This is a genomic window from Celeribacter litoreus (assembly GCF_020165855.1).
Lineage (GTDB): Bacteria > Pseudomonadota > Alphaproteobacteria > Rhodobacterales > Rhodobacteraceae > Celeribacter > Celeribacter litoreus.
The window spans coordinates 112,020-169,690 of sequence record NZ_JAIUFY010000001.1; the positions used below are offsets into that span (position 1 = coordinate 112,020).

At 58.0% G+C, this 57,671-nt stretch carries 54 protein-coding genes and 2 tRNA genes (2 of these 56 cut by a window edge); 29 read left to right on the forward strand and 27 right to left on the reverse strand.

Annotated elements, in window-relative coordinates; all coding sequences use genetic code 11:
• A protein-coding gene (locus LA304_RS00580) for a branched-chain amino acid aminotransferase (RefSeq protein WP_224501173.1) crosses the window boundary here: on the forward strand, window positions 1-183 show its 3' portion. It extends 687 nt beyond the left edge of the window; only the last 183 of its 870 coding nucleotides appear in the window; the start codon falls outside the window, past its left edge; its stop codon occupies window positions 181-183.
• Between the two features lie 63 nt (window positions 184-246).
• Entirely contained in the window at window positions 247-744 is a 498-nt protein-coding gene (locus LA304_RS00585; protein ID WP_224501174.1) for a hypothetical protein, read from the forward strand.
• Between the two features lie 15 nt (window positions 745-759).
• On the opposite strand, the gene LA304_RS00590 is transcribed toward LA304_RS00585, so the two are convergent.
• From LA304_RS00590 to LA304_RS00615, 6 genes are all read right to left on the reverse strand, one after another.
• Window positions 760-1,677 carry a DMT family transporter gene (locus tag LA304_RS00590; protein ID WP_224501175.1) on the reverse strand — a complete coding sequence of 306 codons (918 nt, stop codon included), beginning with the start codon at window positions 1,675-1,677 and terminating at the stop codon, window positions 760-762.
• A gap of 39 nt (window positions 1,678-1,716) precedes the next feature.
• A complete protein-coding gene (gene queG / locus LA304_RS00595) occupies window positions 1,717-2,757 on the reverse strand; it encodes a tRNA epoxyqueuosine(34) reductase QueG (protein WP_224501176.1) in 1,041 nt (346 codons plus the stop codon).
• An 83-nt stretch (window positions 2,758-2,840) separates the two neighbouring features.
• Entirely contained in the window at window positions 2,841-3,506 is a 666-nt protein-coding gene (gene fzlA / locus LA304_RS00600) for an FtsZ-binding protein FzlA (protein WP_224501177.1), read from the reverse strand.
• 48 nt (window positions 3,507-3,554) lie between these two features.
• Window positions 3,555-4,271, reverse strand: a complete 717-nt coding sequence (gene mtgA, locus LA304_RS00605) for a monofunctional biosynthetic peptidoglycan transglycosylase (protein WP_396022163.1) — start codon at window positions 4,269-4,271, stop codon at window positions 3,555-3,557.
• A 104-nt stretch (window positions 4,272-4,375) separates the two neighbouring features.
• Window positions 4,376-8,911, reverse strand: a complete 4,536-nt coding sequence (gene gltB, locus LA304_RS00610) for a glutamate synthase large subunit (RefSeq protein ID WP_224501179.1) — start codon at window positions 8,909-8,911, stop codon at window positions 4,376-4,378.
• A 57-nt stretch (window positions 8,912-8,968) separates the two neighbouring features.
• Entirely contained in the window at window positions 8,969-10,402 is a 1,434-nt protein-coding gene (locus tag LA304_RS00615; protein WP_224501180.1) for an NAD(P)-dependent oxidoreductase, read from the reverse strand.
• A gap of 229 nt (window positions 10,403-10,631) precedes the next feature.
• Here LA304_RS00615 and LA304_RS00620 point away from each other — a divergent pair, with 229 nt between their 5' ends.
• Window positions 10,632-11,435, forward strand: a complete 804-nt coding sequence (locus tag LA304_RS00620) for an undecaprenyl-diphosphate phosphatase (RefSeq protein WP_224501181.1) — start codon at window positions 10,632-10,634, stop codon at window positions 11,433-11,435.
• A gap of 50 nt (window positions 11,436-11,485) precedes the next feature.
• Here the strand turns inward: LA304_RS00620 and LA304_RS00625 are convergent, their stop codons facing one another.
• Window positions 11,486-12,469 (reverse strand): complex I NDUFA9 subunit family protein, encoded by a 984-nt coding sequence (locus LA304_RS00625; RefSeq protein ID WP_224501182.1) that lies wholly within the window; start codon window positions 12,467-12,469, stop codon window positions 11,486-11,488.
• Between the two features lie 145 nt (window positions 12,470-12,614).
• On the opposite strand from LA304_RS00625, the gene LA304_RS00630 reads away from it, so the two are divergent.
• A tRNA-Leu gene (locus tag LA304_RS00630) sits at window positions 12,615-12,701 on the forward strand.
• A 245-nt stretch (window positions 12,702-12,946) separates the two neighbouring features.
• On the opposite strand, the gene LA304_RS00635 is transcribed toward LA304_RS00630, so the two are convergent.
• The gene (locus tag LA304_RS00635; RefSeq protein ID WP_224501183.1) at window positions 12,947-14,260 is read right to left on the reverse strand and encodes an amidohydrolase family protein; all 1,314 of its coding nucleotides are present in this window, start codon (window positions 14,258-14,260) and stop codon (window positions 12,947-12,949) included.
• Window positions 14,261-15,084: 824 nt separating this feature from the next.
• Between LA304_RS00635 and LA304_RS00640 the strand changes: the two genes are divergently transcribed.
• The 3 genes from LA304_RS00640 (at window position 15,085) to LA304_RS00650 (ending at window position 18,280) form a co-directional block, all read left to right on the forward strand.
• Window positions 15,085-16,233: an MFS transporter gene (locus LA304_RS00640; protein WP_224501184.1), complete on the forward strand. Its 1,149-nt coding sequence runs from the start codon at window positions 15,085-15,087 to the stop codon at window positions 16,231-16,233.
• A 257-nt stretch (window positions 16,234-16,490) separates the two neighbouring features.
• Entirely contained in the window at window positions 16,491-17,150 is a 660-nt protein-coding gene (locus LA304_RS00645; protein ID WP_224501185.1) for a hypothetical protein, read from the forward strand.
• 53 nt (window positions 17,151-17,203) lie between these two features.
• A complete protein-coding gene (locus LA304_RS00650; protein ID WP_224501186.1) occupies window positions 17,204-18,280 on the forward strand; it encodes a surface lipoprotein assembly modifier in 1,077 nt (358 codons plus the stop codon).
• Between the two features lie 81 nt (window positions 18,281-18,361).
• Here the strand turns inward: LA304_RS00650 and LA304_RS00655 are convergent, their stop codons facing one another.
• The 10 genes from LA304_RS00655 to LA304_RS00700 form a co-directional block, all read right to left on the reverse strand.
• Window positions 18,362-19,330 carry a dipeptidase gene (locus LA304_RS00655; RefSeq protein ID WP_224501187.1) on the reverse strand — a complete coding sequence of 323 codons (969 nt, stop codon included), beginning with the start codon at window positions 19,328-19,330 and terminating at the stop codon, window positions 18,362-18,364.
• A 14-nt stretch (window positions 19,331-19,344) separates the two neighbouring features.
• Complete coding sequence (locus LA304_RS00660; protein ID WP_224501188.1) at window positions 19,345-20,064, reverse strand: ABC transporter ATP-binding protein; 720 nt, start codon at window positions 20,062-20,064, stop codon at window positions 19,345-19,347.
• Window positions 20,051-20,815 (reverse strand): ABC transporter ATP-binding protein, encoded by a 765-nt coding sequence (locus LA304_RS00665; protein ID WP_224501189.1) that lies wholly within the window; start codon window positions 20,813-20,815, stop codon window positions 20,051-20,053. Before LA304_RS00665 ends, LA304_RS00660 begins: the two co-directional genes overlap by 14 nt.
• Window positions 20,815-21,798 (reverse strand): branched-chain amino acid ABC transporter permease, encoded by a 984-nt coding sequence (locus LA304_RS00670; RefSeq protein WP_224501190.1) that lies wholly within the window; start codon window positions 21,796-21,798, stop codon window positions 20,815-20,817. The genes LA304_RS00665 and LA304_RS00670 overlap by 1 nt, the downstream gene beginning before the upstream one ends.
• Before the next feature lie 4 nt (window positions 21,799-21,802).
• On the reverse strand, window positions 21,803-22,672 hold the full coding sequence (locus LA304_RS00675; RefSeq protein WP_224501191.1) for a branched-chain amino acid ABC transporter permease: 870 nt from the start codon (window positions 22,670-22,672) through the stop codon (window positions 21,803-21,805).
• A 64-nt stretch (window positions 22,673-22,736) separates the two neighbouring features.
• A complete protein-coding gene (locus LA304_RS00680) occupies window positions 22,737-23,915 on the reverse strand; it encodes an ABC transporter substrate-binding protein (protein WP_224501192.1) in 1,179 nt (392 codons plus the stop codon).
• Between the two features lie 128 nt (window positions 23,916-24,043).
• A complete protein-coding gene (locus tag LA304_RS00685) occupies window positions 24,044-24,667 on the reverse strand; it encodes a TetR/AcrR family transcriptional regulator (protein ID WP_224501193.1) in 624 nt (207 codons plus the stop codon).
• 142 nt (window positions 24,668-24,809) lie between these two features.
• Complete coding sequence (locus LA304_RS00690) at window positions 24,810-25,220, reverse strand: GtrA family protein (protein ID WP_224501194.1); 411 nt, start codon at window positions 25,218-25,220, stop codon at window positions 24,810-24,812.
• 2 nt (window positions 25,221-25,222) lie between these two features.
• The gene (locus tag LA304_RS00695) at window positions 25,223-26,212 is read right to left on the reverse strand and encodes a glycosyltransferase family 2 protein (RefSeq protein ID WP_224501195.1); all 990 of its coding nucleotides are present in this window, start codon (window positions 26,210-26,212) and stop codon (window positions 25,223-25,225) included.
• Entirely contained in the window at window positions 26,209-27,732 is a 1,524-nt protein-coding gene (locus tag LA304_RS00700; protein ID WP_224501196.1) for an ArnT family glycosyltransferase, read from the reverse strand. Before LA304_RS00700 ends, LA304_RS00695 begins: the two co-directional genes overlap by 4 nt.
• A 146-nt stretch (window positions 27,733-27,878) precedes the next feature.
• On the opposite strand from LA304_RS00700, the gene LA304_RS00705 reads away from it, so the two are divergent.
• The 12 genes from LA304_RS00705 (at window position 27,879) to LA304_RS00760 (ending at window position 40,314) form a co-directional block, all read left to right on the forward strand.
• On the forward strand, window positions 27,879-28,550 hold the full coding sequence (locus LA304_RS00705) for a response regulator transcription factor (protein WP_224501197.1): 672 nt from the start codon (window positions 27,879-27,881) through the stop codon (window positions 28,548-28,550).
• On the forward strand, window positions 28,543-29,901 hold the full coding sequence (locus LA304_RS00710) for a sensor histidine kinase (protein WP_224501198.1): 1,359 nt from the start codon (window positions 28,543-28,545) through the stop codon (window positions 29,899-29,901). The genes LA304_RS00705 and LA304_RS00710 overlap by 8 nt, the downstream gene beginning before the upstream one ends.
• Before the next feature lie 435 nt (window positions 29,902-30,336).
• Window positions 30,337-31,395 carry an ABC transporter substrate-binding protein gene (locus tag LA304_RS00715; protein ID WP_224501199.1) on the forward strand — a complete coding sequence of 353 codons (1,059 nt, stop codon included), beginning with the start codon at window positions 30,337-30,339 and terminating at the stop codon, window positions 31,393-31,395.
• A gap of 14 nt (window positions 31,396-31,409) precedes the next feature.
• Complete coding sequence (locus tag LA304_RS00720) at window positions 31,410-32,192, forward strand: ABC transporter ATP-binding protein (RefSeq protein WP_224501200.1); 783 nt, start codon at window positions 31,410-31,412, stop codon at window positions 32,190-32,192.
• 3 nt (window positions 32,193-32,195) lie between these two features.
• Window positions 32,196-32,969 carry an ABC transporter permease gene (locus LA304_RS00725; RefSeq protein WP_224501201.1) on the forward strand — a complete coding sequence of 258 codons (774 nt, stop codon included), beginning with the start codon at window positions 32,196-32,198 and terminating at the stop codon, window positions 32,967-32,969.
• Window positions 32,970-33,222: 253 nt separating this feature from the next.
• On the forward strand, window positions 33,223-33,708 hold the full coding sequence (locus tag LA304_RS00730; protein ID WP_224501202.1) for a TRAP transporter small permease: 486 nt from the start codon (window positions 33,223-33,225) through the stop codon (window positions 33,706-33,708).
• Window positions 33,708-35,009, forward strand: a complete 1,302-nt coding sequence (locus tag LA304_RS00735) for a TRAP transporter large permease (RefSeq protein ID WP_224501203.1) — start codon at window positions 33,708-33,710, stop codon at window positions 35,007-35,009. The genes LA304_RS00730 and LA304_RS00735 overlap by 1 nt, the downstream gene beginning before the upstream one ends.
• A gap of 19 nt (window positions 35,010-35,028) precedes the next feature.
• A complete protein-coding gene (locus LA304_RS00740; protein WP_224501204.1) occupies window positions 35,029-36,036 on the forward strand; it encodes a TRAP transporter substrate-binding protein in 1,008 nt (335 codons plus the stop codon).
• Between the two features lie 105 nt (window positions 36,037-36,141).
• Complete coding sequence (locus LA304_RS00745; RefSeq protein ID WP_224501205.1) at window positions 36,142-37,134, forward strand: VOC family protein; 993 nt, start codon at window positions 36,142-36,144, stop codon at window positions 37,132-37,134.
• Window positions 37,135-38,631, forward strand: coding sequence for a bifunctional 3-(3-hydroxy-phenyl)propionate/3-hydroxycinnamic acid hydroxylase MhpA (mhpA, locus tag LA304_RS00750; protein ID WP_224501206.1), 1,497 nt, complete (start codon window positions 37,135-37,137; stop codon window positions 38,629-38,631).
• Window positions 38,632-38,634: 3 nt separating this feature from the next.
• On the forward strand, window positions 38,635-39,477 hold the full coding sequence (locus tag LA304_RS00755) for a fumarylacetoacetate hydrolase family protein (RefSeq protein ID WP_224501207.1): 843 nt from the start codon (window positions 38,635-38,637) through the stop codon (window positions 39,475-39,477).
• A gap of 45 nt (window positions 39,478-39,522) precedes the next feature.
• Complete coding sequence (locus LA304_RS00760; RefSeq protein WP_224501208.1) at window positions 39,523-40,314, forward strand: DNA-binding transcriptional regulator; 792 nt, start codon at window positions 39,523-39,525, stop codon at window positions 40,312-40,314.
• Between the two features lie 3 nt (window positions 40,315-40,317).
• Here the strand turns inward: LA304_RS00760 and LA304_RS00765 are convergent, their stop codons facing one another.
• Complete coding sequence (locus LA304_RS00765) at window positions 40,318-40,857, reverse strand: carboxymuconolactone decarboxylase family protein (RefSeq protein ID WP_224501209.1); 540 nt, start codon at window positions 40,855-40,857, stop codon at window positions 40,318-40,320.
• A gap of 162 nt (window positions 40,858-41,019) precedes the next feature.
• Between LA304_RS00765 and LA304_RS00770 the strand changes: the two genes are divergently transcribed.
• Window positions 41,020-41,604, forward strand: coding sequence for a glutathione S-transferase family protein (locus LA304_RS00770; protein ID WP_224501210.1), 585 nt, complete (start codon window positions 41,020-41,022; stop codon window positions 41,602-41,604).
• 41 nt (window positions 41,605-41,645) lie between these two features.
• Here LA304_RS00770 and LA304_RS00775 read toward each other — a convergent pair.
• The 5 genes from LA304_RS00775 to LA304_RS00795 form a co-directional block, all read right to left on the reverse strand.
• A tRNA-Pro gene (locus tag LA304_RS00775) sits at window positions 41,646-41,722 on the reverse strand.
• Window positions 41,723-41,815: 93 nt separating this feature from the next.
• Window positions 41,816-42,760 carry a DMT family transporter gene (locus LA304_RS00780; protein ID WP_224501211.1) on the reverse strand — a complete coding sequence of 315 codons (945 nt, stop codon included), beginning with the start codon at window positions 42,758-42,760 and terminating at the stop codon, window positions 41,816-41,818.
• Between the two features lie 447 nt (window positions 42,761-43,207).
• Window positions 43,208-44,314 carry a 3-isopropylmalate dehydrogenase gene (leuB, locus tag LA304_RS00785; RefSeq protein ID WP_224501212.1) on the reverse strand — a complete coding sequence of 369 codons (1,107 nt, stop codon included), beginning with the start codon at window positions 44,312-44,314 and terminating at the stop codon, window positions 43,208-43,210.
• A 61-nt stretch (window positions 44,315-44,375) separates the two neighbouring features.
• Window positions 44,376-45,398: an endonuclease/exonuclease/phosphatase family protein gene (locus LA304_RS00790; RefSeq protein ID WP_224501213.1), complete on the reverse strand. Its 1,023-nt coding sequence runs from the start codon at window positions 45,396-45,398 to the stop codon at window positions 44,376-44,378.
• Window positions 45,395-46,231 (reverse strand): hypothetical protein, encoded by an 837-nt coding sequence (locus LA304_RS00795; RefSeq protein WP_224501214.1) that lies wholly within the window; start codon window positions 46,229-46,231, stop codon window positions 45,395-45,397. The genes LA304_RS00790 and LA304_RS00795 overlap by 4 nt, the downstream gene beginning before the upstream one ends.
• Before the next feature lie 370 nt (window positions 46,232-46,601).
• Between LA304_RS00795 and LA304_RS00800 the strand changes: the two genes are divergently transcribed.
• Both LA304_RS00800 and LA304_RS00805 read left to right on the forward strand, forming a co-directional pair.
• On the forward strand, window positions 46,602-47,255 hold the full coding sequence (locus LA304_RS00800) for a CoA transferase subunit A (RefSeq protein ID WP_224501215.1): 654 nt from the start codon (window positions 46,602-46,604) through the stop codon (window positions 47,253-47,255).
• A gap of 12 nt (window positions 47,256-47,267) precedes the next feature.
• The gene (locus LA304_RS00805; protein ID WP_224501216.1) at window positions 47,268-47,930 is read left to right on the forward strand and encodes a 3-oxoacid CoA-transferase subunit B; all 663 of its coding nucleotides are present in this window, start codon (window positions 47,268-47,270) and stop codon (window positions 47,928-47,930) included.
• Between the two features lie 69 nt (window positions 47,931-47,999).
• Here LA304_RS00805 and leuD read toward each other — a convergent pair whose 3' ends face one another.
• The 3 genes from leuD to leuC are packed head-to-tail and all read right to left on the reverse strand — an operon-like array spanning window position 48,000 to window position 50,852.
• Entirely contained in the window at window positions 48,000-48,605 is a 606-nt protein-coding gene (leuD, locus tag LA304_RS00810; protein WP_224501217.1) for a 3-isopropylmalate dehydratase small subunit, read from the reverse strand.
• A 1-nt stretch (window position 48,606) separates the two neighbouring features.
• Window positions 48,607-49,443 carry a hypothetical protein gene (locus LA304_RS00815; protein WP_224501218.1) on the reverse strand — a complete coding sequence of 279 codons (837 nt, stop codon included), beginning with the start codon at window positions 49,441-49,443 and terminating at the stop codon, window positions 48,607-48,609.
• Window positions 49,443-50,852, reverse strand: a complete 1,410-nt coding sequence (leuC, locus tag LA304_RS00820; RefSeq protein ID WP_224501219.1) for a 3-isopropylmalate dehydratase large subunit — start codon at window positions 50,850-50,852, stop codon at window positions 49,443-49,445. The genes LA304_RS00815 and leuC overlap by 1 nt, the downstream gene beginning before the upstream one ends.
• Before the next feature lie 283 nt (window positions 50,853-51,135).
• On the opposite strand from leuC, the gene LA304_RS00825 reads away from it, so the two are divergent.
• From LA304_RS00825 to LA304_RS00855, 7 genes are all read left to right on the forward strand, one after another.
• Entirely contained in the window at window positions 51,136-52,452 is a 1,317-nt protein-coding gene (locus tag LA304_RS00825) for a mechanosensitive ion channel family protein (protein ID WP_224501220.1), read from the forward strand.
• 160 nt (window positions 52,453-52,612) lie between these two features.
• Window positions 52,613-53,002: a ribosome silencing factor gene (gene rsfS / locus LA304_RS00830; protein ID WP_224501221.1), complete on the forward strand. Its 390-nt coding sequence runs from the start codon at window positions 52,613-52,615 to the stop codon at window positions 53,000-53,002.
• Complete coding sequence (gene rlmH / locus LA304_RS00835; RefSeq protein ID WP_224501222.1) at window positions 53,002-53,472, forward strand: 23S rRNA (pseudouridine(1915)-N(3))-methyltransferase RlmH; 471 nt, start codon at window positions 53,002-53,004, stop codon at window positions 53,470-53,472. Before rsfS ends, rlmH begins: the two co-directional genes overlap by 1 nt.
• A gap of 103 nt (window positions 53,473-53,575) precedes the next feature.
• The gene (gene gpmI / locus LA304_RS00840) at window positions 53,576-55,102 is read left to right on the forward strand and encodes a 2,3-bisphosphoglycerate-independent phosphoglycerate mutase (protein WP_224501223.1); all 1,527 of its coding nucleotides are present in this window, start codon (window positions 53,576-53,578) and stop codon (window positions 55,100-55,102) included.
• A complete protein-coding gene (locus LA304_RS00845) occupies window positions 55,099-56,232 on the forward strand; it encodes a murein hydrolase activator EnvC family protein (protein ID WP_224501224.1) in 1,134 nt (377 codons plus the stop codon). The genes gpmI and LA304_RS00845 overlap by 4 nt, the downstream gene beginning before the upstream one ends.
• 43 nt (window positions 56,233-56,275) lie before the next feature.
• Window positions 56,276-57,601: a S41 family peptidase gene (locus tag LA304_RS00850; RefSeq protein ID WP_224501225.1), complete on the forward strand. Its 1,326-nt coding sequence runs from the start codon at window positions 56,276-56,278 to the stop codon at window positions 57,599-57,601.
• 46 nt (window positions 57,602-57,647) lie between these two features.
• Window positions 57,648-57,671: the 5' end (the start) of an RNA pyrophosphohydrolase gene (locus LA304_RS00855; protein ID WP_224501226.1), read on the forward strand. The gene runs 456 nt beyond the window's last position; only the first 24 of its 480 coding nucleotides appear in the window; its start codon is at window positions 57,648-57,650; its stop codon lies beyond the right edge, outside the window.

The window sequence follows — 57,671 nt, forward strand, 5'->3', positions numbered from 1 at the left end:
AAAGGCATCAACGTCGTTGAACGCCGCATCAGCCCTGAAGAACTTGAAGGGTTCGAGCAGTGCTTCCTCACCGGCACAGCCGCAGAAGTCACGCCGGTTGGCCAGATCGGCGACTACATGTTCGAGGTCGGCGCGCTCACCCGCGAAATCTCCGAGGATTACGAGAAACTCGTCCGGAGCTGATCTTAACTCCAAACTAAGAGCTTCCTGCCAATGTGCGCTCAGGCAATTGGCGGGAGGCACCCGATGGTCAGTAAAAAAGACTCCATCCTTATCGGTCTTCTCACGATCTTCATCGTGACACCGGCGGTCATGTCCCTCATTGCCTACCTGATCACCGGCAACCCATCGCTCCGCCCGCTTGGCATCACCTTCGAGCGCCTGATCGAAGCCGGACAAATCAACGACAAAAGCGCCATTATCGCGCTCGTCGAGATCGGCACAGAGGCAGAGAGCGCCTCTCCCCAGTCCGAATACAAAGCCGCCCTTGAGATTACATTCTCCCGTTTGGAGACCGATGTTCAGGTGCAATTCCGAACCATCAAAGGCAGCAGGGCTGTGAACATTACCTACATTGTCGGGGAAAGCAGGATTGGCCCATTTCCCGCGAACCGAGCAGCCGAGGGCGTGATCGCCGCGACCGAGGCCGCGCGCATGGTCGTCGCCCAACGGCAGGCGATCATCCTCGAAGAAACCCGTCGCGAAGAGTATCGGCGCGGCTTCTGGTACCGGATCCTAGAGTAGAGACACCCGCACTCGTTAAAGCGCATCCGCTTTCTTGCGTCGCGACGCACTCAACCCGAGCGCCCTCTCCCGCAAAATGATCGCGACCCCAGCCGAAATCACAATGAGTGCCCCGATGAGCATCGGGATTGTCGGTGTATCGCCAAAGACCACATACCCGATCACCAAGGCAAAGATCATCGACGCATAGTCAAACGGCGCGAGGAGAGATGCATCCGCATAGCGATAGCAGGACGTCAAAAACACCTGAGCAACGCCTCCGATCAAACCTCCAAGTATCAAGTAAAGCGCGACTTCCATCGAGGGGAGCACCCACGGCGTAAAGGGAATCGTCAAAAGCCCGGCAACAGTGCAGGACATGGAGAACCAGAAGACAATCGACGTGGTCGACTCCGTCTTGACCATATTACGCACATGCAACTGAACGATTGCAGCAAGACACGCACCACCAAGCGCAACCATCGCCCCCAATTGCTCTCTCGGGTCAGGGGCGCCGTTAAACACAGTGATCCGCGGCATCATTACGATGACCACGCCGACCAGACCTGCAAAGACCGCAGAAAACCGGAACAGTCGGACATCCTCACCCGCGAACATTGCGGCGAAGATGACCAGAAGCAGAGGCGCCGCATATCCGATAACGGTCGCCTCGGGCAGAGGCAGCAACGCAAGAGCGAAGAAGTTCAAAAACATCGCGCTCGCCCCGATCATCCCGCGCCAAACGTGGCCCATAGGTGATCTGACTTTGAGCCCGGTGCGAAACTCCCCGCGACGGGCGAGCCAGATAAAAATCACCGGCAACGCAAAAAAGGATCGAAAAAAGACCGCCTCCCCCGGTGGCACCTCATCACTCGCCGCCTTAATCAGCGCCGCCATTACAACGAAGCACATCACTGAACCAAGTTTCAGGGCAATGCCGCGAAAAGGATCCATCCGCTACTCTCCAAATCGTCTGGGAACGCGGGACAAATCTCACAGTTTTGTAAGACGGGCAACGGCCCAACGTGCGGCATCTCGCACTGTAGCGTCGGCATCATCGCACAGCCCGCGCGCAACCTCACAAAGTGCTTCGGAACCCGAATTTCCGATCGCATAGAGGACATTGCGAACGAACCTATCCCGCCCGATCCGCTTGATCGGAGAGCCCGAAAACTTCGTCCGAAACGCCGCATCATCAAGCTGCCCCAACTCCGCAAGGGGCGGATCAATCAAATCCTCCCGCGCGGCGAGCCGGATGTCCCGCGTCTCTGCCGCGAACTTGTTCCACGGGCAGGCCGCGAGGCAATCATCACACCCATAAATCCGGTTCCCGAGCTTTTCACGCAACTCGACATCAACAGGCCCGTGATGCTCGATCGTCAGATAGGAGACACAGCGTCGCGCATCGATCTGGAAGGGGGCCGGAAAGGCATCGGTCGGACACGCATCCAGGCAGGAACGACACGACCCGCAATTCTCCCGTGCAGAATCATCAGGCTCGAACGCGTGGGTCGTGAAAATCGCCCCGAGGAAAAACCAGTTCCCCAAATCACGCGACAAAAGATTGGTGTGCTTCCCCTGCCACCCAAGCCCCGCCTTCGCGGCCAAGGGCTTCTCCATGACCGGAGCCGTATCGACGAAAACCTTAATTTCCGTCTCCGGTCCGGCCTGCTCAATCAGCCACCGCCCGAGCCGCTTGAGCCGCTTCTTAACGATGTCATGATAATCCCGATTGCGTGCATAGACCGAAATTGCGCCGTGTTCGGGTCTATTTATGAGCGCCATAGGGTCAACATCCGGCGTATAAGTCTCCGCCAGCATGATGACGGACTTCGCCTCGGGCCAGAGCGCGGTCGGGTCCCCCCGCCACGACATTCGCTCTTCCATCCATGACATCTGCCCATGCCGCCCCTCGCCGACAAAGGCCTCGAGCCGATCCATCACACCGGGCAAATCAGGACGTGCAAATCCGGCCTTGGAAAACCCCTCTTCCAAAGCCCGCGCGCGCACGACTTCCTTATCCAAACCGGGCACAGTCGCCCCCTTCTTTTGTCCGGAAATATCCTCGGGGGGAATTGCCCGAAGGGCAAGGGGGGCAGACAGCCCCCGAACACCCCTTAAAAATCGAGATCAGTGTAATGGGCTGGAGGGGGAAAACTCGCCACCTGATCCGCGAGAAGAGACCGGAACGCCGGACGCGATTTGATTTTCGCATACCAGTCCTTCACCACGTCATGACGGTTCCAGTCCACATCGGACGTATAATCCAGAGACGACAAATGCGCCGCCGCTGCAAAGTCTGCGAGGCTCATCTGATCCCCGGCAAGCCACCGACGCCGGTCGAGCAGCCACGCCATATAGTCGAGATGGTATTTTATCGCCTTCGCACCCGACTTCACATTCGCAGCCACGGGATAGCCCGTTTTCATCAGCTTCCGGTTAACCCGCTCGTAAAGCAGTTTCGACGTCACCTCATGGTGGAACTTGTCATCGAACCACGCAACGAGGCGACGCACTTCATACCGCCCCTCCGGATCCTGCGGCATGAGCGGGGGCGTGGGATAGCGTTCTTCGAGATACTCACAGATCGGCGAACTTTCCGAGAGGTTCATGTCGTCAATCCGCAAAACCGGCACCTTGCCCGCTGGGTTGCGGCGCATGAAATCGGCGTCCTGCTCCCAGTAGCGCTCTTCCACCAATTCCACTTCGATCTTCTTCTCGGCGAGACACAGACGCACTTTGCGACAGAAGGGGGAAAGGGGGACATGGTATAGTCGGATCATTCTCACTACTCGCGTTTTTGTCCTAATTGCCGCATGGCAGAACACAGTTCAATCCTCGAAACAGGCAGCGCGGCCGTCACGCTCGATTGTCGCGGCCCCATCCATCACTTCGGCAGCTCTCCGCCGAACGAACGGGCCAGGTTTGCCCGCGTCACGATCTTTGGGCGCGGGCAAAACAGCCGCGAGTTGCCCGGCTTGCCGCGCAGTGAGCTCTTCCGGTCCCACTCCGAAGTAGTGGCGCGCCGCCGCCTCCGCCCCGAAAATCCCTGCGTCGAATTCCGCGATGTTCAGATAGACCTCGAGAATGCGCTTTTTGCTCCAAGTGAGCTCCACCACAGGCGTGATCAGAGCCTCAAGTGCCTTTCGCGGCCAGCTCCGACCATGCCAGAGAAACGTGTTCTTCACAGTCTGTTGCGAAATTGTCGACGCCCCGCGCGAACCGCCATCAGAGATCGCATCGCGGATTGCATCCATATCGAACCCCCAGTGAAGGCAGAAATTTGCGTCTTCGGCGGCGACCGCAGAGCGGGCGAGATGCGGAGACATCTGATCAATCGGCGTCCACCGGTAGTCAACGCTCTCACCGCGCCGCATCGATTCCGCGAGCATGTAGGGCGTCGCGGGGACGGGGATCACAGAATACAGAAGGATCCACGCAAAGAACAAGACAACGACTGCGGCGCCGAACTGCATGACGCGGCGCATCACTCGGCGAAACAATCCGCGTTGTTTTGTCTTTGGGGTGCTCTTGGTCTTCTTTGCCATGGGCATGAGGAACCATGTGGCACATGGTGAGGTCAAGCCTCTGCGTTCCCTCAAAGAAAAAGCCCCCGGTTTCCCGAGGGCTTTTCAATTCTTTCAGGCGTAGATCATTCCGCCGGAATAGCGCCTTTTTCGAGGCTGAGAGGCGCCGGCAAATGCACGAGCATCTCTTTCGGGCAGATCTGGAGGAAGTTGCCTTTCTCCTCTTCCCAATGATCAAGGATCGCTTTCGCTTTGATCGAGTGCGTCTCTTTCGCGTGACGTTCGACCAGGTCCTTCAGCTCGTTCTCCCAGTGATCCACACCGACAGTGCAGGTCACGAGGGTTTCCGGGTTGATCAGGTTGGAGGCAACGCCTTCCGGATCGTAGAGGTAGGCCATACCGCCCGTCATACCTGCGCCAAAGTTGGCGCCGATCGATCCGAGGATGACAGCCACACCGCCGGTCATATATTCACAACCGTTGGAGCCACAGCCCTCGATCACGACTTTCGCACCGGAGTTCCGCACTGCGAAACGCTCACCTGCACGGCCTGCGGCGAACAGATAGCCATCCGTCGCACCGTATAGCACGGTGTTGCCGATGATCGTATTCTCGGCAGCTTCAAGCGGCGAGTGCATCGGAGGACGCACGACCACAGTGCCACCGGAGAGGCCCTTGCCGACATAGTCGTTGGCGTCACCGGAGACTTCGATCTTCAGGCCCGGAGCCGCAAATGCACCGAGGGACTGACCTGCGGAGCCCGTCAGTTTGACGGTCAGGTGGTCCGGCTGGAGATCGTTCCGCATGCCGAAGTTCTGCACGATGTGCGAAGAGGTGCGCGTCCCGATGGTGCGGAGCGTGTTCTGCACCGCGTAGGACAGTTGCATCTTCTCGCCGTCGTTCAGGAAGCGCGCTGCATCAGACACAATCTGCGCATCGAGCGTATCCGGAACCGCATTACGCGGCTTGGAGCGGTCGTAGACGATCTTGTCTGCGCCATCGACGGAGATAAGAAGCGGGTTCAGATCGAGATCGTCGAGGTGCGCGGAGCCACGGGAGACCTGCGTGAGCAGGTCAGCGCGACCGATCACCTCATCGAGCGAACGAGCACCGAGTTGCGCGAGCAGTTCACGCACTTCCTGTGCGTAGAAGGTGATCAGGTTGACCACTTTGTCCGCGTTGCCGGAGAACTTTGCACGGAGGCTGTCGTCTTGAGTACAGACGCCCACCGGACAGGTGTTCGACTGACACTGACGCACCATGATACAGCCCATAGCGATCAGTGCAGCGGTGCCGATGCCGTATTCCTCGGCACCCATCATCGCAGCCATGACGATGTCACGACCGGTGCGCAGACCACCGTCCGTGCGGAGCGTCACGCGATCACGCAGGTTGTTCATTGCGAGAACCTGATGCGCCTCGGTGAGGCCCATCTCCCACGGAAGACCCGCGAATTTGATCGAGGTCGCCGGAGATGCGCCCGTGCCACCGTTGTGACCGGAGATCAGGATGATGTCCGCTTTCGCCTTCGCAACACCGGCTGCAATCGTGCCGACACCGGAGGAGGCCACCAGTTTCACGGTGACTTTTGCCTTCGGGTTGATCTGCTTGAGGTCGTAGATCAGCTGGGCAAGATCTTCGATCGAGTAGATGTCGTGGTGCGGCGGCGGCGAGATCAGGGTCACACCTTTGGTGGAGTGACGCAGCTTCGCAATCAGGTCGGTAACCTTCATGCCCGGAAGCTGACCGCCCTCACCCGGCTTGGCACCCTGAGCGACTTTGATCTCGAGCTCTTCACAGTGCAGGAGATATTCAGCCGTCACACCAAAGCGACCGGAAGCCACCTGTTTGATCTTCGCAGAAGCGTTGTCGCCATTCGGTTCCGGCGTGAAGTCATCGGGGCTCTCGCCACCTTCACCGGAGTCCGATTTCGCGCCGATGCGGTTCATGGCGATGGACAGTGTGCGGTGTGCTTCCGGAGAGAGCGCACCGAGGGACATGCCCGGCGTCACGAAACGCTTGCGGATCGAGGTGATGGATTCCACTTCCTCAATCGGAACCGGCTTGCCAATGGCTTTGAAGTCCAGAAGGTCACGCAAGTGGATCGGCGGCATCGCCCGCATTTTCGCGGAGTACTGCTTCCACATCTCGTAGGATGCACGATCACAGGCCGATTGCAGCATGTGCATCGACTGCGCTTCCCACGCGTGGGTCTCGCCGGACTTGCGGGCTTTGTAGAAACCACCGATCGGGAGCGTGTTGCCACCGAGCCAGCCCTGCTTGTGCACGGCTTCGAGTTTCTTCTGGATGCCGTTCACACCGATTCCGGAGATACGGGAGTGCATGCCCGGGAAGAACTCGGCGACCATCGCGCGGGACAGACCCACAGCCTCGAAGTTCAGACCACCACGGTAGGAGGAAATCACAGAGATCCCCATCTTCGCCATGATCTTGAGCAGGCCAGCATCGACAGAGGCGCGGTAACGGGCCACGGCCTCGGTCAGCGTCATGTCGAGAAGACCACGTTCGATACGGTCGGCGAGGCTGTCCTCGGCGAGGTAGGCGTTCACGATGGTTGCGCCACAGCCGATCAGAACCGCGAAATAATGCGGGTCGATACATTCGGCAGAGCGAACACCCAGCGAGCAGAACGTGCGGAGGCCCTTGCGGGTCAGCCAGCTGTGCACAGCAGACGTCGCGAGGATCATCGGCATGGCAACGCGATCTTCGCCCTGAGCCTGATCGGTCAGGATGATGTGACCACCACCGGAACGCACAGCTTCCTCAGCCTCTGCGCGGATACGGTCAAGACCCTCGCGCAATGCGGTTTCGCCACCGTTCACAGGGAACGTACAGTCGATTTCCGTCATCGGAGCGTTGAAGTGCTCTTTGAGTTTCTCGAACTGAGCATTGCCGACAAACGGGCTCTCGAGCACGAGAATCTCGGTCTGCGAGCTGTCTTCGTCGAGCACGTTCTTGAGGTTCCCGAAACGCGTTTTCAGGCTCATCACGCGGTATTCGCGCAGGGAGTCGATCGGCGGGTTGGTCACCTGAGAGAAGTTCTGGCGGAAGAAGTGCGACAGCGGGCGGTATTTCTCGGAGAGAACCGCAGACGGCGTGTCGTCACCCATAGAGGCGAGCGCTTCTTTGCCATCCTCGGCCATTGGCGCGAGAATTTGCTCAAGCTCTTCAATCGTGTAACCGGCTGCAATCTGACGCTTTTTCAGCTCGGCGCCCTTGTAGAGAACCGTTTCCGTCAGACCCGTTAGTTCGTCGTCGAGATCGTTGATCTTGCCAACCCACTCGCCGAACGGCTGGGAATTCGCGAGACGGTCTTTGATGTCGACGTCGTGGTAGAGTTTGCCCTCTGCCATATCGACAGCAAGAAGCTGCCCCGGACCGAGCGCGCCTTTTTCAACAACGGTGGCTTCATCAGTCGGCACCATGCCAACTTCGGACCCCGCGATCACGAGACCGTCGCCAGTCACAACGTAACGCATCGGGCGCAGGCCGTTCCGGTCGAGACCGGCGCAAACCCAACGACCATCGGTCATCGCAAGAGCAGCCGGACCATCCCACGGCTCCATCACGGAGTTCACGTAGGAATACATGTCGCGCCATGCCTGCGGGAGTTCTTCGGCGTTTTTGGACCAAGCTTCCGGCACCAGCATCGTTTTCGCCATCGGGGCGGAACGACCGGCGCGCACGAGCACCTCGAACACAGCGTCGAGCGCTGCGGAGTCGGAGGAGCCCTGCGGGATGATCGGTTTGATGTCTTCAGCCATCTCGCCAAACGTGGAGGACGCCATACGAATTTCGTGCGACTTCATCCAGTTGGTGTTGCCTTTGATCGTGTTGATCTCACCGTTGTGTGCGAGCATGCGGAACGGCTGGGCGAGCCACCACTGCGGGAAGGTGTTGGTGGAGTAACGCTGGTGATAGATAGCGAAAGCGGACTCGAAGCGCTCGTCCTGAAGGTCAGGGTAGAACTCAGCGACCTGCTCGGCGAGCATCATGCCTTTGTAGATGATGGAGCGGCAAGACAGCGAACAGATGTAGAGCTGGCCAACACCAGCAGCTTGCGCAGCTTTCTCGATACGGCGGCGGATGACGTAGAGCTCACGCTCAAACGTCTCTTCGTCTACACCTTTGGAGTTGGACAGAAGAATCTGTTCGATCTCCGGACGCGTGGAGTTTGCCTTGTCGCCGAGGCACTCGGTATTCACCGGAACGTGGCGCCAACCGTAGATGTAGTAGCCCATACGCAGGACTTCGGTCTCGACGATCGTGCGGCAGGCTTCCTGTGCGCCGAAATCGGTGCGCGGGAGGAAGATCTGACCCACAGCGAGCAATTCGCCCTGACGCGACTCGTGGCCAGTGCGACGGATTTGGTCACCGAAGAAGTGGTGCGGGATTTGCACGTGAATGCCTGCGCCGTCGCCGGTTTTACCGTCGGCATCGACAGCACCACGGTGCCAGATCGCTTTCAGTGCCGTAATGCCGTTCTCTACGACTTTACGGGATTTGGTTCCGTCCACAGAAACGACGAGACCCACACCACAGGAGGAGTGTTCGTCATCTTCGCGGAACAGCGAATGTTCGGACATCCACTCGCGTTTTGCGGCCTCTTTGGCGGCCCAGCTTTGATCAAACTTGGTCATGTTCGGTACCTTTCGATAAAGGCGGAGGGAACCTCTTCCCTCCTTTAAGACATTGAATTACTCGGCGGCGACGGAGGCGGACTGATCGAGGTATTCGATCATCGCATCAGCAGCTTCGCGACCGTCACGGATGGCCCAAACGACCAGCGACGCACCACGCTGGATATCGCCACAGGCGTAAACGCCATCGAGCGAGGTCGCGTGGCTCTTGAAGTCGGCCATGACGGTGCCCCAACGGGTCACTTCGAGACCTTCGGTGCCCCAGAGCGTCGGAAGATCTTCCGGCTCGAACCCGAGCGCCTTGATCACGAGGTCAGCTTCTTCGACGTAATCGGCACCCTCAATGATCTCCGGCGACTGACGACCGGACGCATCCGGCGCGCCGAGGCGCATCTTTTGAACCATCACACCGTTGACCGGATCACCGGTGAAGCCCTTCGGCGCGGTGAGCCAGACGAATTCGACACCTTCTTCCTCTGCGTTCTGCGTTTCACGCTGGGAACCCGGCATGTTGGCGCGGTCGCGGCGGTAGAGACATTTCACAGAGGTTGCACCCTGACGGATCGCGGTGCGCACACAGTCCATCGCGGTGTCACCGCCGCCGATCACAACGACCTTCTTGCCGTTGGCATTCAGTTCGCCGTTCTCATATTCCTCAACGGTGTCGCCGAAGGACACTTTGTTGGAGCATGTAAGGTAATCGATTGCACGCACGATACCTTCGGCGCCAGAACCAGGGCCTTTGAGATCGCGGGATTTGTAGACACCGGTCGCGATCAGCACGCTGTCATGCTTGCCGCGGATCGCGTCGAACGTGATGTCCTCGCCCACGTTGCAGTTCAGAACGAACTCGACGCCGGAGTCTTCGAGTTGCTTTACGCGACGCAGAACGATGTCTTTCTCGAGCTTGAAGCCCGGGATGCCGTACATCATGAGACCACCAGCTCGATCAGAACGCTCGTATACGGTGACTTTGAAACCCGCACGGCGCAGGCGGTCAGCAGCAGCAAGGCCACCCGGACCGGACCCGATGATGCCGATGCTTTCGTCACGCTCGACTGCCGGCGTAAACGTTTCGACCCAGCCCTGTTCCCAGGCCGTGTCGGTAATGTATTTCTCGACAGAACCGATGGTCACGGTGCCGTGGCCGGACTGTTCGATCACACAATTGCCTTCGCAGAGACGGTCCTGAGGGCAAATGCGGCCACAGATTTCAGGGAACGTGTTGGTCGCCTGAGAAATCTCATACGCTTCTTTCAGACGGCCAGTCGCGGTGAGGCGCAGCCAATCCGGAATGTTGTTATGAAGCGGGCAATGCGTGTGGCAGTAAGGCACCCCACACTGCGAACAGCGCGATGCCTGCTCTTCCGCTTTCGCCTCGACGAACTCGCCATAGATTTCCAGAAAATCCTCTTTGCGATCTTCTGCGCTCCGCTTGGTCGGCATATCCCTGCCCACGGTCACGAATTTGAGCATCGGCTCTTTCGCCATGACACAACATCTCCGAAGGTTGGTGGTAAAAATTTCGCCCTGTGTATAGAGTCTCAAACCAAAAGAAAAGTCAGAAGTGCTGTCGTATTTTGGAGAAATTTTTACCGATCTGGTAAAATCACAATGCAAAGCACAAAAATTAGGTCAGCAACAATTACCCAATTGCAGCCTTCTTATTGATTTCAAAAGAGTTTAGGGTAACGCAAACCTTAGAAGGACCATAGCTCCCATGAGCCTCATCTACTTGCTAATTGTTGCTATTGTTCAGGGGATTACCGAATTCCTCCCAGTTTCCTCCTCCGGCCACCTGATTCTCCTTCCTTATTTTCTAGGCACACAGGACCAGGGGCAAGCAATTGATGTCGCGGTTCACGTCGGGACGCTCGGCGCAGTGATCCTGTACTTCTGGAAAGATGTGAAGGTTGGCCTCCTCGGACTGCCGCGGCTCATGACCGGAAAGACGGACACACCCGGCTCCAAACTCGCCTTCCTTCTCGTTGTTGCGACCATTCCTGTGATCGTCATCGGCCTCGCCCTGAAAGTCACAGGTATTTCGGACGCGTTGCGTTCGCCTGTGGTGATCGGCTGGACGATGCTGATTTTCGGGATCGTGCTCTACTGGTTCGATCAAAAATCTCCCGCGGAAAAAGTCGAAACCGAGTGGAACCTCAAGGACGCCATCAAGCTCGGGCTTTGGCAGGCTGTCGCGCTCATTCCTGGCACCTCACGCTCCGGCATTACGATCACGGGCGCACGCGCGCTCGGCTACACGCGTCAGGACGGCGCAAAGATCGCAATGCTCATGTCGATCCCGACGATCCTCGCATCCGGCGTGCTACTCGGCGCTGAAGTTGTCGGGGATGCCGATTGGGCGATGCTCAAAGATGCCGCGATTGGCGCTGTCTTTGCATTCGGCGCAGCCCTGCTCGCCCTGACGCTGATGATGCGCTTACTGCGATCCGTGAGTTTTACGCCCTACGTGATCTATCGCGTGATCCTCGGGATCATCCTGATCGCCACATCCTACGCATAAAAAAACGCGCCCATTGAGGCGCGTTTCTTATTTCGCTGAAAAGCATGACCTCAGATTTTGAGGTTCTTCGCGCTTTCGCGGATCGCGTCATACTGACCACCATCGCGATAGACCCAAAGGTAATCCGGAAGCACAGCGCGCAAGGCGGTCGGCTGGATGTCCAGATCGGACAGGGTTTTCACGCCATCGGTCACGACATTGTCGGATTTGAGGTTCTTGACCTGATCGCGCGTCAGGACGCCATTGTGGAAAAGCCCAACCGTGACCTTCTCAATAACAGTGAACGCAGTCGCCATGATATTCCCAACCCAGAACGGCAGCGACAGGATCAGGCGGCGACGGTGAATGACGTCGAGCATCTCCTGCATCAACTCACGGAATGTCAGCACATCCGGACCGCCGAGTTCGTAGATGCCTGCCTCAGCCTCACCAAGAACGCCTTTGACAGCTGCGAGAGCAACGTCATCAACGTAAACGGGCTGAAATTTGGTCTGCGCGCCAACAACCGGTAGCACAACAGATTGAGCTGCCATCTTGCCGAAGCGATTGAAGAAGTCATCTTCCGGCCCAAAGATCACCGACGGGCGGAGAATCACGGCGTTCGGGAAAGATGCGAGCACTTGCTCCTCACCTTCCGCCTTCGTGCGTGCGTAAACCGACTCAGAGTCTTTGTCGGCACCCAGAGCGGAAAGCTGAACCAGACTCTCAACACCCTCTTCCGCAGCGATCCGTGCGATTCGCGCGGCGCCTTCGGACTGAATAGCTTCGAACGAGTTCTTGCCACGTTCGGTCAAAACGCCCACGCAGTTCACGACGGCATCCGCGCCCTGCATCACTGCACGCACGCTGTCATCATCGCGAATATTGCAGAAAACAGGCTCTACCTGACCCACCGCGCCATACGGCTTGACGTAAAGTGCCTCATTCGGACGACGGACAGCAACACGAACGCGCCACCCCTCTTTCGCCATACGACGAGCGATATACCGCCCGACAAAGCCAGCGCCGCCATAGATGGTGACCAATTTCGTCATCTGCATCTCCAATGCCAAAGTATCGCGTTTGGTTTAGCTTTTAGGGCAGAATTCGACAAGAGACCATAAGCCTACGCAAAAAGGTTTAAAATCGTCGTTGACAGTCACGCAACAGAGCATTACATCGCGGCCTCACGACATCTGTGCCCAGATGGCGGAATTGGTAGACGCGCTAGCTTCAGGTGCTAGTGTCCGTATGGACGTGGAGGTTCGAGTCCTCTTCTGGGCACCATTATCCCCCTTATATCCCGAAGAAACCTAACAGAAACTGGGCTTCCCTCAGTTTATCATGTTCAGTTCCGCTGTTCCGTAGCGTCTCCAGGATCGAGTGCGCCATTGGAAATAGTCCGGTCTCCGCCTTCGACCCCAAGCAAAAAATAGCCGCAGCTCAGACGAAATTCGCGTCTGGCTGCGGCTGCTGTTTTGGCGATCGGCTGACATCGCAAGCATACTCAGGGTGAACTGGTGGCGCTCAGTTTAGTAGGTCGGTGCGGTCGTGCTCTCTGGCATGTAGATGTCGCCGATCTCCTTGCGAACATCAAAGGTGGCACGCGCCACATCTTCGCGAATTCGGTCGATATCCAAGCCGACAATTTTCCCGTCACGCTTCATGATGCGACCATCGACGATGACCGTGTCTACGTTTGCGGCGCGGGCAGAACGCGCCAGCATTCCATCGACGAAGCCATTCGGAACCATATTCAAATCGTCCGCGCGCAGCAGCACGATGTCCGCGCGTTTGCCGACGGTCAATGAGCCTGTCTTATCTGCAATGCCCAAGGCTTTGGCGCCATTGATGGTCCCCATGCGAAGCACGTCTGGGAAATCGAGAGGCTTGAGGCCTTCCGTGCTCGAACCATTAAAGGGGATCCCCATGTACCATGCGGTGGCCATTTGTTCGAACATATCGATCTGCGCCAAGGTGTTGCCATCGAAGGATAGCGAGACGTTCACATCGTCGTTGAACATGTGGACCAACTGTTGTGCCTGTCCACCGGCAGACCCGAGGCGCAGCTCCGACTGGATGGAGTAGCTCAGGGAGGCGCCGACTTCGGCCATCACGGCACGATCTTCCGCTTCTGCGTGGACGTAGTGAACCAACAGAGTTTTGGGTCCGAGGTAGCCCCAATCCTTCATCGGCTTTGCTGCGAAATTGCGGCGGCCTTGGCCTGCGTGAACCGCAGTCATGAGGTCGTTACCGAATGCCCAATCCATCTCGCGCCGATACAGTTCCTCCCCGATGACGTGCGGACCGCGGCTGTTGTAGCCAAAGTCGACCAGCCCCTCGAAAGGCGAGCTGCCGCTGAACCAATCAGACATGACCTGTTCCGCCAAGGCAAAATCAATCGGCTCCTCATTCGGCTGACCGTCCCGATGGCCGAATGTGTAAAGCGCGCGAAGACCCGAGTCTTGGTGCGCCCGCATTTCGGCCTCGACAGTTTCCGGGGAGGCGACATGGTGGCAGTAATTGTGGATGGTCGTAATACCTGCATTGAGCGCTTCGGCGAATGCAAGCATGTCACTGGCGTAATACGCTTCGGGGGTCATATGCGGCACGAAAGCGCGTTTGACCGCAAAGTATTCATTACCCGGTGAAAGCAAATTTCTCATCAAGCTGGTCCAGGTGTGCCAGTGGGTCTCGATCATGCCGGGCATAACGATCATGCGGGACGCGTCGATTTCCTCGGTGCCCTCTGGAACCGAGAGATTTGCGCCAATGTCAGAGATCACACCGTCGACCACATAGACGTCGGCCCCCGCGAGTGTTCCGAGGGTCTCATCAATCGTCACGACTGTTCCGTTTCGAATCACGAATGCGCCTCGATCGGGGAGGCCGTCGCTTGGTGTCAATGTCTGTGCTTGGGCCGCTGGCGCATATGACGCCATCATGCCTGCGCCGAGCATTCCACCTGCGCCCAAAAGGAGCCCTCGCCGTGATACGCCGGCTTTTAATTGCCAATCCGGGATAGGATCTCCGCAACAGTCACATTGGTCATTCATTTCTTTCATAGGATCTCTCGATTTCTATTTTTTATTTAGAGTCAATTATTTCGATCCCAGACGAGCATTAAGTCGACTAGGTCAGATTCGCGTTTGTGTCGCCGGACCTAGGAAGCGCCCGAGACTTGTATTGCTTTGAGAGGGCAGAACGTGCACACGCAATCACCTCACGCGGCGCTCATTGTTTCGTGATTTTTCGTGAGCGAATTTTCGCTTAGATCGCCCAAGATTCAGACCGATCCGGAGTGCGCTGCTACATTATGTCGCACAAGATTGTTCTGCTTCGGAGGCGCTGCAATGGATCGGAGGAGAGCGTTCCCTCTCGCCGTCATCAAGGACGTCTCTGGTTGCGGGTCGGGCGGACAGCCCGATTGGGACAAACTTCGGGTTTATGAGAATCCCTCATTAACGCAATGAGCTCGAGACGTTGGAATTGGTCGTGCCGAAGCGACAGGTTGGGAGGTAAACGCGTCGTCGCCGGAGCGCCTGACAGGGCCACCATGCGGAGCCTTCCCGCAGGCAGACGCACCTGATCTCGCAAGACCCGGATCAAGAAGGAATGATGTCACGCCAATGCGCGCGCTTCCTTTTGGTCCCCAAAAACTGGAAAACATATGCAACGCACTTCCCGCCGTGTGCCGGCAAGTATCCTCGCGCTTGGCCTCGGGGCCTTTGGCATTGGCACGACCGAGTTCGCGCCAATGGGCCTACTGCCCGCCATCTCGCAAGATCTCGGGAGTTCGATCTCTGTCACGGGGCAGATCGTCACCGCCTATGCGATTGGCGTGATGATCGGCGCGCCAATCATGACTTGGGCAATGGCACGCTGGTCACACCGCACGTCTCTCATGGCCCTGATGGGTCTCTTCGTTGTGGGCAATCTGTTGTCAGCGATTGCGACGGGATACTGGTCTTTGATGCTCGGACGGGTCGTAACCAGCCTCAGTCAGGGCGCATTTTTCGGCTCCGGCGCGGTTGTTGCCACCAGCGTCGTTCCGCCCGAACGTCAAGGCAGCGCGGTTGCGACCATGTTCATGGGGCTGAGCATCGCCAACATCCTCGGCGTGCCTGCTGCGGCTTGGCTCGGGGATGCTGTCGGATGGCGCTCTGCGTTCGGCGGCACGGCTGCGCTCGGTGTTATTGCTCTTGTGGCGCTAGGCTTCACGTTGCCACGGGACGGTGGAGGCAATCGACCGAACCTTGCAGAACTCAAAGCACTTTCGAACCGTTCGATGCTTTTGACCATTTCCGCCACAGTGCTCTTCGCAGGCAGTTTCTTCAGCGTCTATACCTACATCGCACCCCTTCTGGCGACCATAGCCGAGGCCACTCCATCCTATATCTCCCTCCTCTTGGCGATTATCGGCATCGGGTTGACGGCTGGGAACTGGATCGGGGGCAAATTGGCGAACGGTTCTTTGCGTCGCGCAATCTCAATTGGACTGGGCGCACAGGGACTGAGCTCGCTTGTGCTACCCCTCGGGTTGTCTGCCTCTAACCTGGTCCCGACCATGCTGATCCTGTGGGCCGCTGCGGCCTTCGCCAGCGTCCCAGGCTTGCAAATGCGCGCCATGCAGGCCGCCCGCCAAGCCCCAAGTATCGCCGCCGCTCTGAACATCGCTGCATTCAACTTGGGGAACGCTGTCGGCGCAGGGGCCGGAGGCATGGTCCTTGCTGCCGGTTTCGGCGTCGAAGCCGTCCCGATCGTCGCCGCAGCTCTGGCTGGTTTGGGCCTGCTGATCGTGAGACTGGATGCAAACTGACCCGTAAGTGCGAGGCCGGCCAAAACAGATGAGTATGTTCAAAGCTATATCTCAGCCGTCAGGGCATTCTCTGGGCAGACATAACTTCGAATTTCGAACGCCGCCGTGGAAATAGCGGATGAAAGAAGCTGCAACGAGGGTGTTGAGTTTCCAACACAACCGGAAAATTCCAGAATCTCCCGAACAGTGGACGCTCGACCGTAGAATCCAAATAGGATACCCTATTCAAAACTATAAATTTATTCTGAGGCGCCCTCATGCTTAGACCTTCACTTTTATCCGCACTTGTCTTGGGTATCGCCGGATGCAGTGCATCCGACACCACAGGCGATCAGAGCCGACAAGCAGCTTACGAAAGCTACAACGTCGCCCGCGAGTCAGCCTACGAAGATGCTTCACAGGGCGCGGCCCTCGGCACAGCCGCTCTGAATAACCTCGCAGCATCTAACTCCACGGCGTCTATGGCCGGGGCATATGAGATGGTGGTGGCGAGCCTCCTCAGCGACCCGATTGTCGGCGAAATGACGATGAATGCTGATTTCGGGAAAGGCACCGTCAAAGGCAATCTGAGCAATTCCTATATCGACGGCTCTCCTGGCGCTCACACCGTTGACGACGTCGCGGTATTGACGGGCACCGTGTCCTACTCCGGAACCATCGATAATGATCCTGACGTCGGCGACGCGCAGGTTGTTGCACATGGTGACGGAATCTTCACAGATGCGGATACAGGAACCGGCTACGACCTCTACCTCGACATTGACGGCAACTTCTATCGCTATGGCGCCGCAGGTGAGCTGATCGGCGTGACTGGCGGTTTCGAGGGCAACATTGATGTCACGACTGACGGCTCGGCCGTTCTCTACGACATCGATGGTGATTTCGTCGTCTGCGAAAACACCTGCGTTTCCGAGTAACCTTGACGCGCCGGATTTCATTATCCGCTCTGATTTTTGGAGGGAGCACTGCAGTGCTCCCTCCAGACGCATTTGCGATGTCTCCAGAAGAGGCGTTGTACCACCTCGGACAAGCCTACGCCGCTGAAATGCGGGGTGACAATAGGGCGGCGTATCTCCGGTTTCGCCATCTGCACTTCTATGACACGGAAGACGCTCAGCGGAGCGAAACCTATGAGAAGATGATGCAGCGGCTCAAAAACCTTGAGCCTCTCTCTCTCTCTGCGGGTGGAAGCGTTTTGCCGACCTCCAATGTGTATCGCAGCAGCCGGCAGGACAGTTTTGAAACCGAAATTGGAGATTTCCCTCTCGACGAAAGCAAGGGGGGACTGGGTCTCGCTCTGTCTCTTGGCACACAGCTGACCCATGCCTACGTGCCCGGGCGAGAGTTCGAGTTCGGGCTCATAGGAGGATACTCGTATTACGATGATCCCGCTTTGCGCACGACGACACTCACGGGCAGCGCCACCCATCGCTGGTTCGAGGCGGGGCGTCGGTATAGCCTCACCGCTAGTGTGACAGACTACAGCTACGAAGACATCGCGACCCGAACCTCGCCGGACGCATCACAATCGGGCCTCGCTGGTAGCGCGTCTTTCAGGCTGGACGACGATCGCATCATGACAATCTCTTCGTCTTATTTAGAGACGGAATATACAGAGCGCGATTATCTCAACGGTTGGGTTTTCGGCACGAACATCGGATACAGCTGGCCGATGCAAAACTCGGTCCGCTTCGAGGTGTCCGCCGGACTGAGCCTGAGTGACGTCCAAAACGATGCCTATAGCTACCAAGGTGTGACTGCGGGCGTCGCGGGCACAAAAAGGGTGTCGAGCGGCCTGCTCGACGGGCTGACATACGGTCTTGGCATCAGCGGAGAGTGGCTTGACTACAAGAGCGACTTTGACGCCCTGCCCTATGCACGCCAAGACACCGTGACGGATATCACCCTCGACCTCTCCCACAGCCGCTTAACCGTCGGAGACATGCAGCCCCGACTGTCCTGCACGGCGCGCTATCATATCTCGAACGTGGCGCTCTATGACTATCAAAGCGTCGATTGCGCGCTGAAGCTCGACTATCGGTTCTAGTCTTCAAACCACTATTTTCGGCAGCGGCTTCACCCGCACAAACATGGACGTTGTGCCGGGGATTGCCCCCGGCACGCATTGTCACCAAACGCGGTCGAGAAGCGAAAGCCAGTTCTCGCCCATCACACGGCGGATTTTGGTCTCGGACCAGCCCGCGCGTTCCATGGCGGCGGTCAGGTTCGGGAAATCGGCGATGGATTCGAGACCGTCGGGGAATTCGACTTCCCAGATTTCGGTGAGCTGGCGGGCATAGCCTTTGTCGCGGTTCAGATACTCAAAGAACTTCGACCCATAGCCCATTGTGAAATCGGTGCCGAAACCGACACGCTCTTCGCCGACGAGGTTCACGATGTAGTCGATTGCGGCCACGTAATCGTCCACCGTCGCGCCATTACCTGCGGCAAGGAAGGGCGGGAACATCGTGACGCCGACAAAGCCGTCGTGATCGGCGATAAAGCGGAGTTGTTCGTCGGATTTGTTGCGCGGGTGCGCTTTCAAACCGGCGGGCAAACAGTGCGAGTAGGCGACCGGCTTTTTCGAAGCAAGGATCACCTCCTTGGAAGTCTTCGGTCCGACATGGCTAAGGTCACAGAGCATGCCGACACGGTTCATCTCCGCAACCACCTCGTGACCGAAGTCCGAGAGGCCACTGTCGGTGCTTTCATAACAGCCTGAGCCGACGAGGTTTTGGGTGTTGTAGGTCATCTGAACGATGCCGACGCCCTGTTCTTTGAACAACTCAATCGTTTCCAGACGGTCCTCGAACGCGCTGGTGTTCTGAAAACCCAGCACAATGGCGGTTTTACCATCCTCTTTCGCGCGGCGGATGTCCGCCACCGTCTTGGCTTTCACGATCAGGTCGCCGTGGTCGCGGAATTGGGCGTTCCAGGCGCCGATGGCCAGCATCGTGTCGCGGAAGTTTTCCCAAACCGAGCAGGTGCAGTTGGCTGCGGTCAGTCCGCCCTGAGCCATCGCCTCAAACACGGGGCGGCCCCAGTCCGAGATAATCAGCCCGTCAAAGACGATGAGATCGTCATGCAGCGTGGTCATTTTAAAGTCCTTCGTCAGAGATAGATTTCGCGAACAATCGCGTCGTGATCGCCCGCCATTGCGCGGACATCGCCGCCGTCCACCACTTCGCCGTCCCGCAGGACGATAAAGCGATCAGCAGCGCGGAATGCGAGGTTGAGGTTTTGTTCGACCATCAACATGGTCACCCCGTCCTCTTTGAGCGTGTCGATGATCTTGGCGATCTCTTCGCAGAATTGCGGAGAGAGGCCGCCCGAGGGTTCATCAAGCAACAAGAGACGTGGCCGCGACATCAGAGCGCGACCGATGGCGACCATCTGTTGCTCGCCGCCCGACAGAGTGCGGGTCGGCTGTTTGCGACGCTCGGCAAGACGCGGGAAACGCTCGTAAACCAGTTGAAGTGTCTCGCTGATCTCCTTGCCGCCGCGCCGCATTGCGCCGAGCCGGAGGTTGTCCTCGACCGTCAGATCGGGGAAGAGATCGCGGGCTTGGCTCACCTGTGCAATGCCATGCGAAAAGATCTTGTGCGGCGAGAGGCCCGCCGTTTCGATCCCGTCAAAGAGCACCGAGCCAGAGGTCGGTTTGACAAAGCCGCAGACGGCATTGAGCGAGGTCGATTTGCCGGAGCCGTTCGCGCCCAAAAGCGTCAGACATTCCCCTGGCAGCACGTCGTAGGTCGCGCCGCGCAGGATCGGTTTTTTGCCATAGCCCACATGTAGGTCACGGATTTTGAGAAGCGGTTCAGGAGTGTCCAAGGTAAGCCTCCAAGACTGCGCGATCTTCGCGGATTTCTTCGGGTGTGCCCTCGGCGATGCGCGCGCCTGCCGCCATCACGAGGATGCGGTCGGCGGCGGCCATCACGAGTTCCACCGCGTGTTCGATGAGCAGGATGCCCACCCCTTTTTCACCGGCGAGGCGATGAATGATCTCCATCATCTGCGCACGGGCCACGGGGGACAGACCCACAGCAGGTTCGTCGAGCAGTAGAACGGGCGGATCGGAGGCCACGGTGCGGACAATTTCCACGATCCGCTGCTGACCGCCGGACAGGTCCCCTGCCCGCGTGTCTGCCATGTGATCCATCGACATGAGCTTCAACAGTTCACGTGCCCGGTGGATGTTCTCAGCCTCTGACTTGAGCGCCTTGGAGCGGCCCAGAAGGATGTCGAGGAACGAGCCTTCGATCTGGGCGTGGAGTCCCGTCAGCACGTTTTCGAGAACCGTCAGCTCCGGGAACAACCCGCCGTTTTGAAAGGTGCGGCGGACGCCCTGTTCCGCGATCTCGTGCGGCGTGAGCGTGGTTAACTCCTGCCCCTTGAGATGAACCGTACCAGAGGTCGGCGTGACATAACCGGAGATCGCATTGAACAGCGTGGACTTGCCTGCACCGTTCGGTCCGATCACGGCACGCACAGCGCCTTCTTCTAAGGTGAAAGAAACGTCATCCAGAGCAGTGAGGCCGGAAAAGCGGACGCTCAATCCGTTAACTTGCAGAAGTTCCGTCATCACGACTCCTCCCGGTAATAGCGTTCAACGAAGATGGGCGAGAGACGGCGCAGGAGGCTTGCGAGACCCATCGGCATAGCGACCAGAACGGCGGCGACAATCAGGCCGAAGAACAGTTCTTCCATGCCGGGGAATGCCCGGAGGTATTCCGGCAAGGCCGTGAGGATTACGGCGCCGAGAACCGCCCCAAGGACAGAGCCGAGGCCCCCGACCAGCACCATCGCGAAGGACGCGATCAGATGCAGCATGCCGAAGCTTTCGGGGAAGACGTGCCCCACATGGCGGGCAAACAACGCACCTGCACAGCCCACAACGAAGCCGGACCAGATAAAGGTCGTCAGGATCACCCGCGCGGTTGGGATGGCGAGAGAGGCCGTGGCCACTTCGTTTTCGCGGACGGCCATAACGGCGCGACCAAAGCGAGATCGCAGGAGGTTCAGCGTGGCTTTGACAAGAACGACCGTCACCGCGAGGAAGATGTAGAATTTCAGCGTATCGTCGCTCAGCGAGATGCCGAACATGGTTTCGCGCGGCAGAGGCAGACCGTCAGTGCCACCGGTCAGAGGCTTGGTATGCAGATAGGCCCAACGCATCAGCTCACCAAAGGCCAGCGTAATGATCGCGAGGTAGTAGGAGCGGATGCCGCGCAGGGCTGCGGATGACGCAAGGAACCCGCCAAGCGCCCCGAGGGCACCCGCGAGAGGGATGGTCATGATCCACGGCAGGCCCATCTTGGCCGAGAGGATCGCGGAGGCATAGGCACCGATCCCGAAAAACGCGGTGTTGGCAAAGGCGAGTTGGCCGAGGTTCCCGATCACGAGCGTGAAGCCCAGCGTCACGAGGATCGAGATGAGCATCCCGTTGATGATGAATTGCGTGTAGGCGTTGGTCGCCAGAGGCGTGAGCAACAGCAGAACGGGGACGGCCCAGAAAAGCCATGTGCGAAGACTGCGTTGGCGGGAGGAAGGCATAGTCGTACTCATGTTCTTACACCTTCACCACGGCTTTGCGGCCAAAGAGACCATGTGGGCGAATGAAGAGCACCAGCACGATGACCACGTAGGCGGTGATCTCGATCAGGGCGCTGTCGATGTAGGCGCCGGCATATTGCTCAGCCAGACCCAGAAGGATACCACCGAGGACCGCGCCGCCGAGCGAGCCGAAGCCGCCAAGCGTCATCGCCGCAAAGCCCTTGATCAAAAAGGACGCGCCCAGATCGGGGTGCAGGAGAGAGATCGGTGCAACGAGGATGCCACCCAGAGCACCAAGTGCGGCCCCGACACCCCAGCTAAAATCGTTGAAACGTTCGACGTTCAGGCCGATGAGGCGGGCGCCACGCGGGCTTTGGTAGACCGCCTGCACCATCTTGCCGAGGTCGGTAAGGCCCAGCAGGCCAAAGAAGACCACCAAGAGGACAAAGACCGTCCCGATGATAAAGACCGCATCGCCGGTGATCACGAGGTTGCCGAGAAAGATCGGCTCGATGTCGAAAACTGGCGGCATGGGGAGCACTTCGCGGCCCCAGACCATCCGCGCGATCCCGCGCAGGATGTAGCCCGCAGAGATACACATGAGCGCCAACCCGATGTGCGGGCCACCCCGGATAGGACGGATCAGACCTTTGCTGAAGAATACCCCCAGCACGAACATGGCGAGCATCGCAAGCACCGCCGCAGGGAGAAAGGCAATCCCCGCAAGCACCACCAGCACGTAGGAGAGAAAGGCCCCTGCCATAACGAAGTCGCCATGACCAAAGTTCACAACCGTGGTCGAGCGATAGACGACGGTCAGAGAGAGGGCGATGAGGGCATAGATAGCCCCTTGGGCGAATCCGCCCAATGTCAGCTGCATCAGCATCGGTATTACTCCTTGAAAAGGCCCGGCGCACAAGCGCGCCGGAGCCTGTCAGTCGGGGAGGAAATTAGTAGGTCTGACCCCAGGCTTTCAGAACGGTCGGCTCGCCGTCAACGAAACCTGCGACCGCAGAGCCTTTGACACCCTGGTGATCTTCGGGCGTCCACGTGATCGGATCAGAGAGGATGCCAGTGTCAAAATTACGGACCTCTTCAAGAGCCGCCATCAGTTTGGAACGCGTGAGATCCGGACCCACGGCTTCAAGTGCGGAGACCAGAGCCTCGGCGGAGCCGATGGAAACGAAGGAGAAGGTCGAAAGCTCTTCGTCCGGGTAGTATTCGTGGATCATATCAGCCCACGGGGTCATTTTTTCGCCGTCAAGATTGTCTACATAGGAGTGGATTACGTAGTAGTTTTTGACAGTCTCGAAGTCACCCGTGCGCTTGAGCGTGTTCTCGAGGTCGGTGCCTGCGGTGCCCATCACGGGGATATCACCCATACCGTATTTCTTCAGATCGCGCAGGAAGATGGCCGTTTCCGCCTCATAAAGTGCGGCGATGATGAAATCAGGTTTTTCTTGGCGCAGTTTCAGAACCTGAGCGGTGGCATCGGTCTGTCCACGTTCCATGGTGAGTTCGAGCGACGGATCAACACCGTTTTCCTTGAGATAGTCACGAGCCGGGTTGGAATAGCTGTGCGCCCAGTCGTTTGAGTGTTCGATGATTGCAACATTCTTGGTGTCCGGCTTGGACAGCACGAAGGCGGCCATGGCGTGGCCATTCGCGCTACCCGTCGGGACACCGTGGAAGATGTTCTCAGCAAGAGGCGTCGAGATGGAGTCACTCACGGCGTGGGCAACGATCCACGGCAGACCCGCCTCTTCGATGGTCGGGCGCAGAGCCAGAGCCACACCGGAGCAGGAATTGCCCTGAAGCATAAAGACCTCATCTTGGGAGATCAGTTTCTTCGCCGCTGCGAGGCCTTTTGCACTGTCACACGCGGTGTCTTCTTGGACAGCGACAAGCTTGCGGCCATGAACGCCTCCTTCTGCGTTGACCTTCTCATAATAGGCCATCATGCCGATCAGGGCTTTGCTGTAGGACGAGGCGTTACCAGAAAACGGCCCCATCACACCGATTGTGATGGCATCGTCCGTGAGACCCTGGGTTTCCCAAGCGTCGTCTTGTGCGAAAGCAGGTGCCGCGACCAGCGTCGCTGCAGTGAGTAGAGAAGTAAGTTTAATCATGCGTCACTCCTGTTGGACGTTTTTGTTGGACTGCGGCTTTTTACCGCTTTTGGTTATAAGTCGACCCCATTTAGATACCGACTAACTTGTTTGTTTTATAGTCTGCGGAAACCGATACGTATGTCCGGTTACTGCGCGCTTTTGGCTGGCTGCACGTGGCTCGCCAACATCGTTTTCAAAGCCATGAGCATCTCGCGGAAATAGGCCTCATCGCGGCGCAACACCGCCTGCACGGCCATTCCCCGAAACACGTTCAGCGCCAAATTCAGCGCAACTTTAGACGTGATGACATCCGGGTTAAGCGCGACGAATGTCTCAGTCCAAATCCTTTCGAACCTTTGGTGAAGGTCGATGATCAGCGGCGAAAGCTGTTCACGAAGCTCCGTGTCGCCACGCGCCGCTACGATGATTTCCAACGACGAATAGAACCAGTCGCCGTGCAACACTTCTTCCCAGACGGCTTCAAAGAACTTGTCGTAATCCAAGTCGCCGTTGTTCAGATCGGCAGCCAGCACTTCGAGCCGGGATGCAAAGTTGCCGAACATCTCTTCGGTTGCGGCCACAATCAGCGCCATTTTGCTGGGATAATGATGTGTCTGCGCTCCGCGAGACACGCCCGCACGCTTGGCGATTCCAGCGGTGCTGGTGTTGGCATATCCAACTTCCATAAGCATCTTTACCGTCGCAGAAAGAAGCAATCTGCGGGTTTCGGCGCTGCGCTGATCTTGTGTACGGCGTGTTGCTACAGTCATCATTCCCTCACTTACAAACAGACTGATTGGTTTTTTTGATTCAATCAAGCCCCCATGTGAGGTTCTTTAGATTCAGGCTTGAATTCGGAAAATTTGCACAAAAAACCAGCAAAACCGTCCAAATTACGGAGAAAAGCAGGCCTCAACGCCCGAGCGTCGCGCGCACTGTGCCTTCCGCAACGTGTCGAAAGGCCCAATTCCGGCTGGCGAAGAATGTGACCATAGCGGCAACACCCGTCGACAATAGCAGCGAAGAGACCTGCGACAAACTCGACGACCAGACCAGAAATCCCAAAATCGTCTCGTTCACGACGAACCCACTACAGGCGACCACGATGAAGCGTCTGAGCGAGGTCCCCATCTCTTTCTCCTGATCCGCGAAGGAAAAGCCGTAGTGCCCCATAAAACTGATCACAAACGCGATCAGGAAAGAAACCGGGTTAGACGCAAGTGCGGGCCAGCCCGAGTGAATGAGAGTCGCGCCGATAAGCATGTGGACGAGTGTCGCGAGTGCGCCAACAAATCCAAATCGCAAGAGTTGGATCAACATCATCTTCAGGACTTCTTCTGGCTATGCGTTTCCGCGACGATGAAACCGGGACGCCCTTTGACCTCGATAAAGACGCGGGCGAGATACTCACCGAGGACGCCGATGGAGATAAGCTGCACGCCCCCCAAGAGGAAAAGCGCCACGGCAAGCGTCGACCAACCCGGCACATCAATGCCAAAGATCATCGTCTTCGCGGCAATATAGATCCCGTATAGGATAGATAGGACGGCGACACCCATGCCGATCAGCGTCCAGACACGCAGAGGCCAGTTCGTAAACGACGTCATGCCGGTCAGCCCGAGCTTCATAAGGCCCCGAAATCCGAATTTGGATTTCCCGCCTGCGCGTTGCTCCAACTCAATCGGGATGGACATGGATCGGAAACCAACCCAGCCATAGAGCCCTTTCATGAAGCGGTTGCGTTCGGGAAGGCTACACAACGCATCGACCACGCGGCGGTCCAGAAGGCGAAAGTCGCGTGCGTCGGCAGGGATTTCAGCTTCACTGCCAAGGTTCAGCATTTTGTAGAAAACATGGGTGAAGAGACGTTTGAGGCGTGGTTCATCTTCTCGGTGGGCCCGCACGGTATAGACAACTTCAAAGCCTTCAGACCGGTGTTTGAGCATGGTGGCCACGTGGTGCAGCGGTTCCTGTAGATCGGCATCAAGGATCACGACGCTTTCACCGGTGGAGGCCTCTAGCCCCGCCATGATCGCCTGCTCCTTGCCGAAGTTGCGCGACAGGCGGAGAACTCGAAGCGGCGTGTCGGCTGCCATCATCTTCGCCCGTTCGAATGTGGTATCCGAGCTACCGTCATCCACCACGATGATTTCGTAGGACCGGACTAGGGTCAGAGCTTCCTCGTCAACACGTCGGATCGTCTCCGCAATGTTTTCTTCTTCGTTGAAGGCAGGAATGACGAAAGAAAGTTCCGGGACTCTGTGAGGTTCGATCGCCAGTTCGACCTCATGGAGCGGGATTGCGGCCAGTTTCATTGCTTTTCTCCCGAGGCAGACCGCTCGACGAATAGAAAGTCACGGCCGAATTTTCCTTGATTAGTGAAATCATCCTCCAGACTTGCGGAGACGCCTTTGAGGGCATCAGGTCGGACGATGAGCGCATCTCTCACCCCGTTGGCGCCCAAAGCGGCAATCGCATCTTGGTCGGAAATCACTGGCACCTGACCGGCAGAGTAGAATTCGGTCGAGAAGCTCCGGCGTCCCCAATAGTTGAGATGCATCGCCGGATCGATCTGGTCAGCCTCCGCAACCATTGCCTTTTGCGACTTCAGTCTGAGCGTGTCCGGCGAAACATGCGACAACACGGTGATCGCGAGGAACAGCCCCCCGACAAGGAGGAGCGAACCCGCGAACGCCGCCTTTGTTATACGACTCGGCGCGCCCTGAACCGACGCCCAGAGGGATACGAGCAACAGGACCGTGGCAGGAATTGCCGGCAGAGTATATGCGGCAAGGATGTTGGCGGAAGGAGTGAACAGCAGCATAGGTGCCAGCGCCCAGAGCAGGAGATAGCTATACCAACCGCGCTCATCACCGGTCACGACCACCGCGACGCTCTTCCCACGCAAAAGAAGCCAACCCGCAAAGACTGTCCAAGGCATGAAGGCCCCGAGCCAATCGATCCAGATTTGCCCCTTCGCCCGTGCATGGCCAGTCCCATAGAGATCCCCATCCCAGCCAGGAACGGTGAACCGTTCAAAGTGCTCGCCGATGATGAAGTAGTTCAGGAAGCCGGGTGTCTTGATCTCTGCGGCAATATACCAAGGCAGCGTGAGCACGAGCATTAGCGCGGTGCCCGTGAGCCAAGGCAGAGCCTTGAGCGACGACCAGCGACGTCCGATCAGTATCCAGAGGGTGATGGGCATGAGCGTCAGCACGAAGGCGACCGGCCCTTTTGCCAGCAACCCGACCGCGAGGCCTACAAAGAACAGGTGCCCCCAGACCCGCACTGCAGACGGGTTCGTTACCTGCGTATAGAAAGCGACCATGCTCAGCGTGATACCAAGCGTCATCACCATATCTGTCATGACAAAGGCAGATGCACCGAAGAAGAGCGCAGAGGAGAAGAGCGCCACGATGGCTAAGAGTGCCTCGTCCTTGCCGACATGCCGTTTCATAAACGTGCCTGTAAGACCGAGAGACGCGAGTCCCGTCAGATAGATAAAGGCACGCCCCCCGAATTCACCCACACCGAACACCTTCATCCCCAGCGCAGAGAGCCACGTGTGGAGCGGCGGCTTCCCCCAGAACGGAACACCATAATCAAATTGCGGCGTGATCCAGTCGCCTGTCTCAACCATCTTTCGTGCGATCTCGGCATACCGCGCCTCTGTGGTATCCGTGAACGGCAGCCACATCATGAATAGGACGCGGATGACGAACAGCGCGAAAATCGCTGTGATCAGAAACCTGCGATCAGAAAGAGCGAGCTTGAATGGGGTTCGACTGCCAATGGAACGGGAATTAATCGGGATATCGGTATTGAGCGCGACCATGTTGTCCTCTTGGAACTTCTTGCGCTCAGTTAGGACCGCCAACCTGACCTGCGGGTGGGCGTAACTATACCGATTGGTAATGTTGCAGCCATGGCGTGCCGGGACGTTACAGAGTAATCTCCCGCCACCATTCGAAAGTGAGCACCATGCGCGTTCTGATCGTAGAAGATGACCAAGAAACAGCGGACTACATCTGCACCAGCCTACGGGAGCTCGGGCACATGTACGAACATGCGGCGGATGGAAAGACCGGATTTCTCAGTGCGCTCGATAGTGATTTCGACGTCATGGTGATCGATCGCATGTTGCCGGGGCTCGACGGATTGTCGCTCGTCAAGTCGATCCGGAGCGCCGACGTGACCACCCCGATCATTTTTCTCAGCGCCATGGGCAACATCAACGACCGTGTCGACGGCCTCGAAGCGGGCGCCGACGACTATCTGGTCAAGCCCTTCGCCTTCTCCGAACTCTCTGCCCGTCTCGCCGCCTTGGCACGCAGGCCACCGATGCAGGCCGAAGAAACCAAACTGCGGCTCGACGATCTGGAGATCGACCTGATCAAACACACAGTCGTCAGGGCCGGTGTGCCAATTCAGGTGCAGCCTCGTGAATTTCGGCTACTGACCTATCTCATGCGCAATGCCGATCGGGTCGTCACACGGACGATGCTGCTCGAGGCCGTCTGGGATTTCCACTTCGATCCGAAGACAAATGTGGTCGAAACGCACATCAGCAGGTTGAGAAACAAGATCGATAAGTCCTTTGACCGTCAGTTGATCCATACCGTGCGCGGATCCGGGTATAGCATGCATGTTTAACCTTGGACGGACTTCCCTGCGACTGTCGCTCAAGTTCGCGTTCCTGTACTCGGTCCTGTCCGCGATTATCTTCGCTGGCGCATACTGGTTCACGGAATACGAAGTGCGGAATTGGCTTCACGCCCAGATGGCTGCGGACACGGAGGTGCTGATCGACATTTACGAGCAATCGGGTGTCGAGGAGATGGCTCGAAGCGTGAACCTCATGGCTGCTGTCAATTTCGAGAACGACCGGATTTTTCAGCTGCAGGGCCCTGACGGAGAGGTGCTCGGAGGTAACCTCCTCCAGATCAACGGACCGATTACAGAGCAATACATTGCGGCGGACAGCGTCGAAGTTTCGGGCGATACTTCTGACGAGATTTCAGGATACTGGATCATCCAGAACGCGGTTGGGCCTTACATTCTGTTACAGGGCACGGGAAACCACGTCCTGTCGGAAGTTCTGGAAGCTATGAGCATCACACTTGTGACGGGCATTATTCTCATCATGGCGCTTGGCTCGTTCGCGGGGGTCTGGGTCGGGCGCCTGACAGAGCGCCAGATCGCGTCCATCTCCGGGGCTTTGGGGAGAGTGGCCGATGGCCAGCTTTCTGCACGCATCCCGATCATCGACGCGCCGACTGATGACCTGTCGCGGGTCGCCGTCAGTATCAATGGAGCACTGGAACAGCTCGAAAACCTGATGGAAAGTCAGATCCAGATTTCAAACGACATCGCCCATGACCTTCGCACGCCCTTGCAGCGTCTGCGCCAGCGCCTCGAAAAAATGACGCGGCAGCGAGTTGTTGATCCGGAAGAGGCCGAGATCGCGCTCACTCAGACCGAGGACATCATCGACACGTTCAACGCACTTTTGAGGATCGCTCAACTCGAAGCAGGAGACCGCCGCGAGCGGTTCCAGACGACAGACTTGCGTAGCATTGTGACGAACGTCCATGAGGCATTCGAACCCTCTGCCGAGGATGCAGGGCAGCTTCTGCTCCTCGAAGCATCGGAAGAGCCAGTTCTTGTTTCAGGCGATCCGGACCTTTTGATGCAACTGGTCTCCAACCTTGTCGAGAACGCGCTGCGACACACGCCGGAAGGCACGGAGATTTCTCTCGAAGCCACACATTCGAATAGCCACCCCGTTCTGCGCGTCTCGGACAACGGTCCCGGAATTGCGCACGAGAACTATGAGAAGGTGTTCCGGCGCTTTTACCGCGGGGAGAAAAGCCGGACGACGGGCGGAAACGGTCTGGGTCTGAGCCTCTGCAAGGCGATCGCTGACCTTCACCACGCCGAACTCAAGATTTCGGACAACAACCCCGGGCTTCGTATCGAGGCGCATTTCGCGAACGCCGAATGAGCGCGAGCAGCGGTCTTTGCTCTTAGAGAACATCCGGATTTTGTTTTATTTCCGTGGGCACAACTGTTGCCACGGAGCATCGCGAGAGCAGGCGAGACACTACATCCATTCGACAATTATAGGTCGCGCCCATATCGAAAAACGCCGGATTGGGAGCGATTTTGACACTCCCGAAGTTCGCTTTGCATCCTTTAAACTGACCATCCGCGCAGCTTTATCTCCTTTCTCACCAATGGAATTCGCCTGAACTCCGAGCGGACAGGTGCGGGGTGCGCCTGTCCGCGACTCCTGTCACAGCACCGGAGCTGGCACGCGGATTGCATCGCTCAAGACGCTTGGTCGCGCCAGAGGAGGGTCGGCCAGAGGGAGAACACAATCCGAGGCAGGTCCCGCGGACCTGACGGATTGATGAACGAATGTCAGGAGGAGAAGATTATGCTGACAAAGAAGCTCGGAAGATTTGGCCGTGCCATCGCATTCGCTGCGGTGGGCCTGACGGCGACGGGCGCTTATGCTCAAACAACAGAAGAGATGCCAAAGGTCGTCATCGCGCACTCGACGAAGAGTTTCGCATTTCTGACGTTCTTTGTCGCGAGCGCGATGGACTATTTCGAAGAAGCAGGCGTAGACGTCGAAGAGGTCCGCACTGGGTCGGGCTCGAAAGCCATGGCGGCTATGGTGAACGGCGACGCGAATATCTACATCGGCTCGACGACCACGGCCTTTAAAACGCGCGAGAAAGGCGTCCCGGTCAAGATCATTGCCCCGGTCGTGCGCCAGCTCACGTCCAGTATCGTCGTCTCCGAAGAGTGGGCCGAAAGCCACGGCGTGACCAAAGACAGCACGATCCCCGAAAAGCTTAAGGCGCTTGAGGGCGCACGCATCGCCATGTCCGGTCCGGGCAGCGGCAGTGATCAGGTCGTGCGCTACGTCGCTGCCGAAGCGGGCTTTGATCCGGAACGCGACATGCAGATTGTTCCAATGGGAAGCAACGCAGCCACCTACATGAGCGCCATGCAGGCAGGTCAGATTGACGGTTTCTCCGCATCTCCGCCGCATATCCAGATCGCGGAAAAAGATTTCAACGCGACCATTCTGCTCAATCTCGCGGCTGGCGAACTTCCGACGCTCGACGGGTATTTCTACATCGGGATGATCTCGCGCGACGACTGGATCGAAGAGAACACTGAGGCCGGTGCGCGCGTTCTACGAGCGCTGCAAATGGCGATGGATGCGGTGCATGACCCCGAATTGACCAAGGCTGCCGCGCAGGCAACCTTTGAAAAATACTACCCCGACATGGATCGTGACCTGTTTCAATCTGTCTGGGACAGCCAGGTGAGCAGTGTGCCGGTTAATCTCGAAATGTCTGACGCTATGCTCCGCGACGTTCTCGCATTCCACAACCAGTTCTCGGAATCGCAAATCTCTGCGGATCTGATTCCCGAAACGCTTGCGACGTCTTTGACCGACGCAGCGATGTCGGCAAACTAAGGATCAGATACGATATGTCAGATCTCATCGTCTTTGAGAATGCTTCGAAGACTTTCTCGACGCCCAACGGACCTATCGAGGCGTCGCGGGATATCAACCTCACGGTTAAACGAGGCGAATTTGTAACATTGGTAGGGCCGTCCGGTTGCGGCAAGTCGACCCTACTCAACATGACGGCCGGCATCTTTGCGCCCACGACGGGAAAGGTGCTGTATGATGGCAAGCCCGTAGACGGGTTCAACGGCCATGTCGGCTACATGACCCAGAACGACCACCTGCTCACATGGCGGACCGTCGGCGGCAACATCGGCGTCCCCTTGGAAATCGCTGGCTTGAGCAAGTCTGAGAGAAAGGCCCGCGTCGAAGAGCTGGCCGAGATGGTTGGACTGTCTAAGTTCCTCGACAGCTACCCGTCCCAATTGTCCGGCGGCATGCGCAAGAGATGTGCCTTGGCGCGCCTCCTTGCCTATAGCCCTGAAACGCTCCTGCTCGACGAACCTTTCGCCGCGCTCGATGCCCAGCTCCGTTTGCGGATGCAAATGGAATTGCGCAGCATCGTGCAAACGCTCGGCAAAACAGTGCTGTTCGTGACCCATGACCTGGACGAAGCCGTGGCCATCGCCGATCGCTGTGCGATCTTTACGCGTGGCCCCGGAACGATCCGCAACGTCCTCGACATTCCACTCGGTAAGGAGCGCGAACTCATCGGGATGCGTCACAATCCGGACTATGTCGAATTGACCGCAACCCTGTGGGACGAAATGGCCCCGGATATCAGACTCGAAGAGGCGGTGTGAGCCATGAAACCTAAACTCATCCTTATCCGGCTCGCCATCCTGATCGGCATTCTTCTCGTATGGCAATTTTCCTCCGGCGTCTTGATCAAGGAGTTCTTTGTCTCGAAGCCAACGAAAGTCGCAGCCGTGCTCGCCAAATGGATCGGCAGCGGAGACCTGTTCTACCACGCGGCGATCACTGCATTCGAAGCCTTCGCAGGCTTCCTCCTCGGTGCCTTTGTCGGGATTTCCATCGGTCTTCTGCTCGGGCGCGCCAAGGGCCTCGCTGAGGTGCTCGATCCGTTCATCATGGCGTTCTACAGCCTTCCAAAACTGGCCCTCGCGCCATTGTTCATCCTGTGGTTCGGGATCGGACTGGAGATGAAGATCGTACTGACCGCGACGATCTGTTTCTTTCTGGTCTTTCTTAACACTTACACCGGTGTCCGAAGCGTGAGCCGCGAGATGATCGCTATCCTCAAACTCATGGGCGCCAAAGAAAGCCACGTGATCACCAAGGTGGTCATTCCGTCGGCCATCACATGGGTTTTCGCGGGCCTTCGTATTTCCGTCCCCTACGCGCTGATCGGTGCGGTGGTCGGTGAATTGATGGCCTCGAACCGAGGACTCGGCTTCCTGCTTTCGAGCTCCGCAGCTGATTTCAACACGGCCGGAGTCTTCGCCGCACTGTGTGCGATTGTCTGTCTGGCAGCCCTGCTGAACTACGGCGTGTCGGTGGCCGCACGTGCTATGATGCCGTGGGAGCGCACCACAGAGCAGCGCGAATTCAGCATCTAAAAACCAACGGTTAAACCGATTACGATCTGACACCGGCGACCTCCCATCGCCGGTGTTTCTTTTGGTGCAGCGTGCCCATTTCTTAACCTCACATCGAGCATGGCAAGGTGTCCGCCTGGCGGACGCATTGCGCTTCGACATAGTCTCCGGCCGAAATCGCTCCTTATCTTCCTCGAAAAAAGCGTTGGGAGGAGCGCATGGAAACGCACAGCACTACTCGAATTTCGGCTGCCTTGATCAGGGCGCTTTCGGCATGAGTTCGAAACGTCTCAAAAAAGTTGTGTCCACCACATTTCTGGCCGGAGCGGGCGCCTGCTTTCTCTTCGGCACAGGTGTGACGGTGGGCGATGTGGCCCTCCGCGCGGTCGCGAGCAAGAACATCCCCGGCGCGATTGAGTTGACCTCTCTCTCCATCGGTCTTGGCGCTCTATTGTCTATGCCGGTTTGCTACGCAAAACGGACGCATGTCACCGCAAAGCTGCTCTCGGAGATTTCTCCAAACCGGTTCACCTATCCGTTGGGTCTGGTTGGTGCCATCGCCTCGACGCTCTTCGCGATCCTTCTCCTGTGGATCGTCGGCGAAAATGCACTCGAGAAAATTGGCTCCCCGGAAACCACAGCCGATCTGGGTCTCCCCATTCCTGTTTTGATTGCGATCATCGCCCTCGCGCTGGCAGCCTGCTTTGCCGCCGCCCTCGCAGGACTGCGCTACGCATTCATCAATGAGAGGGATTGGTAATGAGCGGACTTCTCCTCGGCGGTCTCGGCTTTGCTGCGGCCATTCTCATGATCTTCGTCGAAATTCCTGTGGCAGTTGCGCTCGGCCTCGTTGGTATCATTGGCTCAGCCATGATCATCGGCATGGACGGCGCCATGGCCATCGGCGCGACAACTGTCTGGGACAGCCTCACCAACTATACGCTTACGATGCTCCCGCTCTTTGTGCTCATGGGCAATATTGCGGCGCGTTCGGGTCTATCTTCGAAGCTTTATCAGTCGATGTCCGTTCTGATCGGCCACCGTCGTGGCGGTCTCGCCCTTGCAACCATCGGCGCTTCTGCGGGGTTCGGGATGATCTCAGGCTCCTCGCTCGCAACCACCGCCACGATGGGCCGCATTGCGATGCCGGAAATGCAGGAGGCAGGCTATTCTCGCTCCCTCTCCGCAGGGTCCGTGGCCGCAGGTGGCACGCTCGGCATTCTCATCCCGCCGTCCACCGTGCTCGTGATCTATGCCTTCATCGCAGAGCAATCCATTCGTGACCTTCTGCTCGCGACCGCAGGCCCGATCTTCCTCGCCGTGCTGCTTTATTGCCTCGCAATCTGGGTGCCGATCTGGTTCGGCTGGTCCACCGCTCCGCAACGTGCGCGCGCCAATGCGGACGAGCGCCGCCTCGCCCTCAAAGAGTTGCTGCCTCCAGTCGGGATTTTCGGCCTCATCATGGGCGGCCTCTACTCTGGCGTCTTCACCGCGAACGAAACCGCAGCCATCGGTGCATTCGTGGTCTTGCTCTACGGTTTCCTGTCACGTCGCCTGACGATTGAAGGAATGCTGTCGGCCCTAATGGACACCGCTATGACATGCGGCGCGCTCTATCTCGTTCTCATCGGTGCGAACCTGTTCAACTTCTTTCTCGCGCTCTCCGGCCTGCCGTTCTCTCTCACCGGCATGTTCTCCGGCATCCTTGACCAGCCACTTCTCGTGATCCTGCTTATGCTCGCGATCTACCTCGCGCTTGGCACGCTCATGGACTCGCTGGCCATGCTCCTGCTCACCGTGCCACTCTTTGTGCCGATTGCACAGGCCGCTGGCATCGACCTCGTCTGGTTCGGGATCTTCGCCGTGATGGTCGTGGAAATGGGCCTCATCACACCGCCCGTGGGCATGAACCTCTTCGTCCTCAAGACCGTCCAGCCCGACGTCCAACTCACAGAACTCTGGAAGGGAGCCGCGCCGTTCGTCGTCGCCGACTTCATCCGTGTCGCCATCATCATCGCACTCCCCGCGTTGGTGATCTGGCTCCCCTACAACGCCTTTTAAGAACATAAGGGAGGAAACCATGTTCAACCGACTGCTGAAATCTGCCGCCCTGGCCCTCGCCATGACGACGAGCCTCACCACCCTCGCAGAAGCCCGCGAACTGCGCGTCTCGTCTTTCGAGCCAGCCCAAGGCTTCTACTCGTCCAAGATCCTCCAGCCATGGATCGACGAGGTAAACGCGAAACTGTCCGACAAAACGAGCCTCCAGCTCTACCCGGGTTCCATCCTCGGCGCACCGCCGGCACAGGCCGAACTCGTCAAAGCTGGCGTCGCCGACATCGCTCTCGTGGTCCCGACCTACACCCCGGGCCTGTTCCCGCTGACAGGCGTTGTTGAAATTCCGGGCCTCGTGGACAGCGGTGCGACGGGGGCAAACATCCTCAACACGCTCGCTGAAAACGGTGCGCTCGACGGCGAATACGAAGACTACAAAGTCATCGCGGTGTTCACGACCCCCGCCTACCGCTTCTTTATGACCGACGCTCCGGCGGAGACCCCTGCTGATCTGGACGGTTTGAAACTCCGTTCGCCGTCCAAGTTCGGCTCCGAGCTCTTCGGCATGGTAGGCGCCTCCGGCGTCGGCATTCCGGCCCCTCAGGTCTATGAAAACCTCGAACGTGGCGTCGTGTCTGGTGCCGTTTGGGTGATGGACGCCTACCGCACCTTCCGCCTCAACGAAGTGGCTCCGAACATTTCGACCACGGGCTTCATGTCCTCCCCGATGTCCATCCTGATGAACAAACGGACCTATGACGGTCTCTCTGATGCCGACAAGGCCGTGATCGACGAAATGTCCGGTCGCGCGACCGCCGAATGGATTGCCTCTGTCGTGGACCAGACCGACGCAGAGATCGAAGCCGCTTTCCGCGAAGCCGGTGAAGTGACCTTCGTCGATCCGGATGAAGCTGGCATGGCCGCATGGGCCGAAGCCTTCGCATCCGCACCAGAACTTTGGGTCTCCGAACAACCCGACACCGCTGCCGCCGAAGCCGCTCTGGCAACGGCGCACGAGGTCGCGGGCCACTAAGCCATCCCCCCTGTCCGCCTCGCGGACGGACAGGGGTCTCGCCTCCGGTTTCGCCTCTCACGGCAGTAAATTGGGGCATTCCGATTTCAATGAATGGAGACAACCATGGCGATCATTGCTCTGGGCTATCTCGGTGTACGCTCTGATAAGCTCGATGACTGGTCTGACTTTGCCGGCAAGCTTCTCGGCATGCAGAAAATCGACCGCGGCGGGAAGGCGGTTGCCTTCCGCATGGATGACAAGGTGCAGCGGCTTCTGGTCTCTGATGAGCCCGGCGAAACCCTTGCCTTCCTCGGGTTCGAGGTCGCCGCAAAAGACGATCTTCAGATGTATGCAGGCCGTCTCGATGCCGCTGGCGTGAAGGTCAGTATCGGCTCCCCTGAGCTGTGCGATCGCCGTTTTGTCGATGGCCTGATCTGGTTCGAAGATCCGAGCGGAAACCGCGTCGAGTTGTTCTACAACCCGATGATCGCCTCTGACCCGTTCGTTCCGGGCCGTCCCATCGATGGGTTTAACACGGGTCCTCTGGGCATGGGTCACGCGGTATTGCACGTCAAAGACATCGACGTGATGATGCCATTCTATCGCGACCTACTGGATTTCCACGTGTCCGATTACGGTCTCGAACCCTACGGCCTCTACTTCTTCCACCTCAATGAGCGCCACCACTCCTTCGCGATGGTCGGGTCCGGTCAACTCGGGTTCCACCACTTCATGGTCGAGTTCCAGAACCTCGACGATCTGGGTCAGGGCTATGACCTCGCGCAGATGGACGAGGGCCGCGTGGCCTACACGCTCGGGCGGCACACCAACGATTACATGACGTCCTATTACGCGCATTCACCGTCCGGCTTTTTCGTCGAGAACGGCTGGGGCGGACGTCTTATCGATCCGGACACTTGGGAACCGCATCAGACCCATGACGGGCCGAGTTTCTGGGGCCACGAGCGCCTCTATCTGACCGAAGAAGGCGGGCGCAAACGTCTGCGCGACATGCGCTTGGACGCCGCGGAACGTGGCCGCCGCAGCCCGCCTGTCGCGGAGTGTCCATGGCTCTATGGCGAACTCGCCAAAAAGAACGCAGCAGGGAGAACATAAATGGAGCATTTTGACGTCGCCATCGTAGGCTATGGTCCTGCGGGAGCCACGCTCGCCCACCTTCTCGGGCAATGCGGGTTGAAAACGCTCGTCCTCGAACGCGAGAGCGCACATTACCACCTGCCGCGCGCGGTGCATTTCGATGCCGAAGTGATGCGGGCTTTCCAGTGGATCGGGATTGCCGACGAGATGGCGGCAAAGACCCATCGCCATCCGGGCATGCAGTTCGTTGATCGTGACGGAAAGATGCTGCTCGACTGGCCGCGACCGCAGGGCGAAGGTCCGCAAGCATGGAACGCGAACTACCGCTTCCACCAGCCCGACCTCGAGGAACTGCTGCGCGAACACATGGCCAAACGTTCGGAAGTCACCGTCCGCACCCGTTGTGACGTGTTCAACATCGACGATCAGGGCGATCAGGTCGAACTTCGTTACGAAGACATGTCCAAGGGCAAAGTGCACCATGTGACCGCGAAATTCGTGGTGGGCTGTGATGGCGCGCGCTCTCTGGTCCGTCGTTACATCGAAAGCGATATGGACGACTACGGGTTCCATGAGCGCTGGCTCGTTGTGGACCTCATCCTCAATGAGGACAAACCGGAGCTCGGCGACCACTCGATCCAGTATTGTGTGCCTGAGCGTCCCGCGACCTATGTCCGCACCCCGGGCATGCGTCGCCGCTGGGAGATCACGGTTCTGCCCGACGAGGACAGCAATGAGATCGCGAAACCCGAACGCGTTTGGGAGCTTCTCTCCGACTGGATCAAACCGGAAGAAGCCGAGATGGAGCGGACGGCTGTCTACACCTTCCACTCGCTCGTCGCGAAAGACTGGCGCGAAGGGCGTCTCATCCTCGCCGGTGACGCGTGTCACCAGACCCCACCGTTCATGGGTCAGGGCATGTGCGCAGGCACCCGCGATGTGGTGAACCTCTATTGGAAACTCGCGCTGATCTGCAAAGGTCTGGTCACGGGAGAAGAAGCTGAAAAGCTCCTCGACACCTATGAAAGCGAGCGCAAACCCAACGCAGCGGAATACATCAAAACCGCTGTGCGTCTTGGTGGCCTGATCAACACCGTCGGCACCGAAGAGGCGCTGCGCGCAGCCCTGCCGTCGGCCAATGGCTCCGCAAAGATGGAGAGCATTGCTCCGCCCATCGGGCCGGGCCTCGGCGACGACAGCGAAAGAGCCGGACGTCTGTTTGGCCAGCCGCGCATGTCGGACGGCGCACGTATGGACGACGTATTCCCGCACGCGTTCGTCGTCGTGGCTGAGGCTGAAATCGCCGAGGGGCTATCACTGCCGGAAGGCACCGGCCTCGTGACGACCGACAATTCCAATGCAGCCGACCACCTCGCCCGCCTCGGCGCTCGCGCCACCGTTCTTCGCCCCGACCGTCATACGCTCGGCGGGGCCGACACCAAAGAGGAGCTTGAGGCGCTGATCGCGCGCATTCTCCCGAACCCTATCGAAACGCAACAACCGGAAATGGCTTAACCCATGAAACTTTGCTCATTCACCAAAGACGGCGTGTCCTCCTACGGCCTCGTCAACGAAAACGGTATCGTCGATCTCGGCAAACGCTTTGACGCGCCAACCCTGCGCGATTTCCTCGCAACAGAGGACATGGCTGCAGCGGAGAAATTCGTTTCCGCAGACGCGGATTACGCATTCGACGACGTGACACATGATCCGGTCATCACCAACCCGGACAAGATCATCTGCGTTGGTCTTAACTATCATGCGCACATTGAGGAAACCGGCCGCGAAGAGACCCCGAACCCGGTCCTGTTCGCCCGTTACCAAGGCTCCCAGATCGGCCATAACGAAGCGCTGATCAAACCCCTCGAATCCGACATGTTCGACTACGAGGGCGAAGTCGCCGTGATCATCGGCAAAGAGGGTCGCCGTATCTCTGAAGAGGATGCGCTCGACTACGTGGCGGGCTACGCCTGCTACAACGACGGCTCCGTCCGTGACTGGCAGAAACACACCCACCAGTTCATGCCGGGCAAAACCTTTGCCGGCACCGGCGCGTTCGGTCCGTGGATGACCACCGCAGACGAGATCGAAGACCATACCAAAATGCGCCTTATGACGCGTCTCAATGGTGAAACCGTGCAGGATACGACGCTCGATATGCTCGTGTGCTCCGTTCCGCGCCTGATCTCCTATTGCTCCACCATCCTGCCGCTCCTGCCCGGTGACGTGATCGTCTCCGGCACGCCGGGTGGTGTTGGCGCACGCCGCAACCCGCCGCTCTTCATGAAGGACGGCGATGTCTGCGAAGTTGAAGTCACCGGTGTCGGCGTTCTGTCCAACCCTGTGAAAGCCGAAGTCTGAGTTTCGGAACTGGCGCTTCGACATGGCTTGTGAAATGGTTCTCCCATGACCAACCCGCAAGCCACGTCGAAATCGTCTCAAGGCTCCGTGCGATCTCTCGCGCGGGGCCTTTCTATCTTGCGATATGTGAACAAAGTCGGAGAGGCCCGCCCGGGCGAGATTGCCAAGGCCCTCGACCTGCCGCGTCCGACCGTCTACCGGCTTCTCGAAACGCTTGAAGAACTTGGTTACGTCGCCTTCTCCGCCACATCAAACTATGTCCGCGTGACCCGCTTTGCCGCGGCTCTTGGCGATGGCTATGCGCTCACGTCCGAGATTACGCAGGCGGCTGGTCCGATTTTCGGCGAATATGCGAAACGGGTTGTCTGGCCCCTCGATCTCACCGTCTACAACAACGCGGCAATGGTCATTCAGGAGACGACGCACGGGCGGTCTCCGCTGTCGATTGACCGCGGCATGACGGGGTTCCGCTTGCCCATGCTCCGCACCTCCGCAGGGCGCGCCTACATCGCGTTTTGTCCGGAGGAAGAAAGGACGCTGATCCTCGATCACTTGAGGCGTTTGAATGATGACGCCGACCAACCGTTTCTCGAAGAGCGATGGCTTTCACGCCTGATCACCGAGACCCGCAGCCGAGGCATTGCCGTCCGAGATAGCGGAGAGTTTCGCCAAGAGACCGCATCCCTAGGCGTGCCCATCAAAGCGGGCGGATCAGTTCTCGGGTGCATTTCTCTGATCTGGATTCAGAGCGCTATGAGCACGGGGCGCGCTCTCGATGAATACGGGGAACCGCTCTTGGAAATTGCCGAGCGTATTGCGACCTCTTTGCCCGATTGAAACCTAGAGCGGGTTCTTCTCCAACTCCGCAGCAATCTCTACATCGACGGGCACATCATAGGTCATGAGGATCGTGCCAAGGACAGTGTAGAAGCCGACGGTCGCTATGATATCAAAGACAGCTTCCTGTCCGAACGTCTCTGCCAACTGACGCTCTAAATCCTGAGGCAGTTTTTGATTGTCGATGATCGCATCCACGGCACGCACGAGCAGAGCGTCAGATCCCTCCGGCATCGACAACACCGCTTTGATCCGCGCGTCATCCATCCCCAATGCGCGAGCACGGGAGACGTGATGCGCCCATTCGTAGGACGACCCTAGACGCACACCCGTGCGCAGGATGACGATCTCGGAGTTTTCCAGCCCGAGCACCGAATCCTTCACGACATGCTGGCGCAGAGGGGCCCAAGCCCGCAGCAGATCGGGGTGGTTCGCCATGGTGCGATAGACATTCAACGCACCGGCGAATCCGCTTTTCAAGTCTGCGACTTTTTCCGGCCAGTCCTCGTCTGAGAGCGGTCCAATCGTGGGTGTGTGCGGCATATTATGTGTTCCCCTTTGTGAACAAAACACCCTGCAACTCCCAGTTTTTCAACCCAGCAAAACCGTCTGTCCACCATGCGGACGGTAGCCTGTTGTGCCTTGCGCTTTTGCTTCGCAGACTGGCCCCGTCTGTTGGACACAGAACATTCATTGAGGCTTTCCATGAAACTTTTCCACTCTCCCGGTTCCTGCTCTCAAGGCATTCAGATGCTGCTGGACGTAATCGGCGCGCCCTATGAACTCGTGGTGACTGAGCTGGCCAAGGGCGCCCACCGCGACCCCGCCTATCTCTCGCTCAACCCGAAAGGCAAAGTGCCTGCGCTCATGCTGCCAGATGGATCCGTTCTCACGGAATTTCCGGTCATTGCCTATTGGCTCGCACGGTCATTTCCGGAGGCAAATTTGCTCCCCGAGGGCTTGGACGCAGAAATACGGGTCATGGAACTCACAGAGCACATCGTGTCCGGCCTCCATATGCGCGGGTCCGTGTTTGCGATGGCGCCCCAGAAGTTCCTTGGAGACGAAGCCGCGAAAGCTGAGTTGCGCAAGCACGGGCAAGAGGTCATTGCCGACGGGTTCCAACGTCTGAGCGATCAGCTCGGCGATAAAGAGTTTCTCTTCGGGACGTTCACAATTACAGACGCGGCCGCAGGCTATCTGCTTTCTTGGGCAGATCGGATCGGCGTCGAACGTCCGCCAGAGTTGGACGCGTATTACGAACGCCTCACACAGCTCACGGGTAACTGACCCGTGCGCGAGGCAACGCGCCGTTTGTGATTTTGTGAAATTGGTCGGAGCGAGAGGATTCGAACCTCCGGCCCCTGCCTCCCGAAGACAGTGCTCTACCAGGCTGAGCTACGCTCCGACCGTGACGGGCGGAATATAGCGACCGAACGCGATTTGCAAGAGACAAATGAGCCTTTCCCGAAAACCCTTAAAAGAGCTTTCGGGAAAGCGATTATTTGACTTTCGCACGACGCACAAACGGCGAAATCCGGAAAGACGCCGCCGAAGACGCGCGAGAACGCGTCCGCAAAACCGGTGTGTTCTCCGAGTGCCCGCCACGCGATTCGCGGAAGACGATGTAGAGGCCTGAGAGAATGATGATCCCCGCCCCTGCGATCGTCGGTCCATCAACCGTTTCACCGAAGAGGAAGTAGCCGAAAATTGTTGCCCAAATGATTTGGGAATACTGCATCGGCGCAACGATCGCTGCCTCAGACGCGCGATAGGCGAGAATGAGGATGACGCCACCGGTAAAGCCCAAGAGCGAAATCATGCCGACACCACCAAGATCGAGCAACGGCAGCGGTTCATAGGAGAACGCCATCGCAGCCCCCATGACGATGAAGTTTGCGATGAGCGGATAGAGCATAAGAACTGCGGTGCGCTCTTCGCGGCCCACCTTTCGAACGACGATGGAGGCAAAGGCCCCAAAGAAAGCGCATGAGAGCGCTGCAATATGTCCGAGCGTGAACTCTGTGCCGCCCGGTCTGAGCACAACGATCACACCGACCAGACCGACCAGGACCGCTGCCCAACGGTGAAAGCCGACGCGCTCGCCCAAGATCGGGATCGACAGGATCGTAATGACCAGCGGCGTTGCGAAGATCAGCGCATAGACCTGCGCGAGAGGCAGCACAGAGAAGGCGTAGAAAGCAGCGACGGTGTTGATCATCGCTGCAATCGTGCGAAAAAGGCTCCACCACGGGTGAATAGGACGCAGGTGCCCCTCTGTCCGGTCTCTGATGAGCATGAACATCACGAGCGGAAATGAGAATAGCGTCGAGAAGAAGATGATCTGAAACGGCGTGTAGGAGCCGCCGAGAAACTTGATCACGACGTCATGGGTCGAGAAGACCGCGAATGCGGCCAAGGCGTAAAAGGCACCGGTGATATTCATGAGTCTATCCGCGTAATGTTTGCGCTCTCAGGTTAAGGAAGGCTTTTCGACTGAGGCAATCACTCTCTTGTTCTGGAAAGAGTCAGTCCTCATATGTGTTCCATGTATCGCACTCAGAAATCCGCGACCTGCTGCTATTGCGGCACCAAGACCGTTCTGACGCTCGGTGGAGAAACCCGTCACGAACTCAAATGTTCCGCATGCGGCGCACCGCTGTCGCGTATGAAGGCACTCCATAAGGTCCATGTAGAGGATTCTTTCAGAGTTAAAGGGAAGAAGCCGAAAAAAGCCTCTCAACCAAAGCTCAGCAAGAAAAAGAAGCAGAAGAAGCGGAAAAGCACAGCGCATCGACTCTTTGATATCGCTGAAGACGTTTTTGATCTTTTCGACTGACGCAAAAAGGGCGCCCCGACTGAGGCGCCCTTTGTAATTTGGATCTGTGGCGTCTTAGAGCGACGCGTCGAGAGCCGCGATGATCGCATCACCCATTTCAGAGGTGGATACAGGCGTGACACCCTCGCCCGCAAGCAGGTCAGCGGTGCGAACGCCGTCGGCCAGAACCTTCTCGATTGCGGACTCGAGACGTGTTGCTTCGTCGCCTTCATTGAAGGAGTAGCGCAGCGCCATTGCGAAGCTGAGGATACAGGCGATCGGGTTGGCTTTGCCCTGACCAGCGATGTCCGGAGCAGACCCGTGGACCGGCTCATACATGGCTTTCGGACGGCCGTTCTCCATCGGCGCACCGAGGGACGCAGACGGCAGCATGCCGAGGGAGCCGGTGAGCATAGCAGCAGCGTCGGACAGAAGGTCACCGAAGAGGTTGTCGGTCACGATCACGTCGAACTGTTTGGGCCAGCGGCAGAGCTGCATCGCACCTGCGTCAGCATACATGTGGGACAGTTCCACATCCGGATATTCGGCTTCGTGAATCTCGGTGACAACGTCGCGCCACAGAATGCCGGATTCCATCACGTTGGCTTTTTCCATCGAGCAGACTTTGTTGCCGCGCTTGCGGGCCAACTCGAATGCGGAACGGGCAACGCGAGCGATCTCGCTCTCGGTGTAACGCTGGGTGTTGATGCCCACGCGTTCGTTGCCTTCTTTGATGATGCCGCGCGGCTCACCGAAGTAGATGCCGGAGGTCAGTTCGCGCACGATCATGATGTCGAGACCTGCGACCACGTCTTTCTTGAGCGAGGAGAAGTCTGCGAGCGCGTCAAAGCACTGAGCCGGACGCAGGTTCGCGAAGAGGTCCATCTCTTTGCGAAGGCGCAGGAGGCCACGCTCCGGCTTCACGGAGAAGTCGAGCACGTCATATTTCGGACCACCAACGGCACCGAGAAGAACCGCATCCACCTCTTGGGCTCTCGCCATGGTCTCATCGGAAAGCGGCACACCGTGCACGTCGTAGGCAGCGCCACCGACGAGGTCCATCGACACATCGAACTTGAGGTCGCGTTTCGCGCCATACCAGTCGATGATTTTGACGACTTCGGCCATCACTTCAGGGCCAATACCGTCACCGGGGAGAATGAGAAGAGAGGGCGTGCTCATGTCGCGTCGAGTCCTTGTTTTCTTAAGGTTGGAAGCGGGGTAACGACTGCTTGCCCCGCCGTCAAGGAATGGGAGCGATATCAACCCAGACAAGGCCATGCTGCGGATCGGTTTCGGCCCATTCCACACCGGAATCCACTACCGTGAGATCAGAGGACGGCAGGACGTAGTTGACCCTCAGATTCCCCGGGATCGGATCGGACCAATCAGCCGTGTCTAGGGAGGGGTCTCCGGCGTGCTCCGGATTGGCATTCTCCAGCCCGTGTGAAGAGGAGGGTTTCGGGTCCTGAAGGCGCGGGTTGGCCAAGAGTGCCTTCATCACCTCGTGCTGCCCTTCTCCGTCGACCGGATCGAGATTGCTGTTTCCGAGCAGGATGACCGGATCAGGTGGCACACTGTCCAACGCACCGTCGAGATAAAGCGACCAAAACCGCGTCTCGTCGGCATTCCGGCGTCCGTTGCGATCTTCCGCCCCGTCGAACACCGGGCTCGTAGCCGCATACATCAGGAGGTGGACCTCATGCCCGCCCCATTGGATCGGCACATCCCAGTGTCCTGTGGAGGATAGGCGCAGAACACTTAGGTCGTCCTCATCAAAGTAATCCGCAGGAATGTTGTTAGCTGGCAGATCACGCCAGAGCATCTCGGAAAAATCTCTGACGTCATCCAGAAGGATCCGGAGCCGCGAGAGCAAAACCATCCCCCCCTGCCCTCTGAAATGACCATAAGACTGCGCATCTTCCGGCTCCCCCGTGCGACCGTCCTTGTCGAGATCACGGCGCGTTTCCATCCCGGAGTTTCCCCAACGCGAGAAAACATATGGATAGCCCAGCGTCGCCGCGAAGGCTCGGGCCGCGTGACCGTCCATGTCGGTGTCAAATCGAGTCAGCAGAAGTACGTCGGGCGAGGTTGTTTCAATCCACTCCGCCACAGCGTGAATTTCAGCGTCATCTTTAGAAAGCAGCTCGCGAAGCAACACCCCGGGCCCGTCCCGTGATAAATCCACATGCCATGTGGCGACGCGAAGTGGCTCCGCATACGCACCAAACGGGATAAGAAAGAATAGGACTGCTCTGAGGATCACGCCGTCGCGCGGTCGAGATCGACGTTCGCGTAAACCTGACGGCGCTTTCGCGCGATCATCTCTGCAACGCGGCCCATAGCGATCCCGCGCATGAAGAGAGACGAGGGCAAGAAGGCCCAAGCCGCGACAATCCAGATCAGTGACTGGTCGTTTGCGACCGAGATCCCGCCGAAGAGGGTCGAGGCGGAACTCAGGATCGCAGGTGTCACAAAGGGCAGCACCAAACCGATAATGACGTTCACTCGGGCATCACGTTTCAGACGATCAACAACATCGCCACCTGCGGTCGGATCAAAGGTCGGGAGGTTGATCCAAACATTGAATGACCCGGACCGCCCCGGCCACTGTCCGATCTTGAGCACGATCAGGAACACCGAAAGCGAAATGAGCGAAATCAGATAGCTCATACCCGCCGCCTCTCGCATCAGTTCAATCTCTTCAAGAGAGGCCCCATAAGGCAAAGCATTGATCATCAGGCGCACAGGCGAATACGGGAAGTCGAGCGCGTAGCCGATGAGGGCTCCAACAGCCGTGACAAATTCAGTCGCAACGGTCGGGGTCTCGTTTCCGCGCAAAATCAGGGTTAGCAGGAAGATCGTGATCAGCAGGGCGAGAAAGCGCACGCGATTGAACGGCGGAGCGTCTCTGAACTCGACCAGCCCCGGATAGGACGAGACGTATTCAAAAAATGTGAGCGACGCAGCAAAGAGTGCAACGAGCGCAACAACCTGCGCAGCATCACTTGTTGTATTCGGAAGTAACACAGTTGGCGTGGAGATCATCACCACGACCAGAATCGCACGGACAAAAGCACTAACGAAGCGCTGGATCACTGCCCAATTCCCTCTCCTAGATCATGAACGATTCACTGCCGCTCATGCGTTCGAATCCGCATTCGCCTTGATGGCGATTTGCCATGTTCTCGCCCCAGATTTGCCTATTTTCGCCTTCTGGGGCAAGGAATACTTCCAGATACCCTCTAAGATTGACCGACTTCATCGTCAATACGGTGCGGTTTTGCACCATATCTGACCTGTGCGCCCGCTTTGACCAGATCAGGAACGAACAGATCCTCTCGAACCGAAAGGAGATCAGCGCCTCTACGATTCCTGCACAACATTTGTGGTTAGTTTGATGCAGAGCATAGTCGCACAGCACGAGTCGTGATGAAGTCGCGCCGACACCAATGGAAAGGACACTGTCATGGAACTGGCCATCTCGATTGAAGAATCTGTCGACCTGATTCCGGACGGCGCAACGGTGATGCTCTCCGGTTTTATGGGCGTGGGTGTGCCTGACAAGATTGTGCATGCGCTGGCAGATGCTGGAAAAAGAGACCTCACGCTGATTTCAAACGATACAGCCCGCGACACGACCGGGCCAGGCCCGCTCTTTGCCGCAAAGTGTGTGCGCAAATTGATCTGCAGCCATATGGGCCTCAATACAATCGTTCAGGCGCAATATGCTGCGGGCGAACTTGAGGTCGAACTAACACCACAGGGCACCTTTGTCGAACGCATTCGCGCTGCGGGAGTGGGGCTTGGCGGAATTTTGACCCCGACAGGGGTCGGAACGAAGATCGCAGAAGGCAAAGAGATCGTCGAAGTCGATGGCAAAGAATATCTCCTCGAAACGCCACTCAGAGCCGACTTCGCGCTCATCGCGGCTCGGAGTTGCGATTATGTGGGCAACCTCGCTTACATGCTGACGGCGACGAACTTTAATCCGATCATGGCGCTCGCCGGAGACAAGGTGATCTGCGAACCCGAAGAGATTGTTCCCGTTGGAATGATCCCGCCGGACCTCGTGAAAACGCCCGGTGTTCTCGTCGATTACGTCATCAAGAAAGCGGCTTAAGGAGGCAATACCATGGACCCCAAAGAACTCATTGCCCGCCGTGTTGCCCAGGAAATCAAACCCCGCACACTGGTGAACCTCGGGATCGGCATTCCGACACTCGTGTCCGACTATCTGGACGAAAGCCTCGGCGTCTTCTTTCAGGCCGAAAATGGTGCCGTTGGCATGGGGCACCGCCCACCGGAAGGGATGACTGACCGCCACCTCACCGATGCAGGCGGTCGCTTTGTTTCATTCGTGCCGGGGGCGTCAACCATCGACTCGGCATTTTCCTTTGGCCTCATTCGGGGCGGACACCTCGATCTCACCGTCCTTGGCGCATTGCAGGTGGACGAAGCGGGCCATCTCGCAAACTGGATGATCCCCGGCCATTACACCCCAGGCATGGGCGGAGCGATGGACCTCGTGACGGGGGCGAAGAAAGTGATCATCGCGATGCAGCACACAGCCAAAGGCGCCGCGAAGATCGTGCGGGAATGCACCCTGCCGCTCACATCACAGCGGCGCGTCGATCTCATCGTGACTGAGCTCTGCGTGATCAAACCGGAGGACGATGGGCTTCACCTCATAGAGCGTGCGCCCAACGTGCCGCTGGAGGTCATTCTGGGCATGACAGAGGCCAATCTCATTCATGGGGATAATGTGCCGGAGATGGACCTTCAGTCCTGTCAGTGAGCCAACATCCAAAATGCAAAACGGCGGCCCCGAGAGGCCGCCGTTTCTTTTTGGTTTCTCACGCGAGAATTAGATCCAAGGACGTTCTTGGGACATTTTCGCCTCATAGGCATCAATGTCTTCAACATTCGCCATGGTCAGACCGATGTCATCGAGACCTTCGAGCAGGCAGTGCTTTTTGAAGGCGTCGACTTCGAATGGGAATTCCTGACCTTCAGACGTCGTGACAACCTGATTTTCCAGATCGACGGTCATACGGGCGTTGGAGCCTTTTTCGGCGTCGGCCATGAGCACGTCCACAACGTCCTGCGGCATGACGATCGGCAGGATGCCGTTCTTGAAGCAGTTGTTGTAGAAGATATCGGCGAAGGACGTGGAGATCACGCATTTGATGCCGAAGTCCGCGATGGCCCACGGTGCGTGCTCACGGGAGGAACCACAACCGAAGTTGTCGCCCGCCACGAGGATTTGCGCATCGCGATACTGCGGTTTGTTCAGGACAAAATCTGGGATTTCGTTGCCCTGGCGGTCATACCGCATCTCATCAAACAGGTTTACACCAAGGCCAGAGCGCTTGATCGTTTTGAGGAACACCTTTGGGATGATCATATCCGTGTCGATGTTCACGAGCGGCATTGGGGCCGCGATACCGTGCAGTTTTCCGAACTTGTCCATTTTACTGAACCTCTTGAATATTTTTGCGAATGTTGTGAAGGAAAGAGCCCTCGGCGGGCCCTTTGTGTATATGTCTCGGCCGGATCTGAGAGAGAGCGACATGAACACCGACTGTTTCATCAGCAAACCATGCGTAAGCGCCACCTTTTGGATCAAAGAACAGGTCGGTCAAATCCCAAGGGACAGGATCGAGCAGGTCTTTTGGTCTAAGGAGTTCCAACTCATTATTTGCCATGAGGCGTGAAGTTACATAAGCAGGCCCATACACCTGCCTGCGCAGGCGTGCCGCTTCGATGAAACGGTCCTCTTTTGGCATATCCATTAAGGCGTTACGAACACGCGGACGCAGCCAATTATAGTCCATGTCACCCGAAGATATCTCTTCCAACATCTGATTTAACGCCGCAGAAGTCCGAGGCAGACTCAAGAAGCCATTGCTTATCTGCCCACTCTGTTCGTCCATGAAGCTCTTGACGAGCAGGTAGTCGTTCCACGTCGTCAATTCGCCTGTCGAAATCGTGTCGCTGTCGATCCAACAATAATCGCTCTTGGCAATCATATTGAGCCGGAAAATGTCGACAAACGATGCCGCAGGCATGCGCTCGCGTTGTTCAACTGTGAAGTCGAACACCTCACGCATATCCAGAAATTCAACTCCCTCGCGCGGCGTAAAATTAGACGGTACATCTGAGAAAAGGACAACTTCGTGGCCTGTTGCCACGAAGGAATCCAGCATCAACTCTTCGAGCCAACTCAGACCACGCCCAATCCAGGCTGTGCCGATCTTCGCCTTTTTGACTTCGACACCCGGTGGAGGAGATTTCTGGGCTTCATACATCAGATCAATTCCCGTACGTCCGTGAGCTTGCCGGTCAGTGCGGCAGCAGCGGCCATGGCCGGGGACACGAGGTGCGTGCGGCCTTTGTAGCCTTGGCGACCCTCGAAGTTACGGTTGGACGTCGATGCACAACGCTCACCCTCGGCCAGCTGGTCGGGGTTCATCGCGAGACACATGGAGCAACCAGCCAGACGCCATTCGAACCCGGCTTCTTGGAAGATGTCAGCGAGGCCTTCCTCTTCTGCCTGAGCACGGACGAGACCGGAGCCCGGAACGACCATGGCACGCACACCGTCTTTGATCTTCTTGCCTTTGAGGATCTCAGCGGCTGCGCGGAGGTCTTCGATACGGCCGTTGGTGCAGGAGCCGATGAACACGGTGTCGATTTCGATATCGGTCAGTTTCTGACCGGCTTTCAGGCCCATGTACTCGATAGCGCGCTTTGCAGCCTCGACTTTACCACCTTTGAAGCTTTCCGGATCCGGAACAACAGCAGAAATCGGCAGAACGTCTTCCGGAGAGGTGCCCCAGGTCACAACCGGCTCGATCTCTTCGCCTTTGAGCGTCACGACTTTATCGAAGTGAGCGCCTTCGTCGGTGTAGAGGGTTTTCCACCATGCGAGAGCGGCTTCGAACTGGGCGCCTTTCGGAGCGTGCGGGCGACCTTTGACATACTCAAACGTGGTTTCGTCCGGAGCGATGAGACCAGCGCGTGCGCCGCCTTCGATCGCCATGTTACAGACGGTCATACGGCCTTCCATCGACAGATCGCGGATCGCTTCACCGCAATACTCGATGACGTAGCCGGTGCCGCCTGCGGTGCCGGTTTCACCGATTACAGCGAGCGTGATGTCCTTTGCGGTCACACCCGGGCGTAGTTTGCCGGTGATCTCGACTTTCATGTTCTTGGACTTCTTCTGGATGAGCGTCTGGGTTGCCAGAACGTGCTCAACCTCGGAGGTGCCGATGCCGTGGGCCAGAGCGCCGAAAGCGCCGTGGGTCGCGGTGTGGCTGTCGCCGCACACGACAGTCATGCCAGGAAGGGTCCAGCCCTGTTCTGGGCCAACGATGTGCACGATGCCCTGACGGACGTCAGACACCGGATAGTAGTTCACACCGAACTCCTTCGCGTTCTTGTCGAGGGCTTCGACCTGAATGCGGGATTCCTCGTTGGCGATGACGCCGGACACGCGGTCAAGAGTGGTCGGAACGTTGTGGTCCGGCACGGCGATGGTTTTTTCCGGCGCGCGCACTTTACGGCCAGCCATACGCAGACCTTCGAAGGCCTGCGGAGAGGTCACTTCGTGGACCAGATGGCGGTCGATGTAGAGCAGGCAGGTGCCGTCTTCTTGTTCATGGGCGACGTGTGCGTCCCAGATTTTATCATAGAGTGTCTTCGGGGCGGTCATTTCGCTCTCCCGTGGATGTTCATGGAAATGGAATCAGACATGGCGTTTTCGCACGCCAAAAGCGCGTCCGGACATCAAAGTCGGGCGAGAACTGAGCGCATTGCCCCGTGGAAGCGCCAGGGCAGCCAGGCCCGATCGGCAATTTCAAACATACGTTCCATGGCGCTCACATATAGCGTGCCGACGAGTCTCGCAAGAGAGTTGCACACTGTGGCGGGGTCTCGCTTCGCTTGCTCGGTGACCTACCTCATGTAAAGCTGGGTGCAGACATGGGGAGAAACGCGTGGACCCGACACAGATATCTGAGCTCCTGAGCCAAACCGGCAATGACGTCCTGGCGTTCCTTCAAGGGCTTCTAAGACGCTGGAACCTGTACCAGATCGGCATCTCGGCACTCGCACTCGTTATCTCTGTTGTCATCGGCCGCCACCTGAGCGGGCGGATGCGCGAGTGGATGCGGACGCTCGAAGGGCGCCCGAAATGGCAATTGCGCGCCCTTCTCGCGGTCGAAAAACGCCTCTCTTTGATCATCTGGGCTGCCCTGCTCTGGTCCGTCTATCAGTTCATGCAACAGGTCACATGGCCCTCGCGGTCCTACCTGATAGCGATCCTTGCGCGGGTGGTGTCTGCGTGGATCGGGGTGGAGTTCGTGGTCCAGCTTGTCCGCAATCGCGCCCTCAGACGCATCGTCCGCTGGGGTCTTTGGGCCTATGTCACGCTCTACTTTTTCGGCGGGATTGAGACGGCGGCGGAGTTCCTCGACTCAATAGCGATCACCTTCGGCAGTTTCCGTCTGTCTGCCCTCGCGGTCCTCAAGGCCCTCGTCGTGACAGGGCTTTTGTTCACCTTTGCGCGCCTCACCGCGGGACAAACATCGACCCGAATTCGGCAGAATGAGGATATTTCGCCCTCCATGCGCGAGTTGATCATCAAGGGCGTTCAACTCTCTCTATACGGCGCGGCGTTCTTTATCGGATTGAAAGCTGTCGGGTTCGACCTCACCGGCCTAGCAGTTCTCTCGGGTGCCATCGGTGTCGGCCTCGGTTTTGGTCTACAGAAAGTCGTGTCGAACCTCGTTTCCGGCGTGATCATCCTCTTGGACAAGTCGATCAAGCCGGGCGACGTTATCTCCCTCGGCGAGACCTTCGGGTGGATCAACACACTCGGCGCGCGCTACGCCTCGATCACAACACGCGACGGCAAGGAATACCTGATCCCGAACGAAGACCTGATCACCGGACAGGTTGTGAACTGGTCACACACCAACGACTTCGTGCGCCTCGATATCTATTTCGGCACCTCTTACAACGACGACCCCCACAAGGTGCGTAAAATCGCGATTGAAGCCGCCTCGTCCGTCGACCGCGTTCTGAGCACCCGAGCACCCGTTTGTCATATCGTCGGATTCGGTGACAGTTCCGTCGATTATATCCTCCGCTTCTGGATCACGGACCCAACCGGAGGCCTGACCAACGTCCGCGGAAATGTCTATCTGGCCCTTTGGGACGCATTTCAGGCGAACGACATTTCGATCCCGTTCCCGCAGCGCGAAGTACGTGTTCTGGACGGTTCAACGCTTACAACAAAGGCACTTGATTGACGGAGGAGGTTCAAAGACCTAGGAACGTTGAGATTTCGACAACGAAATGCTAAATTAGGCATATCCCAGCGTCGGGGAAAGACGGCGAGCAATGAAGGAGGACTATGTCCTGTCTCACGTACAAAGCGCAGCAACAGAAGCTGCTCAGCCGGAGATGCGCATGACTGGAGCCATCCCGGAACCGATGGAAGGCCGGAAACTTCTGGATTTCATCACCCACACACTTGACCAAGATAAAGCCGAAGACATCGTAACCATCGACCTGCAAGGCAAGTCGGAGGTGGCCGATTACATGGTGATTTGTTCCGGACGTTCCACACGTCAGGTGACTGCCATGGCTGAGAAACTGTCCGACACGCTGAAACGCGATTACGGGCTGCTGTCTCGTCTCGAAGGCCAGAGTCAGGGTGACTGGGTGCTGATGGATACCGGCGACGTGATCGTTCACATCTTCCGTCCGGAAGTGCGCGAATTCTATCAGCTTGAAAAGATGTGGATGTCTGCCGAAGAGGCCAAAGACGCCCTCGCAGGTAAAGTCACTCAAAGCTGATGCGCGTCCAGATTTGCGCTGTGGGTCGTCTTCGTGGCGGCCCTGAAGCGGCGCTCATATCAGATTACACCACCCGGTTCGACCGCACCGGGCGCGCACTGGGCCTCGGCCCTCTGACGCTCTCTGAAGTCGAAGACAAAAAGGGCGGCGGCATGCCTGCGGAGGCGGCCCTGCTCGAACGTGCGATCCCCAATGGTGCGGTGATTGTGACGATGGACGAGCGCGGGCAGCTGCTCAGTTCACCGGAATTTGCCGACAAACTCGCCAATTGGCGAGACGCGGGGAGATCGGATGTAACCTTTGTCATCGGCGGCGCAGACGGCATTGATCCGTCACTTCGTGCCAAAGCCGATTTCTCAATCTCGCTCGGCAAAATGGTCTGGCCCCACATGCTCGTGCGCGCGATGCTCACAGAGCAGCTGTATCGCGCCGCCTCGATTTTGGCCGGTTCGCCCTATCATCGGGTCTGAGAAGAGTATTTTTGCCAAGAAGAAGAGCAAAGCGGTTCACCTGACCCTAGCGGCGCGCTAGATAGGGAGCGATTGTTTTGCTCTGTCCTGAAGGGAGCCCGTCATGGCCGCACCGAAACCCGTCGTTCTTTGTATTCTCGATGGTTGGGGGATCGGCCCGACGCCCGAAGCCAACGCACCGGTTCTCGCCAACACTCCGACGATGGACCGTTTGATGGCGGAATGCCCGAACAGCACCCTGACCACCTTCGGCCCTGATGTTGGTCTACCGACTGGACAGATGGGCAACTCCGAAGTTGGTCACACCAATATTGGTGCGGGTCGGGTCGTGGCCATGGATTTGGGTCAGATTGACCTTGCGATTGAGGACGGCTCCTTCTTTGAAAACGAGGCGATCGTCAAATTTGCTGCTGACGTGAAAGCAGCGGGTGGCACGGCGCATTTGATGGGCGTTATCTCGGACGGTGGTGTGCACGGTCATATCGAGCACACTCTTGCGGCGGCCAAAGCGATCACGTCGCAGGGTGTCCCCGTCGTTATCCACGCGATTTCGGACGGGCGCGACGTGGCCCCGCAGTCGGCAGACAAGTTCATGGCGGATTTCGTTGCCCGTCTTCCCGAGAAAGCGACCGTCGGCACTGTCATCGGGCGCTATTACGCCATGGACCGTGACAATCGTTGGGAGCGCGTGTCCCAAGCCTATGATGCCATCGTGAAAGCCGACGGTATTGAGACCGCGTCCGATGCCGTTTCCGCTGTCACCGCCTCCTACGAGCGCGGCGATGTGGACGAGTTCATCAAAGCGACCGTGATCGATGGCTACACTGGCATCAAGGACGGCGACGGGTTCTTTTGTAACAATTTCCGCGCCGACCGTGCGCGTGAAATTCTGCGCGCGATTGGTGAGCCGGACTTTTCCGAATTCGACACCGGCCCGCGCCCGACCTACAGCGCGCTGCTCGGGATGGTCGAGTATTCTGATCAGCACAACGCCTATATGAGCACCGCTTACCCGAAGCGCGTGATCGTCAACACGCTCGGCGAATGGGTCGCGAAGCATGGGCTCAAACAATTCCGCCTCGCCGAAACGGAAAAGTATCCGCACGTGACCTTCTTCCTCAACGGCGGCAAGGAAACGCCGGAAGAGGGCGAAGACCGCTTTATGCCACTGTCGCCGAAGGTTGCGACCTATGATCTGCAGCCGGAAATGAGCGAACCGGAAGTGGCCGAGAAGTTCGTTTGGGCGATTGATGAGGGCTATGATCTCATCGTCACCAACTTTGCGAATCCGGATATGGTGGGGCACACGGGCATCTTGGAAGCTGCGATGGCGGCCTGCGAGGCCGTCGACGATGGTCTCGGGAAAGTGGTTGCAGAGCTTGAGAAAGTCGGCGGTGCGATGTTGGTGATCGCGGATCACGGCAACTGCGAAACGATGGTTGATCCGGAAACCGGCGGGCCGCACACCGCGCACACCACGAACCCTGTGCCGGTGATCCTCTTTGGCGGACCTGACGGCGCGAAACTGCGTGACGGCGGGCGCCTCGCGGATGTGGCGCCGTCGATCCTCGAACTGATGGGTCTCCCGCAGCCTGAAGAAATGACTGGCGAGAGCCTGATCATCACATGAGGCACCTCGTTGCAATCGTCGCGTTGACTCTGTCCGCCGCGTCCGCATGGGCGCAGGCAGAGAGTCCGGCCTCCTTGGCGCGCGCGGCGTTGGAACAGTTTGATGCCGCCCACGCGCAATTGGAGGCGGCCGAATCCGCGACCAATCGGGTCAGGGCTCTAACCGGTGTGGTCCGTGCCTATGAGGACGGGCTTGAGGCCATGCGCGCGGGGCTTCGTCAGGTTTCCCTCCGTGAGAGCGAGTTGGCGCGCGAGTTCGACGATGAGAGTGGCGAGTTCGCACAATTGCTCGGCGTCCTGATCAGCATGAAACCTGATGCTTCGCCGGAGGCACTCGTTCACCCACAGGGGCCGCTCGGTCATGCCCGCGCGGGAATGTTGATGTCCGACATCACCCCGTCGATGCAGGCCGAGGTCGAAGATTTACGCATCCGCCTCGAAGAAGTGCAAATCCTGCGGGAACTACAGAACGAGTCTCTGGAAACCCTCTCACGCGGGCTTCAGGATGTGCAAAACGCGCGCACCGAGCTTTCGCAGGCAATGTCGGAACGCACAAATCTCCCGGAGCGGTTCACAATGGATCCGGCGCGGTTGCAGACACTTATTGATAGTTCCGAGACGCTCTCTTCTTTCGCGTCTGGACTCGCGGTTATGGACATTGTGGACGGGATCGCGCCGCTCCCCGATCTGTCCGAGGCGAAAGGATCATGGACCCTGCCCGTGAGCGGAAAGCTCCTTCGTGGGTACACTGAGGCCGATGCCGCAGGCGTTTCGCGACCGGGTTGGGTCTGGGCAACGCGTCCGATGTCGCTCGTGACGACACCGTGGCCCGCGACGGTTCGATACAAGGGACCCTTCCTCGACTACGGAAACGTGATCATCCTTGAGCCCGGAAATGACGTATTGCTCGTTCTCGCGGGGCTCGACGAGGTTTATGGTGAACCGGGCACAGTCATCACAGCGGGCACGGCCGTGGGCCTCATGGGCGGCGCGGCCCCCGATCTCGATGACTTCATCGAAAATGCGGCCCAAGGGACTGGCGTGGACCTCTCTGAGACGCTTTATATAGAGGTAAGAGAAGGCGGAGAGCCTGTGAATCCGGAATTGTGGTTCATGAACGCTCCCCTCTAAGACAACTGGGGATCGCGCTGGCGGTTCGCGAAAGAGGATAGAGATGAAGAAATACTTGATGGCTGGCGTTGCCGGTATCCTGGCGGGAACACTGATCTCGACACAATTTGCCGGTCCGCTTCTGGCGCAGGAAGCCGAGAAAACCGCCAATGTCTATGAACAGCTCGACCTCTTCGGGGATGTTTTCGAGCGCATTCGCGCCCAGTACGTGGAAGAGGTCGACTCGGAGGACCTGATCGAAGCGGCCATCGACGGCATGCTATCCTCGCTCGATCCGCACTCGTCCTACCTTTCGCCCAAAGATGCCGCCGACATGCGCGTGCAGACGTCGGGCTCCTTCGGTGGCCTCGGCATTGAGGTGACGCAAGAAGAGGGCTTCGTCAAAGTCGTGGCTCCCATGGACGGCACGCCGGCCGATATCGCAGGAGTCGAGGCCGGTGATTTCATCACGCATGTCGACGGGCAAGGCGTCCTCGGGATGACTCTCGATGAAACAGTGGAGATGATGCGCGGTCCGGTTGGATCCGAAATCGTCATCACCGTGGTTCGCGAAGGCGTGGAAGAGCCGTTCGACATCTCCATCATCCGCGACACCATCAAATTGACTGCGGTCCGCTCCCGCGTGGAGGGCAACACGATTGTCCTGCGCGTGACGACCTTTAACGACCAAACCTACCCGAACCTCGAATCCGGCCTAGAAGAAGGGATCGAAGAACTCGGCGGCATCGACAGTGTTGACGGGATCGTGGTGGACCTCCGCAACAACCCGGGCGGCCTTTTGGATCAGGCGATCAAGGTGTCGGATGCCTTCCTCAACGAGGGTGAAATCGTGTCCACACGAGGCCGCTCATCGGAGGACAGCACCCGCGTCAACGCAACTCCGGGCGATCTGGCTCAGGGCAAACCGATTGTTGTGCTGATCAACGGCGGCTCTGCTTCTGCGTCCGAAATCGTTTCGGGTGCGCTTCAGGATCATCACCGTGCAGTCGTTGTCGGGACAAAGTCCTTCGGGAAGGGTTCCGTGCAAACCGTGATGCCGCTCCGCTCTGACGGGGCGATGCGTCTGACGACCGCGCGTTACTACACGCCGTCGGGCCGTTCCATCCAAGCGCTTGGGATCTCGCCGGACATCGTCGTCGCGCAACCGACGCGTCAACCTGTAGACGCAGAGGCCGAGGAGACGCCGCAGTTCCGCTCAGAGGCCGATCTGCGTGGTGCGCTGGATAACGATAGCCTCACCGAAGACGAACGCCAGAAGATCGAAGAAGAGCGCGCCGCCGCCGAAGAAGCCGCGAAACTTCGCGACGAAGACTTCCAGTTGGCCTATGCGATCGACCTTCTCAAAGGTCTCTCGAAAATCGGCAACTAATCAAGTCGGGGCGCTTTTCTGCGCCCCTTCTCAAAGGATAATTCACATGAGCAAAGATTTTGCCTCGCTG

Coding starts and splice junctions, on each gene's coding strand:
- LA304_RS00585 (WP_224501174.1), top strand. CDS start 247: ATGGTCAGTAAAAAAGACTCCATCCTTATCGGTCTTCTCACGATCTTC.
- LA304_RS00590 (WP_224501175.1), bottom strand. CDS start 1,677: ATGGATCCTTTTCGCGGCATTGCCCTGAAACTTGGTTCAGTGATGTGC.
- fzlA (WP_224501177.1), bottom strand. CDS start 3,506: ATGATCCGACTATACCATGTCCCCCTTTCCCCCTTCTGTCGCAAAGTG.
- mtgA (WP_396022163.1), bottom strand. CDS start 4,271: ATGGCAAAGAAGACCAAGAGCACCCCAAAGACAAAACAACGCGGATTG.
- gltB (WP_224501179.1), bottom strand. CDS start 8,911: ATGACCAAGTTTGATCAAAGCTGGGCCGCCAAAGAGGCCGCAAAACGC.
- LA304_RS00615 (WP_224501180.1), bottom strand. CDS start 10,402: ATGGCGAAAGAGCCGATGCTCAAATTCGTGACCGTGGGCAGGGATATG.
- LA304_RS00620 (WP_224501181.1), top strand. CDS start 10,632: ATGAGCCTCATCTACTTGCTAATTGTTGCTATTGTTCAGGGGATTACC.
- LA304_RS00625 (WP_224501182.1), bottom strand. CDS start 12,469: ATGACGAAATTGGTCACCATCTATGGCGGCGCTGGCTTTGTCGGGCGG.
- LA304_RS00640 (WP_224501184.1), top strand. CDS start 15,085: ATGCAACGCACTTCCCGCCGTGTGCCGGCAAGTATCCTCGCGCTTGGC.
- LA304_RS00645 (WP_224501185.1), top strand. CDS start 16,491: ATGCTTAGACCTTCACTTTTATCCGCACTTGTCTTGGGTATCGCCGGA.
- LA304_RS00655 (WP_224501187.1), bottom strand. CDS start 19,330: ATGACCACGCTGCATGACGATCTCATCGTCTTTGACGGGCTGATTATC.
- LA304_RS00665 (WP_224501189.1), bottom strand. CDS start 20,815: ATGACGGAACTTCTGCAAGTTAACGGATTGAGCGTCCGCTTTTCCGGC.
- LA304_RS00670 (WP_224501190.1), bottom strand. CDS start 21,798: ATGAGTACGACTATGCCTTCCTCCCGCCAACGCAGTCTTCGCACATGG.
- LA304_RS00675 (WP_224501191.1), bottom strand. CDS start 22,672: ATGCTGATGCAGCTGACATTGGGCGGATTCGCCCAAGGGGCTATCTAT.
- LA304_RS00680 (WP_224501192.1), bottom strand. CDS start 23,915: ATGATTAAACTTACTTCTCTACTCACTGCAGCGACGCTGGTCGCGGCA.
- LA304_RS00685 (WP_224501193.1), bottom strand. CDS start 24,667: ATGACTGTAGCAACACGCCGTACACAAGATCAGCGCAGCGCCGAAACC.
- LA304_RS00690 (WP_224501194.1), bottom strand. CDS start 25,220: ATGATGTTGATCCAACTCTTGCGATTTGGATTTGTTGGCGCACTCGCG.
- LA304_RS00695 (WP_224501195.1), bottom strand. CDS start 26,212: ATGAAACTGGCCGCAATCCCGCTCCATGAGGTCGAACTGGCGATCGAA.
- LA304_RS00700 (WP_224501196.1), bottom strand. CDS start 27,732: ATGGTCGCGCTCAATACCGATATCCCGATTAATTCCCGTTCCATTGGC.
- LA304_RS00705 (WP_224501197.1), top strand. CDS start 27,879: ATGCGCGTTCTGATCGTAGAAGATGACCAAGAAACAGCGGACTACATC.
- LA304_RS00710 (WP_224501198.1), top strand. CDS start 28,543: ATGTTTAACCTTGGACGGACTTCCCTGCGACTGTCGCTCAAGTTCGCG.
- LA304_RS00715 (WP_224501199.1), top strand. CDS start 30,337: ATGCTGACAAAGAAGCTCGGAAGATTTGGCCGTGCCATCGCATTCGCT.
- LA304_RS00720 (WP_224501200.1), top strand. CDS start 31,410: ATGTCAGATCTCATCGTCTTTGAGAATGCTTCGAAGACTTTCTCGACG.
- LA304_RS00725 (WP_224501201.1), top strand. CDS start 32,196: ATGAAACCTAAACTCATCCTTATCCGGCTCGCCATCCTGATCGGCATT.
- LA304_RS00730 (WP_224501202.1), top strand. CDS start 33,223: ATGAGTTCGAAACGTCTCAAAAAAGTTGTGTCCACCACATTTCTGGCC.
- LA304_RS00735 (WP_224501203.1), top strand. CDS start 33,708: ATGAGCGGACTTCTCCTCGGCGGTCTCGGCTTTGCTGCGGCCATTCTC.
- LA304_RS00740 (WP_224501204.1), top strand. CDS start 35,029: ATGTTCAACCGACTGCTGAAATCTGCCGCCCTGGCCCTCGCCATGACG.
- LA304_RS00745 (WP_224501205.1), top strand. CDS start 36,142: ATGGCGATCATTGCTCTGGGCTATCTCGGTGTACGCTCTGATAAGCTC.
- mhpA (WP_224501206.1), top strand. CDS start 37,135: ATGGAGCATTTTGACGTCGCCATCGTAGGCTATGGTCCTGCGGGAGCC.
- LA304_RS00755 (WP_224501207.1), top strand. CDS start 38,635: ATGAAACTTTGCTCATTCACCAAAGACGGCGTGTCCTCCTACGGCCTC.
- LA304_RS00760 (WP_224501208.1), top strand. CDS start 39,523: ATGACCAACCCGCAAGCCACGTCGAAATCGTCTCAAGGCTCCGTGCGA.
- LA304_RS00765 (WP_224501209.1), bottom strand. CDS start 40,857: ATGCCGCACACACCCACGATTGGACCGCTCTCAGACGAGGACTGGCCG.
- LA304_RS00770 (WP_224501210.1), top strand. CDS start 41,020: ATGAAACTTTTCCACTCTCCCGGTTCCTGCTCTCAAGGCATTCAGATG.
- LA304_RS00780 (WP_224501211.1), bottom strand. CDS start 42,760: ATGAATATCACCGGTGCCTTTTACGCCTTGGCCGCATTCGCGGTCTTC.
- leuB (WP_224501212.1), bottom strand. CDS start 44,314: ATGAGCACGCCCTCTCTTCTCATTCTCCCCGGTGACGGTATTGGCCCT.
- LA304_RS00800 (WP_224501215.1), top strand. CDS start 46,602: ATGGAACTGGCCATCTCGATTGAAGAATCTGTCGACCTGATTCCGGAC.
- LA304_RS00805 (WP_224501216.1), top strand. CDS start 47,268: ATGGACCCCAAAGAACTCATTGCCCGCCGTGTTGCCCAGGAAATCAAA.
- leuD (WP_224501217.1), bottom strand. CDS start 48,605: ATGGACAAGTTCGGAAAACTGCACGGTATCGCGGCCCCAATGCCGCTC.
- LA304_RS00815 (WP_224501218.1), bottom strand. CDS start 49,443: ATGTATGAAGCCCAGAAATCTCCTCCACCGGGTGTCGAAGTCAAAAAG.
- leuC (WP_224501219.1), bottom strand. CDS start 50,852: ATGACCGCCCCGAAGACACTCTATGATAAAATCTGGGACGCACACGTC.
- rsfS (WP_224501221.1), top strand. CDS start 52,613: ATGACTGGAGCCATCCCGGAACCGATGGAAGGCCGGAAACTTCTGGAT.
- rlmH (WP_224501222.1), top strand. CDS start 53,002: ATGCGCGTCCAGATTTGCGCTGTGGGTCGTCTTCGTGGCGGCCCTGAA.
- gpmI (WP_224501223.1), top strand. CDS start 53,576: ATGGCCGCACCGAAACCCGTCGTTCTTTGTATTCTCGATGGTTGGGGG.
- LA304_RS00845 (WP_224501224.1), top strand. CDS start 55,099: ATGAGGCACCTCGTTGCAATCGTCGCGTTGACTCTGTCCGCCGCGTCC.
- LA304_RS00850 (WP_224501225.1), top strand. CDS start 56,276: ATGAAGAAATACTTGATGGCTGGCGTTGCCGGTATCCTGGCGGGAACA.